Source organism: Micromonospora sp. NPDC047756 (assembly GCF_055587245.1).
The window spans coordinates 154,875-211,293 of sequence record NZ_JBVJGQ010000008.1; the positions used below are offsets into that span (position 1 = coordinate 154,875).

At 71.1% G+C, this 56,419-nt stretch carries 51 protein-coding genes and 1 tRNA gene (1 of these 52 running past the window's edge); 20 read left to right on the forward strand and 32 right to left on the reverse strand.

Annotated elements, in window-relative coordinates; translation table 11 throughout:
• The 3 genes from typA to ACZ6NZ_RS26370 all read left to right on the forward strand — a co-directional run.
• Positions 1–935 carry the 3' portion of a translational GTPase TypA gene (gene typA, locus ACZ6NZ_RS26360; RefSeq protein WP_366609392.1) on the forward strand. It extends 934 nt beyond the left edge of the window, so 935 of the gene's 1,869 nt are visible here — the last part of the coding sequence; its start codon lies off the left edge, out of view; its stop codon occupies positions 933–935.
• 115 nt (positions 936–1,050) lie between these two features.
• Positions 1,051–1,902, forward strand: coding sequence for a serine hydrolase (locus ACZ6NZ_RS26365; protein WP_465860754.1), 852 nt, complete (start codon positions 1,051–1,053; stop codon positions 1,900–1,902).
• A 75-nt stretch (positions 1,903–1,977) separates the two neighbouring features.
• The gene (locus tag ACZ6NZ_RS26370) at positions 1,978–2,679 is read left to right on the forward strand and encodes a lysoplasmalogenase (RefSeq protein WP_465860755.1); all 702 of its coding nucleotides are present in this window, start codon (positions 1,978–1,980) and stop codon (positions 2,677–2,679) included.
• Here ACZ6NZ_RS26370 and ACZ6NZ_RS26375 read toward each other — a convergent pair.
• Positions 2,648–3,445, reverse strand: coding sequence for a tyrosine-protein phosphatase (locus ACZ6NZ_RS26375; RefSeq protein WP_465860756.1), 798 nt, complete (start codon positions 3,443–3,445; stop codon positions 2,648–2,650). The two genes, ACZ6NZ_RS26370 and ACZ6NZ_RS26375, sit on opposite strands and share 32 nt — an antisense overlap.
• A 44-nt stretch (positions 3,446–3,489) precedes the next feature.
• On the opposite strand from ACZ6NZ_RS26375, the gene ACZ6NZ_RS26380 reads away from it, so the two are divergent.
• Together ACZ6NZ_RS26380 and ACZ6NZ_RS26385 are read left to right on the forward strand one after the other, a co-directional pair.
• On the forward strand, positions 3,490–4,587 hold the full coding sequence (locus tag ACZ6NZ_RS26380) for a mandelate racemase/muconate lactonizing enzyme family protein (RefSeq protein WP_465860757.1): 1,098 nt from the start codon (positions 3,490–3,492) through the stop codon (positions 4,585–4,587).
• Positions 4,588–4,647: 60 nt separating this feature from the next.
• Complete coding sequence (locus ACZ6NZ_RS26385; RefSeq protein WP_465860758.1) at positions 4,648–5,571, forward strand: C40 family peptidase; 924 nt, start codon at positions 4,648–4,650, stop codon at positions 5,569–5,571.
• A gap of 115 nt (positions 5,572–5,686) precedes the next feature.
• Here ACZ6NZ_RS26385 and ACZ6NZ_RS26390 read toward each other — a convergent pair whose 3' ends face one another.
• From ACZ6NZ_RS26390 to pnuC, 3 genes are all read right to left on the reverse strand, one after another.
• Complete coding sequence (locus ACZ6NZ_RS26390; RefSeq protein WP_465860759.1) at positions 5,687–6,685, reverse strand: TerC family protein; 999 nt, start codon at positions 6,683–6,685, stop codon at positions 5,687–5,689.
• A 316-nt stretch (positions 6,686–7,001) separates the two neighbouring features.
• Positions 7,002–8,126 (reverse strand): AAA family ATPase, encoded by a 1,125-nt coding sequence (locus ACZ6NZ_RS26395; protein WP_465860760.1) that lies wholly within the window; start codon positions 8,124–8,126, stop codon positions 7,002–7,004.
• Complete coding sequence (pnuC, locus tag ACZ6NZ_RS26400; protein ID WP_465860761.1) at positions 8,123–8,779, reverse strand: nicotinamide riboside transporter PnuC; 657 nt, start codon at positions 8,777–8,779, stop codon at positions 8,123–8,125. The genes ACZ6NZ_RS26395 and pnuC overlap by 4 nt, the downstream gene beginning before the upstream one ends.
• 117 nt (positions 8,780–8,896) lie before the next feature.
• Between pnuC and ACZ6NZ_RS26405 the strand changes: the two genes are divergently transcribed.
• Positions 8,897–9,190 carry an antibiotic biosynthesis monooxygenase family protein gene (locus ACZ6NZ_RS26405; RefSeq protein WP_366609404.1) on the forward strand — a complete coding sequence of 98 codons (294 nt, stop codon included), beginning with the start codon at positions 8,897–8,899 and terminating at the stop codon, positions 9,188–9,190.
• A gap of 122 nt (positions 9,191–9,312) precedes the next feature.
• Here the strand turns inward: ACZ6NZ_RS26405 and ACZ6NZ_RS26410 are convergent, their stop codons facing one another.
• The 4 genes from ACZ6NZ_RS26410 to uvrB form a co-directional block, all read right to left on the reverse strand.
• The gene (locus ACZ6NZ_RS26410) at positions 9,313–10,170 is read right to left on the reverse strand and encodes a helix-turn-helix domain-containing protein (protein WP_465860762.1); all 858 of its coding nucleotides are present in this window, start codon (positions 10,168–10,170) and stop codon (positions 9,313–9,315) included.
• A 187-nt stretch (positions 10,171–10,357) separates the two neighbouring features.
• Positions 10,358–10,726 carry a VOC family protein gene (locus ACZ6NZ_RS26415; RefSeq protein WP_366609407.1) on the reverse strand — a complete coding sequence of 123 codons (369 nt, stop codon included), beginning with the start codon at positions 10,724–10,726 and terminating at the stop codon, positions 10,358–10,360.
• Between the two features lie 152 nt (positions 10,727–10,878).
• Positions 10,879–11,697 carry a helix-turn-helix domain-containing protein gene (locus tag ACZ6NZ_RS26420; protein WP_465860763.1) on the reverse strand — a complete coding sequence of 273 codons (819 nt, stop codon included), beginning with the start codon at positions 11,695–11,697 and terminating at the stop codon, positions 10,879–10,881.
• Between the two features lie 73 nt (positions 11,698–11,770).
• Positions 11,771–13,879, reverse strand: coding sequence for an excinuclease ABC subunit UvrB (gene uvrB, locus ACZ6NZ_RS26425; protein WP_366609409.1), 2,109 nt, complete (start codon positions 13,877–13,879; stop codon positions 11,771–11,773).
• A gap of 300 nt (positions 13,880–14,179) precedes the next feature.
• Between uvrB and ACZ6NZ_RS26430 the strand changes: the two genes are divergently transcribed.
• On the forward strand, positions 14,180–15,940 hold the full coding sequence (locus ACZ6NZ_RS26430; protein WP_465860764.1) for a hypothetical protein: 1,761 nt from the start codon (positions 14,180–14,182) through the stop codon (positions 15,938–15,940).
• An 8-nt stretch (positions 15,941–15,948) separates the two neighbouring features.
• On the opposite strand, the gene coaE is transcribed toward ACZ6NZ_RS26430, so the two are convergent.
• A complete protein-coding gene (gene coaE / locus ACZ6NZ_RS26435) occupies positions 15,949–17,130 on the reverse strand; it encodes a dephospho-CoA kinase (RefSeq protein ID WP_465860765.1) in 1,182 nt (393 codons plus the stop codon).
• A gap of 548 nt (positions 17,131–17,678) precedes the next feature.
• Positions 17,679–19,190, reverse strand: a complete 1,512-nt coding sequence (gene rpsA / locus ACZ6NZ_RS26440) for a 30S ribosomal protein S1 (RefSeq protein WP_091407939.1) — start codon at positions 19,188–19,190, stop codon at positions 17,679–17,681.
• A 497-nt stretch (positions 19,191–19,687) separates the two neighbouring features.
• Here rpsA and ACZ6NZ_RS26445 point away from each other — a divergent pair, with 497 nt between their 5' ends.
• From ACZ6NZ_RS26445 to ACZ6NZ_RS26460, 4 genes are all read left to right on the forward strand, one after another.
• Positions 19,688–20,494 carry a class I SAM-dependent methyltransferase gene (locus ACZ6NZ_RS26445; RefSeq protein WP_465860766.1) on the forward strand — a complete coding sequence of 269 codons (807 nt, stop codon included), beginning with the start codon at positions 19,688–19,690 and terminating at the stop codon, positions 20,492–20,494.
• A 106-nt stretch (positions 20,495–20,600) separates the two neighbouring features.
• Positions 20,601–21,152, forward strand: coding sequence for a Uma2 family endonuclease (locus ACZ6NZ_RS26450; RefSeq protein ID WP_465860767.1), 552 nt, complete (start codon positions 20,601–20,603; stop codon positions 21,150–21,152).
• Between the two features lie 36 nt (positions 21,153–21,188).
• Positions 21,189–21,401 carry a hypervirulence associated TUDOR domain-containing protein gene (locus ACZ6NZ_RS26455; protein WP_465860768.1) on the forward strand — a complete coding sequence of 71 codons (213 nt, stop codon included), beginning with the start codon at positions 21,189–21,191 and terminating at the stop codon, positions 21,399–21,401.
• Entirely contained in the window at positions 21,394–21,741 is a 348-nt protein-coding gene (locus ACZ6NZ_RS26460) for a DUF3140 domain-containing protein (RefSeq protein ID WP_465860769.1), read from the forward strand. The genes ACZ6NZ_RS26455 and ACZ6NZ_RS26460 overlap by 8 nt, the downstream gene beginning before the upstream one ends.
• Positions 21,742–21,990: 249 nt before the next feature.
• Here the strand turns inward: ACZ6NZ_RS26460 and polA are convergent, their stop codons facing one another.
• Entirely contained in the window at positions 21,991–24,690 is a 2,700-nt protein-coding gene (gene polA, locus ACZ6NZ_RS26465) for a DNA polymerase I (protein WP_465860770.1), read from the reverse strand.
• Positions 24,691–25,014: 324 nt separating this feature from the next.
• Here polA and ACZ6NZ_RS26470 point away from each other — a divergent pair, with 324 nt between their 5' ends.
• Positions 25,015–25,326, forward strand: coding sequence for a hypothetical protein (locus ACZ6NZ_RS26470; protein WP_465860771.1), 312 nt, complete (start codon positions 25,015–25,017; stop codon positions 25,324–25,326).
• A gap of 220 nt (positions 25,327–25,546) precedes the next feature.
• Here the strand turns inward: ACZ6NZ_RS26470 and ACZ6NZ_RS26475 are convergent, their stop codons facing one another.
• From ACZ6NZ_RS26475 to ACZ6NZ_RS26520, 10 genes are all read right to left on the reverse strand, one after another.
• Positions 25,547–26,353, reverse strand: coding sequence for an amino acid ABC transporter ATP-binding protein (locus ACZ6NZ_RS26475; RefSeq protein ID WP_366613217.1), 807 nt, complete (start codon positions 26,351–26,353; stop codon positions 25,547–25,549).
• Positions 26,353–27,330, reverse strand: coding sequence for an amino acid ABC transporter permease (locus ACZ6NZ_RS26480; protein ID WP_355007595.1), 978 nt, complete (start codon positions 27,328–27,330; stop codon positions 26,353–26,355). Before ACZ6NZ_RS26480 ends, ACZ6NZ_RS26475 begins: the two co-directional genes overlap by 1 nt.
• Positions 27,331–27,333: 3 nt before the next feature.
• Positions 27,334–28,245: an ABC transporter substrate-binding protein gene (locus ACZ6NZ_RS26485; RefSeq protein ID WP_366613219.1), complete on the reverse strand. Its 912-nt coding sequence runs from the start codon at positions 28,243–28,245 to the stop codon at positions 27,334–27,336.
• A gap of 35 nt (positions 28,246–28,280) precedes the next feature.
• Positions 28,281–28,991: an ABC transporter ATP-binding protein gene (locus ACZ6NZ_RS26490; RefSeq protein ID WP_366613221.1), complete on the reverse strand. Its 711-nt coding sequence runs from the start codon at positions 28,989–28,991 to the stop codon at positions 28,281–28,283.
• A complete protein-coding gene (locus tag ACZ6NZ_RS26495) occupies positions 28,981–29,826 on the reverse strand; it encodes an ABC transporter ATP-binding protein (RefSeq protein WP_465860772.1) in 846 nt (281 codons plus the stop codon). Before ACZ6NZ_RS26495 ends, ACZ6NZ_RS26490 begins: the two co-directional genes overlap by 11 nt.
• Entirely contained in the window at positions 29,819–30,928 is a 1,110-nt protein-coding gene (locus ACZ6NZ_RS26500) for a branched-chain amino acid ABC transporter permease (protein ID WP_091407909.1), read from the reverse strand. The genes ACZ6NZ_RS26495 and ACZ6NZ_RS26500 overlap by 8 nt, the downstream gene beginning before the upstream one ends.
• Entirely contained in the window at positions 30,925–31,875 is a 951-nt protein-coding gene (locus ACZ6NZ_RS26505; protein ID WP_091407906.1) for a branched-chain amino acid ABC transporter permease, read from the reverse strand. The genes ACZ6NZ_RS26500 and ACZ6NZ_RS26505 overlap by 4 nt, the downstream gene beginning before the upstream one ends.
• Before the next feature lie 109 nt (positions 31,876–31,984).
• Positions 31,985–33,145 (reverse strand): branched-chain amino acid ABC transporter substrate-binding protein, encoded by a 1,161-nt coding sequence (locus tag ACZ6NZ_RS26510; protein WP_465860773.1) that lies wholly within the window; start codon positions 33,143–33,145, stop codon positions 31,985–31,987.
• A gap of 257 nt (positions 33,146–33,402) precedes the next feature.
• Positions 33,403–34,572 (reverse strand): Kelch repeat-containing protein, encoded by a 1,170-nt coding sequence (locus ACZ6NZ_RS26515; protein WP_465860774.1) that lies wholly within the window; start codon positions 34,570–34,572, stop codon positions 33,403–33,405.
• A gap of 13 nt (positions 34,573–34,585) precedes the next feature.
• Positions 34,586–35,206: an ANTAR domain-containing response regulator gene (locus tag ACZ6NZ_RS26520; RefSeq protein WP_091408093.1), complete on the reverse strand. Its 621-nt coding sequence runs from the start codon at positions 35,204–35,206 to the stop codon at positions 34,586–34,588.
• Between the two features lie 83 nt (positions 35,207–35,289).
• Between ACZ6NZ_RS26520 and ACZ6NZ_RS26525 the strand changes: the two genes are divergently transcribed.
• Both ACZ6NZ_RS26525 and ACZ6NZ_RS26530 read left to right on the forward strand, forming a co-directional pair.
• Positions 35,290–35,372: transfer RNA gene (locus ACZ6NZ_RS26525), tRNA-Leu, on the forward strand.
• A 31-nt stretch (positions 35,373–35,403) separates the two neighbouring features.
• Positions 35,404–36,153, forward strand: coding sequence for a transcriptional regulator (locus ACZ6NZ_RS26530; RefSeq protein ID WP_465860775.1), 750 nt, complete (start codon positions 35,404–35,406; stop codon positions 36,151–36,153).
• A 7-nt stretch (positions 36,154–36,160) separates the two neighbouring features.
• Here ACZ6NZ_RS26530 and ACZ6NZ_RS26535 read toward each other — a convergent pair whose 3' ends face one another.
• Complete coding sequence (locus tag ACZ6NZ_RS26535; RefSeq protein WP_465860776.1) at positions 36,161–37,012, reverse strand: alpha/beta fold hydrolase; 852 nt, start codon at positions 37,010–37,012, stop codon at positions 36,161–36,163.
• Positions 37,013–37,107: 95 nt separating this feature from the next.
• Between ACZ6NZ_RS26535 and ACZ6NZ_RS26540 the strand changes: the two genes are divergently transcribed.
• Positions 37,108–37,776 (forward strand): NAD-dependent epimerase/dehydratase family protein, encoded by a 669-nt coding sequence (locus tag ACZ6NZ_RS26540; RefSeq protein ID WP_465860777.1) that lies wholly within the window; start codon positions 37,108–37,110, stop codon positions 37,774–37,776.
• On the opposite strand, the gene ACZ6NZ_RS26545 is transcribed toward ACZ6NZ_RS26540, so the two are convergent.
• Positions 37,777–38,928 (reverse strand): trans-sulfuration enzyme family protein, encoded by a 1,152-nt coding sequence (locus ACZ6NZ_RS26545; protein ID WP_465860904.1) that lies wholly within the window; start codon positions 38,926–38,928, stop codon positions 37,777–37,779. It abuts the gene before it with no gap.
• Positions 38,929–39,039: 111 nt separating this feature from the next.
• On the opposite strand from ACZ6NZ_RS26545, the gene ACZ6NZ_RS26550 reads away from it, so the two are divergent.
• A complete protein-coding gene (locus tag ACZ6NZ_RS26550; RefSeq protein ID WP_465860778.1) occupies positions 39,040–39,519 on the forward strand; it encodes an Lrp/AsnC family transcriptional regulator in 480 nt (159 codons plus the stop codon).
• A 72-nt stretch (positions 39,520–39,591) separates the two neighbouring features.
• Positions 39,592–40,602 carry an LLM class flavin-dependent oxidoreductase gene (locus ACZ6NZ_RS26555; RefSeq protein ID WP_366613234.1) on the forward strand — a complete coding sequence of 337 codons (1,011 nt, stop codon included), beginning with the start codon at positions 39,592–39,594 and terminating at the stop codon, positions 40,600–40,602.
• Positions 40,603–40,802: 200 nt separating this feature from the next.
• Here ACZ6NZ_RS26555 and ACZ6NZ_RS26560 read toward each other — a convergent pair whose 3' ends face one another.
• Positions 40,803–43,064 carry a rhamnogalacturonan lyase family protein gene (locus ACZ6NZ_RS26560; protein ID WP_465860779.1) on the reverse strand — a complete coding sequence of 754 codons (2,262 nt, stop codon included), beginning with the start codon at positions 43,062–43,064 and terminating at the stop codon, positions 40,803–40,805.
• Positions 43,065–43,371: 307 nt separating this feature from the next.
• On the opposite strand from ACZ6NZ_RS26560, the gene ACZ6NZ_RS26565 reads away from it, so the two are divergent.
• Entirely contained in the window at positions 43,372–44,796 is a 1,425-nt protein-coding gene (locus ACZ6NZ_RS26565) for a pyridoxal-dependent decarboxylase (protein ID WP_465860780.1), read from the forward strand.
• Positions 44,797–45,239: 443 nt separating this feature from the next.
• On the opposite strand, the gene ACZ6NZ_RS26570 is transcribed toward ACZ6NZ_RS26565, so the two are convergent.
• A complete protein-coding gene (locus ACZ6NZ_RS26570; protein ID WP_465860905.1) occupies positions 45,240–46,244 on the reverse strand; it encodes a sulfite exporter TauE/SafE family protein in 1,005 nt (334 codons plus the stop codon).
• 209 nt (positions 46,245–46,453) lie between these two features.
• Positions 46,454–46,918 (reverse strand): RrF2 family transcriptional regulator, encoded by a 465-nt coding sequence (locus ACZ6NZ_RS26575; RefSeq protein WP_366613240.1) that lies wholly within the window; start codon positions 46,916–46,918, stop codon positions 46,454–46,456.
• Positions 46,919–47,197: 279 nt separating this feature from the next.
• Between ACZ6NZ_RS26575 and ACZ6NZ_RS26580 the strand changes: the two genes are divergently transcribed.
• Complete coding sequence (locus ACZ6NZ_RS26580; protein WP_465860781.1) at positions 47,198–47,866, forward strand: YceI family protein; 669 nt, start codon at positions 47,198–47,200, stop codon at positions 47,864–47,866.
• A gap of 184 nt (positions 47,867–48,050) precedes the next feature.
• Here the strand turns inward: ACZ6NZ_RS26580 and ACZ6NZ_RS26585 are convergent, their stop codons facing one another.
• The 4 genes from ACZ6NZ_RS26585 to ACZ6NZ_RS26600 all read right to left on the reverse strand — a co-directional run bounded on the left by ACZ6NZ_RS26585 (position 48,051) and on the right by ACZ6NZ_RS26600 (position 52,528).
• Complete coding sequence (locus ACZ6NZ_RS26585; RefSeq protein WP_366613244.1) at positions 48,051–48,935, reverse strand: acyl-CoA thioesterase; 885 nt, start codon at positions 48,933–48,935, stop codon at positions 48,051–48,053.
• Positions 48,932–50,380: a pyruvate kinase gene (pyk, locus tag ACZ6NZ_RS26590; RefSeq protein WP_366613246.1), complete on the reverse strand. Its 1,449-nt coding sequence runs from the start codon at positions 50,378–50,380 to the stop codon at positions 48,932–48,934. Before pyk ends, ACZ6NZ_RS26585 begins: the two co-directional genes overlap by 4 nt.
• 270 nt (positions 50,381–50,650) lie before the next feature.
• Positions 50,651–52,033 carry an FAD-binding oxidoreductase gene (locus tag ACZ6NZ_RS26595; protein WP_465860782.1) on the reverse strand — a complete coding sequence of 461 codons (1,383 nt, stop codon included), beginning with the start codon at positions 52,031–52,033 and terminating at the stop codon, positions 50,651–50,653.
• A 132-nt stretch (positions 52,034–52,165) separates the two neighbouring features.
• A complete protein-coding gene (locus ACZ6NZ_RS26600; protein WP_357235410.1) occupies positions 52,166–52,528 on the reverse strand; it encodes a YciI family protein in 363 nt (120 codons plus the stop codon).
• A 242-nt stretch (positions 52,529–52,770) separates the two neighbouring features.
• Here ACZ6NZ_RS26600 and ACZ6NZ_RS26605 point away from each other — a divergent pair, with 242 nt between their 5' ends.
• On the forward strand, positions 52,771–53,643 hold the full coding sequence (locus ACZ6NZ_RS26605) for an aldo/keto reductase (RefSeq protein WP_465860783.1): 873 nt from the start codon (positions 52,771–52,773) through the stop codon (positions 53,641–53,643).
• Positions 53,644–53,734: 91 nt separating this feature from the next.
• On the opposite strand, the gene ACZ6NZ_RS26610 is transcribed toward ACZ6NZ_RS26605, so the two are convergent.
• Positions 53,735–54,151: an effector-associated constant component EACC1 gene (locus tag ACZ6NZ_RS26610; RefSeq protein ID WP_465860784.1), complete on the reverse strand. Its 417-nt coding sequence runs from the start codon at positions 54,149–54,151 to the stop codon at positions 53,735–53,737.
• A gap of 14 nt (positions 54,152–54,165) precedes the next feature.
• Positions 54,166–56,370 (reverse strand): M48 family metalloprotease, encoded by a 2,205-nt coding sequence (locus ACZ6NZ_RS26615; RefSeq protein WP_465860785.1) that lies wholly within the window; start codon positions 56,368–56,370, stop codon positions 54,166–54,168.
• Positions 56,371–56,419 lie beyond the last annotated feature (49 nt).

Sequence of the window (56,419 nt, forward strand, 5' to 3'; positions counted from 1 at the left end):
CGCTGATCACCGTCGACGAGCCGGCCATCTCGATGACCATCGGCACCAACACCTCGCCGCTGGTCGGCCGGGTCAAGGGCTCCAAGGTCACCGCCCGGATGGTCAAGGACCGGCTCGACAAGGAGCTGATCGGCAACGTGTCCCTGCGGGTCCTGCCGACCGAGCGGCCGGACGCCTGGGAGGTGCAGGGCCGCGGCGAGCTGGCGCTGGCCATCCTGGTCGAGCAGATGCGCCGGGAGAGCTACGAGCTGACCGTCGGCAAGCCGCAGGTGGTCACCCGGGAGATCGACGGCAAGACCTGCGAGCCGGTCGAGCGGTTGACCATCGACGCCCCGGAGGAATACCTGGGCGCGATCACCCAGCTCCTCGCCACCCGCAAGGGCCGGATGGAGCAGCTGGTCAACCACGGCACCGGCTGGATCCGGATGGAGTGGCTGGTGCCGGCGCGCGGCCTGATCGGCTTCCGCACCGAGTTCCTCACCGACACCCGGGGCACCGGCATCCTGCACCACGTCTTCGAGTCCTACGAGCCGTGGTTCGGTGAGCTGCGGACCCGCAACAACGGTTCGCTCGTCGCCGACCGGTCCGGCGCGGTCACCGCCTTCGCGATGATCAACCTTCAGGAGCGCGGCCAGCTCTTCGTCGAGCCGACCACCGAGGTGTACGAGGGCATGATCGTCGGGGAGAACTCCCGCTCCGACGACATGGACGTCAACATCACCAAGGAGAAGAAGCTCACCAACATGCGGGCGTCGACCTCCGACGAGACGGAGAAGCTGATCCCGCCGCGCAAGCTCTCCCTGGAGCAGGCCCTGGAGTTCTGCCGCGAGGACGAGTGCGTCGAGGTCACCCCGACCGCCGTCCGCATCCGCAAGGTGGTGCTCGACCAGCAGCAGCGGGGCCGCGCCGCCGCCCGCCGCAAGCACGCCGGCTGACCCACCCCGCACCCGGCACCGGGCGCGTCGACCGCTTGCGGTCGGCGCGCCCGGTTGTTTTCCACCCCGCCGGGTACGCGAGCCCGGCCACCCCTGATCCGCTACGGTCACCGGCATGACCTGGGATGATCTCGACGCCCACCTGGACCGGGTGCCCGGCACCGTCTCCGCGTACGTGGGGCGCCTCGACGCGCCGCCGACCTGGACCCGCCACGCCGACGCCGGCCACTACGCCGCGAGCACCATGAAGGTGGCGGTGCTCGCCGCGCTGCACCGCGCCGCCGAGGCCGGCACCCTGGACCTGGACGCCCCGGTCCCGGTCGTCAACGACTTCGCCTCCGCGCAGCCCGGCGCACCCCGCTTCGCCAACGCGCAGCCCTACGACAACGACGACGCGGTCTGGGACCGCGTCGGCGGCACCGCGACGCTGCGGTGGCTGGCCGACCGCATGATCGTGCGCTCCAGCAACCTCGCCACCAACCTCGTCCTCGGCCACGTCGGGCTGCCCGCGGTCGCCGAGGTCTGGGCGCTCGCCGGTGCCCGCAACAGCGTCACCGGCCGCGGCATCGAGGACTTCGCCGCCCGCGAGGCCGGCATCACCAACACGGTCACCGCCGCCGACCTGGCCGCCCTGCTCGGCGCACTGGCCACCGGGGCCGACACCCCCGGCCCACTCGCCTCACCGGCGGCCTGCACCACCATGCTGGACGTCCTGCTCGCCCAGGAACACCGCGAGGACCTCGCCGCCGGCCTGCCCACGGGCACCCGCATCGCCCACAAGAACGGTTGGGTACGCGGCGTCCGCCACGGCGTCGGCGTCGTGCTGCCCGACGACGCCCCGCCGTACCTGATCGCCGTCTGCACCACCACCGACCTGGCCGACGCCGACGACCAGGTGGAGGACGACGCCTGCCTGCTGCTCGCGCACATCTCGGCGCAGGTCTGGGCCGCCCGCCACCACCTCTGACCCGAGCGCCTCGGCGGCGAGGCCAACGCCGCCGACTGCGGCTACGCTGCTCGCACCCCCACCCCGGAGCCGCCGATGCCCCGCAGTCGCACCCTGCTGATCGCCTTCCTCGTCGTGACGGCCGCGAACCTGCTGGCCAACGCCACCGGCGGCGGCCTGGCCTTCCTGCTCACCAAGCCGCTGCTGATGCCGTTGCTGGCCGCGTACCTCTGGCGGGCCAGCGCCGAACGCGCGGCCCGACCGGACCGGCTGCTGCTCGCCGCGCTGGCCTTCGCCACCGGCGGCGACATCGCCCTCATGATCGACGGCACCGGCTGGTTCCTCGCCGGGATGGCCTGCTTCCTCGGCACCCACCTCTGCTACCTCGCGGCCTTCACCCGACGCGGCGCCGCGACCGCGCTGCGCCGCACGCCGCTGGCCGCCGTCCCCCTGGGGTACGCGGCGCTGACCGTCATCGCGCTGACCTGGATGTGGGCGGGGCTCTCCGATGCCGGGCTGGCCGTACCGGTGGCCGGCTACGCGATCGCGCTGGCCGCCATGGCCAGCACCGCCGCCACCCAGGGCTGGCGGGTCGGTGTCGGCGCCGCGCTCTTCCTCGGCTCCGACCTGCTGATCGCCGCCGGGGTGGCCGAGGTGGCCCAACCACCCGGCGCGCCGGTGCTGGTCATGGCGACCTACGCCGCCGGCCAGGCACTGATCGTCACCGGCTGCGCCGCCCGCGCCGGCACACCCACCGACGCGCCGGTCACTCCAGCAACTGCGCCCGCAACGCGGTGAGGTCGGCGTCGGTGAGCCCCAGCCCGTCGCGCAGGTACGCGTCGAACGATCCGTGCACCCGACGCACCTCGGCGTAACCGGCGTCGAGATACTCGGCGCGGACCTCCAGCACCGGCACCACCGCGTCGACGTCCAACTCGGGATTCCGCCGACGCATCGCCTCGACGATCACCGCCCGCAGGCTGTCGGTCAGCTCGTTGTTGCGCAGGTAGTCGGCGCGGACGGCCGCCTCGTCCACCCCGAGCGCCGTCAACAGGATGACGGTCAGCCAACCGGTGCGGTCCTTGCCGGCGGAGCAGTGGTAGAGCAGCGGCAGATTCTCCGGGCGGGACGCCAGCCGCACCGCCTCGGCGAAACCGACCCGCGCCGACTCACCGGTGACGAACCAGCGGTAGATCGCCTCCATCGCCCCCGCCGTGCCCTGCCGGGCCAGCTCGGCGTACGCGTTCAGGTCGTGTCCGAGCAGTACCGCCGAGACGTACGTGAAGACCGGGTGCTCCGCGTCGTGCACCGGCAGGCGCACCACCCGTGGCTCACCGGCGAACCGGTCCTCCGGAGCGACCGCGATCTCCGAGGCGTCGCGCAGATCCACCACGCACGCCGGCCCCAACTTCGCCAGCACCGGTAGGTCCTCGTCGGTCAGCCGACCCAGCGCCGGCGTGCGGATCAACTGGCCGACCCGGACCCGCCGCCCGTCCGCGCCGACGAGCCCGCCCAGGTCACGCGCGTTCGGCGCACCCACCAGCTCCCAGCCCTGCCCGGTCATCCGGTCTCCCCTCCGAAGGTGAACCTCCGTATAGGGTGCCTGACATGACGATCTCGGCGGTACGCACCCACCGGGTTTCCGCCCCCTTACACACCCCGTTCGTCACCGCGCTACGCCGCACCACCACAGTGGACACCCTGGTCGTCGAACTCGTCGACAGCGACGGCCGGTCCGGCTTCGGTGAGGCGCCACAGGTCTGGCAGGTCACCGGCGCGTCGGTCGCCGGCGCGCAGGCGTGCGTCCGCGAGCTGCTCGGCCCACAGCTGATCGGCCGTGACCCGGACGACCTGGTGACCCGGTGCGCCGAGGTGCAGCGCGCCGTGGTCGGCAACGAGGCCGCGAAGGCGGCGGTGGACGTCGCCCTGCACGACCTCGCCGCGCGGCGACTGGGCGTACCCCTGGTGCGGTTGCTCGGGGGCACCACGCTGCGGGTCCCGACGGACGTCACGCTGGCGGCGGGCGACGCGGTGGACCTGGCGACCGCGGCACGGCAGCGGCAGGCCGACGGCTTCGGCGTGCTCAAGTTGAAGGTCGGCACCGACGCGGCCAGTGACCTGGACCGGGTGCGCGCGGTACGGGCGGCCGTCGGCCCCGGCACCCGGATCCGGCTGGACGCCAACCAAGGCTGGAACCCCCGGGAGGCGGTCCGGGTGATCCGCGGCATCGAGGACGCCGGGCTCGACGTGGAACTGGTCGAGCAGCCGGTGGCCCGCTGGGACCTGGACGGGCTGGCCTGGGTCAGCGACCGGGTGTCCGTGCCGATCCTGGCCGACGAGGCGGTCTTCGGGGTGCGTGACCTGGTGGAGGTGATCCGCCGCCGGGCCGCCGACCTGGTCAACGTCAAACTGGCCAAGTGCGGTGGACTGCACCCGGCCCGCACCCTCCTCGACCTGGCCCGCGCGCACGGGCTCGGCACCGTGGTCGGCTCGATGATGGAGAGCCAGGTCGGCATCGGGGCGGCCGCGAGCCTGGTCGCCGCGTACGGCACCACAGCGGTGGCCGACCTGGACGCCGCCTGGTGGCTGGCCTGGTCACCGGTGCAGGGCGGCATTCGCTACGACGGGGCGACGGTGGTGCTGCCGGACGCCCCTGGCCTGGGCATCTCCGGCCTCACTGAAGCAAAAGTGCAGTCCCGTGGTTGATGCCTGTCGGTTTCTTTCATAGGGTTCCCCTGGACAGCCGCACACGATCTGGGGGTTGACGTGGAGCTGCAACCGGGCCGCGAGGCCGTCGTCCGGGTCGCGGTGGCGACGCTGTGGAGCTCCCCCGAGGCCGTCCGCCCGGTCGACCGTCCGGCGCTGACCGCCGGCGCCGACATCCCGACCTGGGTCTCCGGGATGGACACCGACCAGCAGGTCGGCGACTGCGTGCTGAGTCAACTCCTGCTCGGCGAACGGGTCCTCGTCAGCGAGCTACGCCCCGACGGCTGGGCCCGGGTCGTCGCCGTCGAACAACCAGCCGCCAAGCTGGATCCGCGCGGCTACCCGGGCTGGCTACCCGCCGAGCAGTTGGCCGTTCTCGCCCCGACCCGCACCGGCACCGACCAACCGCTGGTGGTCGACGCCACGGTCACCGGGCTGCACGCCGCCCCGAACGGACCGGTGGTGCTGCCCGGCGTCGTCGTCGGCACCCGGCTCCTCCCGGCCGGCCCCGCGCTCGACGACTGGCGGCCGGTGCACGTTCCCGGTCGGGCCACCCCGCTCTGGCTGCCCGAGGGCCACCTGGTGTCGCCGGCGGACGCGTCGCCGACCGCCGCGCACGCGCTCGCTGTGGCACAGCGCCTGCTGGACGTGGTCTACATCTGGGGTGGTCTCTCCGCGCACGGCATCGACTGCTCGGGGCTGGTGCATCTGGCCTGGCGGCGGTTCGGGGTGCTGCTGCCCCGCGACGCCGACGATCAGGCCGTGGCCACCACCCCACTGTCGTTGGGCGCGGAACGCCCCGGCGATCTCTACTTCTTCGCCCGACCGGGCCGCAAGATCCACCACATCGGCATCGTCACCGCCGCCCCGGGCGACGGCGGCCAGCGCCGGATGCTGCACGCCTGCTACCGGCGGCGGCGGGTCATCGAAGAGGCACTGCCGGCGGACCGGACCGCCACACTGGTGGGCGCACACCGGGTCTGAGGCCAGTCTCGGTCGACCCTCAGCCGGAGTCCAGGCAGCGGGGGGCGGCACGGGCCGGGCAGCACGTCCGTCACCGGCCGGGCGCCTGTTCGCACCCGGCCGGTGACCGGTCAGGTCAGCGTCGGGCGTCGGCCAACTCGCGACGCCGGTCCCGGGAGGACTTCACCAGGCTGGCGACGGTGGCGACACCCAGGGTGCCGATGATGACCAGCAGCGACAACCAGATCGGGATGTGCGGCGCCCAGCCGACGTGCTCGCCGCCGTTGATGAACGGCAGGTTGTTGTCGGCCAGCGCCTCCAGCACCAGCTTGACCCCGATGAACCCGAGCACGACGGCCAGGCCGTAGCTCAGGTAGATCAGCCGGTCCAGCAGGCCACCGAGCAGGAAGTAGAGCTGCCGAAGGCCCATCAGCGCGAAGACGTTCGCGGTGAAGACCAGGTACGGCTCCTGGGTGATGCCGAAGATCGCTGGGATCGAGTCCAACGCGAAGATCAGATCGGTGGTGCCGATCGCGATCATCACGATCAGCATCGGGGTGAACAGCCGCTTGCCGGCCACGTGGGTGGTCAGCTTCGCGCCGTCGTACTCCTTCGAGATCGGCAGGGCCTTGCGGCTCCACCGGATCAGCACGTTCTCGGAGAACTCGTCCTCGTCCGGCTCACCCTGCCGGGCCAGGTTCACCGCGGTGTAGATCAGGAACGCGCCGAAGATGTAGAAGACCCAGGAGAACTGCGTGATCAGCGCGGCACCCGCGGCGATGAATCCGCCGCGCATCACCAGCGCCAGCACGATGCCGACGAGCAGCACCTTCTGCTGGTACTGCCGGGGCACCCCGAAGCGCGCCATGATGATCACGAAGACGAAGAGGTTGTCCACCGAGAGGCTGTACTCGGTGAGCCAGCCGGTGTAGAACTGGCCGGCCGCGCTGGCCCCGGAGGTCAGCCAGACACCCGCACCGAAGAGCAGGGCGAGACCGACGTAGAAACCGACCCAGAGGCTCGACTCCCGCACACTCGGCTCGTGCGGGCGCCGACCGATGATCAACAGGTCGACGAGCAGGACCGCAGTCAGTGCGACAAGCGTCCCCGCCCACACCAATCCGGACACGTCCAACGTTCATTCCTCCGGCAGACACGCGGCGTCGGGCACACCGTACGCCCCTGCGGGAGCCGGCGTGCCGCTGTCGCTCACTCTGGTGACTGTCGGAGGTCTCTTCCGCCGCCGCCCCTGGGGGCGACGACCTACGGGGCCGGGTCGGGCGCCGTGGTTCCGGCGATCGACCGTGCTGACGACTCCGTCGCGGGGGAATACTCCCCTCCTTGATGACCATTGTTGCCCACCACGCGGCGTGATCACACCCCGGGCACCCGGTGGCGCCGGACACGGCTCGACGCGTCCGGCCGCACACCCGCTACGGCTTCCTAGGAGGCTAGTGCACACCGGGTGCGGCGATCGGGTCGGCGAGCGACCAGCCGGCGGCCAGCAGGTCGTCGCAGGCTCGCACCGCCACCGCCAACCGATCGGCGTGCGACCCGGTCAGCTCCACGACCGGCACCCCGCACCCGGCCAACTCGGCCCGGAAACGCTCGGTCATCCAGGCCCGGAGGTGCTCACCGTCGCGCAGCCCGTCGTCGGTGAACGGCACCCCCCGGTGATCCGTCAGCAGATACAGCGCCGGCCGACGGGCCGCCGCCCGTACCTCCTCGGACGCGCTGCCCAGGTAGCGCTCCTCCCACACCGCCGTCGCCCGCGCGTCGGTGTCGCAGACCAGCAACGGCCCGCTCGTCCGGGCCGCCGCGTCCTCGGCCGCCTGCTGCTCGCGCACCACCGCGCGGAAGTCGTCGGAGTCCCAGGCGACGTCGAAGACGGTCGCCTCCGGCGCTCGTTCCCGCAATCGGGCCAGCTTGTGAGCGGTCAACTCCCGGCCGTACTCCGGCACCCAGGACGTGCCGTAATGCCCGGCCAGCGCCGCCGCCATCGTCGTGGTCCCGGTCGACTCGGCCCCGACCACCACCACCCGCCGGACGAACCACGCCCGCACCGGCGGGCTCAGCCACCGCCAGTGACCCGCCGGGTCCGCGCGCACGGCCGTCCCGGAAACCGGCACGGTCCGCCGGTCCGGATCCACCGACACGGGTACGGCGTGGAAGCGGCGCGCCAACTCGACGCCGTACGCCTCGGAGGAGAAGACCGCGTCCACCGACCCCGGTCCCACCGCCTCGCGGAACACCGCGCAGTGCGCGTCCCAGACCGCCGGATCGGCGTAGTCCACCGGGTGGTCGTCGTACCGGCCGACGACACGGACCCACGGCGTGTCCGCGTGCACCTCCCGCAGCCAGTCGAGGCGCAGCGGAAGCGGAATGGACTCCCGACGCGAGGGCGCCACGACGACGGTCACCTCGGCGCACCGGGCGGCGGCGGCCCGGATCACCGCGTGGTGCCCGGCGTGCGGCGGATAGAACTTGCCCACCACCATCCCGTGCCCGAACTCGGCGGCGGAGCGACGTGCCGGCCCGCGCGGCACCGGCGGCCCGCCAGATGTCGCGGGGTTCACGCGGTGACCGGGGCCGGGCCGGGCGGGACCGTGCTCGGCCGGTCGGCCCGACGCAGATCGGCGCGCCAGGCCCGCAACCCGAGCACGCACAGGACGAGGAAGACCAGGTAGAGCACGGCCGTCAGGTGCAGTCCCTTGTACGCGTACAGCGGGATGTAGATCAGGTCGGCGGCGATCCAGAGCCACCAGCTCTCCACCCGCTTGCGGGTCTGCCCGTACGTGGCCAGCAGGGACAGCGCCGTGGTCAACGCGTCCGGCAGCGGCACCGTCGAGTCGGTGGCCCGGTCCAGCAGGGCCCAGAGCGCTCCCGTGAGCAGGAGCCCGGCGGCGGCCAGCCCCAGCCACTCCCGCCGCCCCGTCCGGCTGACCGTGAGTCGGGTACGCCGCTCGCCCCCGAACAACCAGTGCCACCAGCCGTAGCAGCCGAGCGCCACGTAGACGACCTGGAGCCCCGCGTCGGCGTACAGCCCGGCGGTCCAGAACAGCACCATGAGCAGCAGCACGTTGGCGATGCCGATCGGCCAGTTGGCAATCTTCTGCCGGGCCACCAGCCACACGTTGAGCACACCGGTCGCGAACCCCAGCAGCTCCGCCCAGGTGGTGCCCGTGCCGGCCACCCGAAACGCGGTGCCGGTGAGCCAGTCGATGATCACGAGGCCACCCTAGGGTCCGTGTCAACGCCCTCGGTCGAGCCGAGGCGGAGTCCAGGCAGTGGTCCGGCACGGACCCGCGACACCGACCGCCCCGATCGCCGTGGGAGGCTGTCCGACATGGTGCTTGAGGTCGCGTTGATCGACGTACTACCCGGACACGAGGACGCGTTCGCCGCCGCGTACGCCGAAGGTCACCCGGTACTCGCCGGAGCGACCGGCTGCCGGTCCGTGCGGATGACCCGAGGAATCGAGTCACCGACCCGCTTCGTGCTGCTCGTCGAATGGGACTCGGTGGAGGCGCACGAGAACAACTTCCGGGCCACCGAACGGTTCGACACGTGGCGGGCGTTGATCGGGCCGCACTTCGCGGGACCGCCCATTGTCGAACACTTCCTCGACGTGCCGGCCTGAGCCGAGCTGTCGTACCCCGCGGTTATCCTGCCGGGCGCACGCGCCGGCCGCCGGTCCCGACGGGCTCGGGGGCGCCGGGCCCGGTGGCCGCGCGGCGCGTCACCGTCGGCACCGGTCAACACTCACTCGCCGACGCGGCGGGCCAGCACGGTGACCGTCTCCTCCGGTGACAGCGCCGCGGCCAGCAGCGCCGCGGTCATCCGCTCGTAGCGGTCGACGTCGAGCACGGTGGCCAACCGGACGTCGGTGGTCAACGCCTCGATCATGACCGTGCGCGGGTCGGCCGGGTCGGGAAAGGCGTAGCAGGAATACGGTGTGAGCGGGTGCAGCCCGCCACCGGCCGCTCCGCGGGGCAACAGCCGCACCGTCACGTGGGACAGGCCGGTCACGGCGACCAGGTGACGCAGCTGTTCGCGCCAGACCGCCACCGGCAGGTCACCCGGGTCGCAGACGGCCTCGGCGAGCACCGCCGTGTAGCGCGGCGGGTAGGCCCGCCGGAGCACCTCCTGCCGCAGTGCCCGTGCGCGCACCTCGGCCTCCACATCGACGTCCGGCGAGAGCTGGGCGCCGGCGCTGACCAACACCCGGGCGTACGCGGGCGTCTGGAGCAGCCCCGGCACCACCGACGGCTGGTACTCGACGATGTCGGCGGCACCCGCCTCCAACTCGGCGTAGGTGCGTTGCCGTTCGCTCATCTCGCCGAGCGTCTTCCACCAGCCTCGACTGGTCGCCGCGTCCCGGGCGATGACGATCAGCGCCTCCCGGGCGGGCGTGGGCACCTTGTAGACGTCCAGCAGGTCGAGCACGTCGGCAAGGTCGGGGCGACTTTGACCCAGCTCGATGCGGGACAGCTTCGACGTCGAGGCCCAGCCCAGCCGGTCGCAGACCTGCTCCAGGGTCAGCGACTCGCGCCGACGGAGTTGGCGCAGCTCTGCGCCGAGACGTGCACGTCGAATGACTGGACTTGTTGGCAGCGGCATCCCGGCCTCCCCACCGAGGGAGACTACGCAGGACGATCACCCAGTGCAATAGCGTGCTCGCGCACCGCAATCAGGGCATTCGACGCCGCTGGCCGGACCGGCCCGCCGGAACACATCGTTTCCGCAGGTCAGTGCGTTTTCGGATCGCGAAGGCGGGCCGTCCAACCCCGATCGGCGGTAGCTGGACTCAGGGCCGGTAGGTGCCGAAGGACCAGACGTTGCCGGCCAGATCGCGGGCCGCGTAGTCACGGGAGCCGTAGTCGGTGTCGAACGGCTCGCGAATGATCTCGGCGCCGGCCGCGCGGGCCTGGGCGCAGTGGGCGTCGACGTCCGGCACGGCCACGTAGACCGACCAGTCGTCGTCGGCCGGTCGCGGCGGGGCGTCGGCCCGACCACCCAGCATGATCATGCCGGTGTCGAGGACCAGTTCGGCGTGCGCGACCGCACCGTCCGGGGCCTCGTGCACGGTGTGCACCCGGAAACCGAAGGCGGCACCGAGCCAGTCGATCGCGGTGCGGGGATCGGGATAACGGAAGATCGGATAGATGGTTCGCATGACCCGATTCTGTGGCCGGTGACGGGGCTCCGGATTGGACGAATGTGACCTCGGCGGGTCGCCGAACCGGCTCCGGTCGCCCGGCGACCGTCAGCGGCCGGGAAGCAGCGCGGCCGTCAGCGGCCGGGCGGCTGTCAGCGGCCCGGCGGCTGTCAGCGGCCGGAGAGCAGCGCGGCCGGCGTGGCCCCCGCGAACTCGTGGAAGTCGCGAATCAGGTGGGACTGGTCGTAGTAGCCGCAACCCGCCGCCACGGCGGCCCAGTCGACGCCCCGCCCGGCCCCGCCGGCCTGGGTCGACGCGGCCTGAGCCCGCTGGAAACGCAGCAGCCGGGCGGCCATCTTGGGCGGTAGCCCGACCTCCTGCCGGAACCGGGACGCGAGGTGCCGGCGGCTCCAGCCCAACTCGTCGGCGAGCGCACCGACGCTCCCCCGCCCACCGCTGGCGGCCAGCCACCGCCACGCCCGGTCGAGCCGCGGGTCCACCGGCGGGGACGCCGCCAGCCGGGCGGCGAGCACCGCGTCGAGGAGGTCGAACCGCTCCGACCAGCCGGTGGCCTCGGCGAGCCGGCCGCGCAGCCGATCCAGCCAGCCGCCCGGGAGCTGCCCGACGCCGACGGCCCGATTGGTCAGCTCACCCAGGGGCAACCCGAGAAGCCGGCGGGCGGCCAGGGGAGCGAGCAGCAGCTCGACGCCCTCCCCCACGCCCACCGTGCGCGTGGTGCACCAACTGTCGAAGGTGCCGGCCACGAACGAGTCGACAGCGGTGACGCCACGCTGCGCGCAACGCGGGTCGGTCACGTCCAGCGGCGCACCCCAACCCAGTATCAGCACCACGAAGACGCCCGCCGACTCCCGACGGACCAGTGGCACGTCCGCCCGTTCCCGGTAGCCGACGTACCTGTCGACGAACGGACGCAGGCTGGCCTCGGGCAGCCCGAAGACCATCTCGCCGATCGGCGCCGCCGCCGTCACCAGTGCCCGCCCTTCGCGTGCCCCGCTCGGCCCGGCCCGAGCGGGGCGCTGGGCGGGGCCGACCGGCTGGCCGTCACTTCACGCCGGCGGCGTCCATGCCGCGCAGCTCCTTCTTCAGGTCGGAGACCTCGTCGCGGATCCGGGCCGCCAACTCGAACTGGAGCTCGCGGGCGGCGGCCAGCATCTGGTCGTTGAGCTCCTGGATGAGCTGGGCGAGGTCGGCGCGGGCCATTCCCTCCCGGGAGGTGGCGCCCGCGGCGGACCGGCTCCGACTGCGGGTCTCCTTGACCGGTGCCTTGCCTCGGGAAAGCTGACGCACCGCGCCGCCGACCCGGGAGTTTTCGGTGTCCTCCGCCTCGCGGTAGATGTCGTCCAGGATGTCGTGGATCTTCTTACGCAGTGGCTCCGGGCTGATGCCGTGCGCCTCGTTGTGCGCGATCTGCTTGGCCCGACGCCGATCGGTCTCGTCGATCGCCGCCGCCATCGAGGGGGTGATCTTGTCGGCGTACATGTGCACCTGGCCGGAGACGTTACGGGCGGCCCGACCGATGGTCTGGATCAGCGACCGGCCGCTGCGCAGGAAGCCTTCCTTGTCGGCGTCGAGGATCGCCACCAGCGACACCTCGGGCAGGTCCAGACCTTCGCGGAGCAGGTTGATGCCGACGAGCACGTCGTAGTCGCCCTTGCGCAGCTCGCGCAGCAGCTCCACCCGGCGCAACGTGTCGACCTCCGAGTGCAGGTAGCGCACCCGGATGCCGTTCTCCAGGAGGTAGTCGGACAGGTCCTCGGCCATCTTTTTGGTCAGCGTGGTGACCAGCACCCGCTCGTCCCGGTCGGTCCGCAGCTTGATCTCGTGCATCAGGTCGTCGATCTGGCCCTTGGTCGGCTTGATCACGACCTCCGGGTCGATCAGACCGGTGGGTCGGATCACCTGCTCGACGAACTCGCCCTGAGCCTGCTCCATCTCCCAGGTGCCGGGGGTCGCGGAGAGGTAGACCATCTGGCCGACCCGCTCCAGGAACTCGTCGAAGCGCAGCGGCCGGTTGTCGGCCGCGCTGGGCAGCCGGAAGCCGTGGTCGATGAGCATCCGCTTGCGGGACGCGTCGCCCTCGTACATGCCGCCGATCTGCGGGATGGTCACGTGCGACTCGTCGACCACCGTGAGGAAGTCGTCGGGGAAGTAGTCGAGCAGGGCGTGCGGCGGGCTGCCGGGCAGCCGCCCGTCCATGTGCATCGAGTAGTTCTCGATGCCGGAGCAGAAGCCCACCTGCCGCATCATCTCGATGTCGTAGGTGGTGCGCATCCGCAGCCGCTGCGCCTCCAGCAGCTTGCCCTGCCGCTCCAGCTCGGCGAGGCGCTCGGCCAGCTCGACCTCGATGTCACGGATCGCCCGTTCCATCCGCTCCGGGCCGGCCGCGTAGTGGGTGGCCGGGAAGATCACCAGCTGGTCGACCTCGCGGACCACGTCACCGGTCAACGGGTTGAGGTAGTAGAGCTTCTCCACCTCGTCGCCGAACAACTCGATCCGGATCGCCAGCTCCTCGTACGCCGGGATGATTTCCAGCGTGTCGCCGCGAACCCGGAAGGTGCCCCGCTGGAAGGCCATGTCGTTGCGGGTGTACTGGATGTCGACCAGCCGGCGCAGCAACTGGTCGCGGTCGAGCTCCTGCCCGACCTGCGCCTTCACCGCCCGGTTGAGGTATTCCTCCGGGGTGCCCAGGCCGTAGATCGCCGAGACGGTCGCCACCACGACAACGTCGCGGCGGGTGAGCAACGACATCGTCGCCGAGTGCCGCAGCCGCTCCACCTCCTCGTTGATCGAGGAGTCCTTCTCGATGTAGGTGTCGGTCTGCGGGATGTACGCCTCGGGCTGGTAGTAGTCGTAGTACGAGACGAAGTATTCGACCGCGTTGTGCGGCAGCAGCTCGCTGAACTCCTTGGCCAGCTGCGCGCAGAGCGTCTTGTTCGGGGCGAGCACCAGGGTGGGGCGTTGCAGCCGCTCGATCAGCCACGCCGTGGTGGCACTCTTGCCGGTGCCGGTCGCGCCGAGCAGCACCGTGCTGCGGTCGCCGCGCCGAACTCGACGCTCAAGCTCATCGATGGCTGCCGGTTGGTCGCCGGCCGGCTGGAAGTCACTGACGACCTGGAAGCGGCTGTCCAGCCGGGGAATGTCGAGCGCCATGCCATCAACGGTACGCCGGAGGTCCGACAGGAACGGCCGTCACGCCAGGTACGTGATCAGCTTCAATATTCCCATTGTGTGGCCCATGTCACCGGGACTACCCTCTTCATGTAGGCCGCTCGCGGCGGCCGACCGGGCCGGTGGCCCAGGCCAACATCACGGCCGGTCACCCCCGGCACTGCGGTCGCAGCACCCGGCTCGTCCGGCGTGCGCACCCGTGTGGTCGCGCTCGAGGCGCAGACCGGCCGCCGCGAGCGCCCCTGCTCGTCACCCCGGTGCCTCCCCGCCCGTTTCATCTCCGTGGACACCTCTGCGACCCCGGCGCCCGACACCGCCCGCACCGCCACGCCCTCCCCGGCAGCACCAGGCACCGGCAAGGGCACGGCCAGCGGCAAGAGCACGACCGGCGGCAAGAGCCCGACCGGCGGCAGAGGCCCCGGCACCGGGAGCGGGCCCACAGCCGGCCGGTCCGCCGGCGGCGCGCGCCGAGCCACCGCCGGCCGCAGGGCCAAGGACCCGCGGCGGACCGCCGCCGAGCGAAACCTCGCGGAGAACCGCGAGATCACCCGCCGTGGCGACACGCCAGACACCACTGACACCACCGGGGCCGACACCGCCGGGCCGCCCCCGACCGGCCGTCGTCGGCGTACGGTGCTGCTGTTGCTCGGTCTGACGGCGGTGACGTCCGCGACCGCGCTGGTGCTCGGGCTGTTGAGCTGGGCACCCGACCCGCCCGAGCCGGCCCGGCCGCTGACCCTGGCGGAGCGTGAACGGCTGGCCGCCGTGCGGGTCACCAACCTGCGGGACCTGCGCGCCGGCGTACGGGTCACGGCTGGTACCGGTGCCGCCCGCACCGAACTGGTGGGCTGGGTGGACTGGTCCCGGTCACTGCTCTACCTGGACGTGGGCGGGCCGGGAGCGGGTGCCGAACGGGGACTGTTGCAGAGGAGCGGTCCGGTGCTGGTGATCCGGCCCGACCCGGCGGCGGTGCCCACTCCCGCCGCCCCACCACTGATGCCCCCGGTGGACCGGTGGCGGTTGCACCGACCGGCACCGGGGTCACACCTGGCACCGGTGCTCGACCTGCTCCTCGATCTCGCCGCCGACCGCCCCGACACCACGACCCGGACGGCACCGTCCGACGAGGCGCGCTGGCTCGCCCGCGAGGCCGTTCCGGCCGGCCCGCTGGACGTCATACAGGCACCCCTGCCCACCGGTGCGTCAGCCGCCAGCACCGGCACCCCCAGCGCCGCGACGCCCGCCCCGGACGGAGAGACCCGCTACTGGCTCGATCAGGACGCCCGACTGCACAAGCTGGTGACCGTGCTGCCCGGCACCGGTCCGGTCACGATGATCTTCAACCGTGTGGATCGGCCGACACTCCGACCGGTGGACGCACTCGGCGGTCGCCCCGGTCTGCCCCGCGCGCTGACCGACTCCGAGCAACGTCGGCTCGACCGACTGCCGGCCCGGCTCCGCGCTCACGGCGGTGCCACCGTGACGCTGACCGCGGCCATGGGCACCGACACGAACCTGCGGGGCGCAGGCTGGTTGAGCTGGACCGCGCGCAGCGCCTACCTCGCGGTCGCCGACCTGGGCGTACCCGATCGCCGGACCCTGCTGCGCCGCGACGCCGGCGGCCTGGCCCGGGCGGACCTGCCGGCGGCCGATGGTGGGGGCGGCACCGCGGAGGCGCCGGCCCGGCCGCCGCTACCGCCCCCGGCCGGTGGATGGCGGGCCTCCCGACCCGCCCGAGACGACCTGAGTGCGCTGGTCGACGCCGCGATAGCCGCCGGGTCGGTCGGGCAGCGCGGCGCGGCCGTGCGGGTACGCGAGGACGTCATCGCCGGACGGACAGTGGACGTCATCGAGTCGGGCCCGGCCGACGCGCGGCTGCGTTACTGGCTCGACCGGGACGGGTCGCTCCGCCGCCTCGAGTTGCGGACCGACGCCGGCGCGTGGGCACACCTGGACCTCCAGCCCGCCGTCGTGCCCCGACAGGCTGCCAACCCTCGACCCCCGGCCCCTCGCTCTCCGACCCCACGGCCCGGTGCCCGCTGACCGACGCCTCAGGGACGCCAGCCGGTCTGCGCGGCCCACTGCTCGGCCCGCAGATACTCCTCGTCGAACCACGGGTTGCGGCCCGTACCGGAATCGCCCGCTACCGGCGCCGCGTCGATGAGGTCCCGCTTGAGCAGCAGATACGTGGCTCGCTGATCCGGGTCGGCACGCAGGTGGTCGCGCATCAACAGCGCGTACCGCCAACCCGGCGAATCCGCCACCCGCACATGCAGACGAACGGGGCGGGCCGGGTCCGCGCTACCGTGCAACCGCTTCTCCCAGCGGCCCCGGCCGGCCGGGCGCGGATCGTCCCACCACTGCCCCGGCACCCGCGGGAACCCCGCGCCCGCGAGCCGATCGACCAACGACCCGTCGGCCTCGGCGAGGCTGGCGACCGCCACCTGCACGTCGATGACGTTCTGCGTGGCCAGACCGGGCACCGCCGTCGAACCGATGTGATCGATCCGGAGGGCACTCGCACCGAGCGCGTGCTGGATCCGGGCGGCCAGCCGCTCGTACTGCTCCGGCCAACTCGCGTCGGCCCAGGCCAACTCGGCCTCGTCGGGCGGGACCACCCGCCGCTGGCGCAGATTGTCCTCGTACGGCACCAACCGCCGCTTCCAGAGCAGGTCGACGGCGTCGTGCAGCGCCGTCAGGCTCCCGTCGTTGGTCAGCACCACGTCCGCCGCCGCCCGGCGGCGGGCGTCGTCGGCCTGGGCGGCGATCCTCCGCTCGGCCTCCGCGCGACCCATCCCCCGGTCGCGTTCCAACCGCCGCAGTCGGGTCGCCACGGCCGTCTGCACCACGACCACCAGGTGGTACGTCGGCGCGAGACCCACCTCGACCAGCAGCGGTACGTCGTTGACGACGATCGCGTCCGGTGCCGCCGCGGCGGCCAGTTCCGCCGTGCGGGCCCGGACCCGGGGGTGAGTGATCGCCTCCAGCCGACGACGGGCGGTCTCGTCGGCGAACACCACCGCTCCCAGCGCGGCACGATCCAGTGCGCCGTCGGCGTCCACCACCGCGTCGGAGAAGGTGGCGACGATCTCGGCCAGCCCGTCCGTACCCGGTGCCACCACCTCCCGGGCCACCCGGTCCGCGTCAATCAGCACCGCGCCCCGCTGGACGAGCCGCGCGGCCACCGCACTCTTTCCTGACCCGATCCCGCCGGTCAACCCCACCCTCAGCACCCGAACAGTCAACCGGATCGTCAAACCCGCCGCCAACCCACCGCCCCGGCGACCTCGCCACCACCCCACCCCGGGCCCGATGACCCCCGCCCGCGCGCCGCCGGCCGACCGCCCCGCCGCCCTGCCGCGCCCCGCGCCCCGCGCCCCGCGCCCCGCGCCCAAGATCCGAACACCTTCCCGGAAGTTGCTGCCTCCGACACGCGCGGAGACACCAACATCCCTGATGTTGCGCGGATCATGACGACGAACCCCGCCCCGGAGACACCGGAAGCGGGGTTCGAGCCCGCCCATGACCGCCAAGGTCGTGCTCCAACCAGGATGTAGTGGTGTGCAGCCGCGGGGGAGGCCACTACATCATGGATTGAGCACGATCTTGGCGGGACGGTCGGCCGGCGGGCCGGTCAGCGGGGCAGCGGGGCGGCGGGACGGCCAGTGGGGCGGCGGGGCGGTCAGCGGGACGGCGGGCCGGACAGGCGGCGGATACGGCGAGGGCCCCGCCCCCAACGATCCGGAGATCGCGGGGACGGGGCCCGTCGTCGTTCAGCGGGTCACTTACCGCCGGCGAGCTTCTCCCGCAGTGCGGCGAGCGCCTCGTCGGTGGCCAGCGTGCCGGCCGGCTCCTCGGCCTGCCGGCTCGGGGCCGGGCTGGACGAGGAGGTGGTGCCACCGCCACCGCCGCCGGCAGCGGCCGGAACGGCCGGAGTCGGGTTGGCGGCAGCCTCGGCGTCGGCGGCCCGAGAGGTCTGCACCTGCTTGGTGTGGGCCTCCCAGCGCAGACGAGCCTCGGCGTACTGGTTCTCCCAGGTCTCGCGCTGCTTGTCGTACCCCTCGAGCCACTCGCCCGTCTCCGGGTCGAAGCCCTCGGGGTAGATGTAGTTGCCCTCGGTGTCGTACGTCGCGGCCATGCCGTAGAGCGTCGGGTCGAAGTGCTCCTCGCCCTCGACGAAGCCCTCGTTGGCCTGCTTGAGCGACAGCGAGATCCGGCGACGCTCCAGGTCGATGTCGATGACCTTGACCATGACCTCGGAGCCAACCTGGACGACCTGCTCCGGGATCTCCACGTGGCGCTCGGCCAGCTCGGAGATGTGGACCAGACCCTCGATGCCGTCGTCCACGCGGACGAACGCACCGAACGGAACCAGCTTGGTGACCTTACCCGGCACGATCTGCTGGATCGCGTGGGTGCGGGCGAACTGCCGCCACGGGTCTTCCTGGGTCGCCTTCAGCGACAGCGAGACCCGCTCGCGGTCCAGGTCGACGTCCAGGACCTCGACCTCGACCTCCTGGCCGACCTCGACGACCTCGGACGGGTGGTCGATGTGCTTCCAGGACAGCTCGGAGACGTGCACCAGACCGTCGACGCCGCCGAGGTCCACGAACGCGCCGAAGTTGACGATCGAGGACACGACGCCCTTGCGGACCTGGCCCTTCTGCAGCTTGTTGAGGAACTCGGTGCGCACCTCGGACTGCGTCTGCTCCAGCCAGGCCCGGCGGGACAGGACCACGTTGTTGCGGTTCTTGTCCAGCTCGATGATCTTGGCCTCGAGCTCCCGCCCGACGTACGGCTGCAGGTCGCGCACACGACGCATCTCGACCAGGGACGCGGGCAGGAAGCCGCGCAGCCCGATGTCGAGGATGAGGCCGCCCTTGACCACCTCGATGACCGAACCGCGGACGACGCCGTCCTCGTCCTTGATCTTCTCGATCGTGCCCCAGGCCCGCTCGTACTGCGCCCGCTTCTTGGAGAGGATCAGACGACCCTCCTTGTCCTCCTTCTGGAGGACCAGGGCCTCGATGTGGTCACCAACCGTCACAACCTCGGCGGGGTCCACGTCGTGCTTGATCGACAACTCCCGAGAGGGGATGACACCCTCGGTCTTGTAGCCGATGTCGAGCAGGACCTCGTCCCGATCGACCTTGACGACGGTGCCTTCGACAATGTCGCCGTCGTTGAAGTACTTGATGGTCTCGTCGATCGCGGCGAGGAATGCTTCCTCGGAACCAAGATCGTCGTGGGTGACCCGGGTGGCGCTCGAGGGGGCCTCGATGCTGCTCGTCATGTGGGCGGTTGCTCCGGTCGGTGGGTTGTCACAGCAGGCTGGTGTGTCGCAGTGACCTGTTCGCGCCAGCGGATCCGTCGCCGGGCACACCGAACGATCGCCTAGTGAGATCATGATGTGGCTCCGTCGACCGCGCACCTGCTCCCTGCCGAGGCAACGCGATCCGCGAGCGCATCGTCTAGCCTACCGTGCGCATTACCACAGCGTGCAAGCCCTCCCGGCTTCTCTTCGTGCGATGACCTGCGAAAGCCGAACAATCGCCCGGAAAAGACCACCGCTGTCTCCTGCGTCACAGCAGCCCCTCCCGCCCCTGTCGGCGCGCACCACGAGCCGCCGTGGTCGCTCCGGCTTCCAGGGTGTCGCCGCGGCCCGCCGCGGGCCAGTTTCCCGCGGATCGAACACCGCGACGTCACCGACACCGGGTCGATCAAGCCCGCCGCGCGGATCGTGGACGCGCCGCCGTGCCCAATGGGGTGGGTGGGGCCTAGCGTGAGCGCGTGGATGACGACAGCCGGGTTACCCGGCGCCGGGTGGGTGACGCCGAGGCCCGGCGGGCCAACCGCGGCTGGTGGGACACCGACGCCGACGACTACCAGGCCGAACACGGCGCGTTCCTCGGCGACGTCGACTTCGTGTGGTGCCCCGAGGGCCTGCGCGAGGCCGACGTCCGGCTGCTCGGCGACGTGTCGGGGCGGCGGGTGCTGGAGGTGGGCGCCGGCGCCGCGGCGGCCGCCCGCTGGCTCGCCACCCAGGGTGCCCGGCCGGTCGCCTTCGACCTGTCCGCCGGCATGTTGCGGCACGCCGCCGAGGCCGCCGACCGCACCGGGGTACGCGTACCGCTGGTGCAGGCCGACGCGCTCGCCCTGCCGTTCGTCGACCGGTCGTTCGACGTCGCCTGTACCGCGTTCGGCGCGATCCCGTTCGTGGACGACTCGGCGGCGCTGCTCGCCGAGGTGCACCGGGTGCTGCGCCCGGGTGGCCGGTGGGTGTTCTCGGTGACCCACCCGATGCGGTGGATCTTCCTCGACGACCCCGGCGAGGGCGGCTTGACCGCCGTGCACTCGTACTTCGACCGTTCCCCGTACGTCGAGCAGGACGAGACCGGCGTGGCCACCTACGTCGAACAGCACCGCACCCTCGGCGACCGGATCCGCGAGCTGGTCGGTGCCGGGTTCCGGCTGTTGGACCTGGTGGAGCCGGAGTGGCCGGAGGGACACGAGGGGATCTGGGGGCAGTGGAGCCCGCTGCGCGGACGACTCTTCCCCGGCACCGCCATCTTCGTCACCGAGAAGCCCGCCGAGTGAGCGCCGCACCCGTTGTCCGACGTGCGAGCCATCGACCGCCGGTAGGCTCGTGCCCATGAGCGCCGAGCCCGTTCCGACATCACCTGGCCCCTGGTGTCCGGATCCGATGCGGCAGCAGCGTGCCGACTACACGCTGGAGGACCTGCTCACCCTGCCGGACGACGCCCCCCGCGTCGAACTCGTCGACGGAGTTATCCAGGTGACACCCTCCCCCACCCTGGGCCATCAAGACATCTCGTTTCTGCTGCGGATGTGGCTCCACACGCACGCGCCGGCCCACCTGCGGGTCTCGCAGGCCGTCGGAGTCGGGCTCAGCCCCAACACCAGCCGTCAGCCGGACGTTCTGGTCTGCCGCGCTGAGGTGCCGTCCAACCGGTCTACTCTTCGGCCGTCGGACGTCCTGCTCGCCGTGGAGATCGTCTCGCCGGGAACGCGTCGAATCGACCGGTTCGCGAAACCGGGTGAGTACGCCGCGGCGGGTATCCCGTTCTACTGGCGGATCGAGCAGGACCCGGTGCACGTGTACGCGTACCGGATCGGTGATCGGGTGGGGCCGGGCGGTGAGCGGCAGTACGAGCTGGTCGCCGGCGGCGCCGACGTGATCGAGTTGGCTGACCCGTTCGACATCAAGCTGCCGGTCGCCGAGATCACGCCGTAGTCGTTTCGCCCCAGCCGGGTCGGGTAGCCGAGGACCATGGCCGAACCGAGATTTCACAAGGGCGACCATGTCTCCTGGTCGGCCCACGGCAGCCGCGCGTACGGCGTGGTGCAGGAGACGATCACCGAGCGGACCAGGGTCAGCGGGCGGGCGGTGAACGCGGCCCCCGACGACCCGCAGTACCGGGTCCGCAGTGACGGCACGGGCCGCGACGTGGCCCACCGACCCGAGGCGTTGCGCCATGAGTAAGAGCGACGAGGGCCGGGACACCTACCGGGAGTTCACCGAGGCGGTGAACATGAAGCCCGGCGAGCTGTCCACGTGGCTGGAGACCGACGAGTCGAAACAGGTCGGCTGGCACAGGGGCGGTCGCGCGGGTGGTGGTGAGTCCGTCGGGCACGAGTCCGGCCGGAAGATCATCAACCTGCTCCGTCGCAAACGCGGCGATCTGTCCGAGGGCGACTACAAGCACATGCGCAAGGTCGTCGGCTACGTACGCCGGCACATGGCGCAGCGCCCCTCCGGCAACGTCCGCGACACCAAGTGGCGCTGGTCGCTCATGAACTGGGGCCACGACCCCATGAAGTAGCCGGCCAGCGCCGCACGGGGCACCACTCCGGGCGGATGGCCGCCTGGCTGGCCGAACGCCCGCTCGATCTGCTCAACGTCGGCGACTCGTGGCTCAGAACGCCACGATCCGCGCCCGTCGGCGAGTGCCCAACCACGCCAGCGGCCGCGACCTGGTCAGGGGTCCCGGGCCAGCCCGACCCGCGCAGGGATCAAGCCTGACCGCCCGGAGTGGGTCGGGCTGCCCCGGAACCCCCACACCGCAACCACATCAGTGATCGGCGCTGTTCCAGTCCCGGCCCAGACCGACCGACACCTCCAGCGGCACCGACAACGGGTGAGCCTCGCCCATCTCCCGCCGGACCAGGGCCTCCAACGCCTCCCGTTCGCCCGGCGCGACCTCGAAGACCAACTCGTCGTGCACCTGCAGCAGCATCCGTGAGCCCAGCCCAGCCTCGCGGAGCGCGGTGTCGACGTGCAGCATCGCCACCTTGATGATGTCGGCGGCGGAGCCCTGGATGGGGGCGTTGAGCGCCATCCGCTCCGCGATGTCACGGCGCTGCCGGTTGTCGCTGACCAGGTCGGGCAGGTAGCGGCGTCGGCCGAGGATGGTGGACGTGTAGCCGTCCTGGCGGGCGCGGGCCACCACCTGCTGAAGGTAGTCACGCACCCCACCGAAGCCGGCGAAGTAGTTCTCCATCAGCCCGCGCGCCTCTTCGGTGCTGATGCTGAGCTGTTGGGACAGGCCGAAGGCGCTCAGGCCGTACGCCAGGCCGTAGTTCATGGCCTTGATCTTGCGGCGCTGGTCCGGGGTGACCTCGTCGAGCGGCACCCCGAAGACCGACGAGGCGGTGGCGGCGTGGAAGTCGGCGCCGGAGTTGAACGCGTCGATCAGCGCGTCGTCCGAGCTGAGGTGCGCCATGATGCGCATCTCGATCTGGCTGTAGTCAGCGGTGAGCAGAGACTCGTAGCCGCCTCCCACCACGAAGGCCCGACGGATCCGACGGCCCTCCTCGGTGCGGATCGGGATGTTCTGCAGGTTGGGCTCGGTGGAGGAGAGCCGACCGGTGGCCGCCACGGTCTGGTTGAAGGTGGTGTGGATCCGGCCGTCGTCGGAGACCGACTTCAGCAGCCCGTCGACTGTCGACTTGAGCTTGGCCACGTCCCGGTGACGCAGCAGGTGGGCCAGCACCGGGTGCGGCTGCTGCGCGTAGAGCCACTGCAGGGCGTCGGCGTCGGTGGTGTAGCCCGTCTTGATCTTCTTGGTCTTCGGCAGACCCAGTTCGGTGAAGAGGATCTCCTGCAACTGCTTGGGCGAGCCGAGGTTGAACTCCCGACCCACCGCCTCGTACGCGCCCTGCGCGGCGGCCTTCACCTCGGCGGCGAAGTGGGCCTCCAGCTCGGAGAGATAGTCGGTGTCGGCGGCGATGCCGGTGCTCTCCATGGTGGCCAGCACCCGCATCAGCGGCAGCTCCACGCCGGCCATCAGCCGGGCGGACTGCTCGCCGTCGCGGGACAGCTCGGCGTCGATCGCGTCGGCCAGGTCGAGGGTGGCGCGGGCCTGGAGCATCAGGTTCTGCTCGACCACCCCTTCGTCCCCGAGGCCGTCGAGGGTGAGCTGGCCGGACTCGGGGACGTCCACCCGCAGCTCCCGGTGCAGGTAGCGCAGCGCCAGATCGGTCAGGTCGTAGGACCGCTGATCGGGGCGGGCCAGGTACGCGGCGATCTGGGTGTCCCGGACGATGCCGGCGAGCTGCCAGCCGTGCGCGGCGCAGGCCAGCACGGCCGGCTTGCTGTCGTGCAGCACCTTGGGGCGCTGCTCGTCGGCCAACCAGCCGGCCAGGGCGCCCTCGTCGGTCGGGTCGAGCCGTGCCGGGTCGACCCAGGCCGCCGCGCCGCCGGCGGTGGCCAGCGCGAGACCGGTGATCGAGGCGGTGTGCCGGCGGTTGGGGCCGGTGTCGAGTTTGACCGCCAACCCGACCGGGGTGCCGGTCGACACGTGCGTGCTCAGCCACCCGGCCAGCGCGCCGGGCTCGGTGAGCACCTCGCCGGTGAGGTCGAAGCCGGACTCGGCCTCCGGCTCGACCGCCTCCAGGTACTGGTAGAGGCGGTCGCGCAGGATGCGGAACTCCAGGGTGTCGAAGACCTGGTGCACCGCCTCCCGGTCCCACCCCGTCCAGCGGGTGTCCTCCGGGCGCAGCGGCAGCTCCAGGTCGGAGACGAGGCGGTTGATCTCGTAGTTGCGGATCACGTCGGCGAGCCGCTCGCGCAGGCTGTCGCCGGCCTTGCCCTTGATCTCGTCGGCGCGGGCGATCACGCCCTCCACCCCGCCGTACGTGGTGATCCACTTGGCGGCGGTCTTCGGGCCGACGCCCGGGATGCCGGGCAGGTTGTCACTGGTCTCGCCGACCAGCGCGGCGAGGTCCCGGTACTGCTGTGGTGGCACGCCGTACTTCGCCTCGATCGCCGCCGGGTCCATCCGGGCCAGGTCGGAGACGCCCTTGCGCGGGTAGAGGACGGTGATCTGATCGTCGACCAACTGGAACGCGTCGCGGTCACCGCTGCTGATCAGCACCGACATGCCCTGGTCGCGGGCCTGGCAGGCGAGCGTGGCGATGACGTCGTCGGCCTCGAAGCCCTCTTTCTCCACCACCGGGATCTGCAGCGCGGCCAGGACCTCCTTGACCAGGCTGACCTGGCCCTTGAAGTCGGTCGGGGTCTCGCTGCGGCCGGCCTTGTACTCCGCGTACCTGTCGGTGCGGAAGGAGCGGCGGGAGACGTCGAAGGCCACCACGATGTGGGTGGGTTGCTCGTCGCGCAGCACGTTGATCAGCATCGAGGTGAAGCCGTACACCGCGTTGGTCGGCTGCCCCGTCGTGGTGGAGAAGTTTTCCACGGGAAGGGCAAAGAACGCCCGGTATGCCATGGAATGTCCGTCGACGAGAAGCAGGCGCGGTGTCGTAGCTGTCACGGCAGCGACTCTAGTCCGTAGCACCGACAACCTTGCGCCTAACCTCGCGCCCGCGAAGGGTGTCGGGGAACGCCCCGCATCTCACCGGCAGCCAACCCGTCACAGACCTCGACGCTTGGCCGTCACGGCATCGTTGGCGCTGCTGGAGGCACGTTGACGATCTGCCTCGACCATGCGGTTGAGCCGATCACCGATGCCCACGAGCGGCCGGTAGCCCAAGAGGGGGGCCGGCCGGACGGGCAGACACCGGTGGCAAACGGGTGAGCGCGGACGTGATCGATCGACTACGGTACGGAGACACATCTCGATCAACGGGGGTTGCGAATGCGTAAGACGATCATGCAAGTCGTCGTGGCGATGCTTGTCGCGGTGGGTGGGCTCACGGCCACGGCCGCCCCGGCTCAGGCGGGCGGCTGGATCACCATGTCCTTCTACTACCCCTCGGAGGAGAAGCAATGCGAGGCCGACGGCAAAGCGAAGGTCGCCGCCGGTTACACCACCTACTGGTGCATGCCGGGGTTTAGCGGCAGCCGTCCAGTCGCGGCTGAGCGCATCGCCGGTTCGGCAACCACCCAGGCTGTGGCCTGCGATCGGTGCGGTACGCGCGGCTTCTGGCTCCGGCTCTACATTTCCTAGCCCGATTCGGCAGGATGGCGAAACGCCTGGCGGTTCCTCCGCCGGAGCGCGTGTACGCGCTCCGGATCCAACTGACCGACAGGGCGCAGATCCCGGTCTGATGGACTGCGCGCCGGCCGGTGAGGGGTACCCCTCACCGGCCAACTCGCTCGTGCGGCAGTGGCTGACAGGCCACAGCCTCCTTGGCCGCCGGGTCACGCAGGAGTTCCTGACCCCCGGCTCAGAGCACCTTGGCCAGGAACGCCTTCGTCCGGTCGTGCTGGGGGTTGGCGATCACCTCGCGCGGCGCGCCGGACTCCACCACCACACCGTCGTCCATGAAGACCAGCGAGTCGCCGACCTCCCGGGCGAACCCGATCTCATGGGTCACCACGATCATCGTCATGCCGTCGCGGGCCAGATCCTTCATCACGTCGAGCACCTCGCCGACCAGCTCCGGGTCCAGCGCGCTGGTGGGCTCGTCGAAGAGCATCAGCTTCGGCTGCATCGCCAACGCCCGAGCGATGGCCACACGCTGCTGCTGCCCGCCGGAGAGCTGCCCCGGGTAGTTGCCCAGCTTGTCGCCGAGCCCGACCCGGTCGAGCAGCGCGGCGGCCCGGTCCCGGGCGGCGGCCTTGCGCTCCCGGCCCAACAGCACCGGCGCCTCGGCGACGTTCTGCAGGGCGGTCATGTGCGGAAAGAGGTTGAACCGCTGGAACACCATGCCGATGGCGCGGCGCTGGGCGGCGATCTCCTTCTCCCGCATCTCGTGCAGCTTGCCGCCGCGCTCCCGGTAGCCGATCAGGTCGCCGTCCACCCGGATCCGGCCGGCGTTGATCTTCTCCAGATGGTTGATGCAGCGCAGGAACGTCGACTTGCCCGAGCCGGAGGGTCCGAGCAGACAACAGACCTCGCCGCTGCGGACCTCCAGGTCGATGCCCTTGAGCACCTCCACCGACCCGAACGACTTGTGCACCTGCTCGGCGCGGACCATCACGCCGTCGCCGGCCGTTTCCGCGGCCTCCGCCGGTGTCGTCACCTGCGTCATCACCGACCCGCCTCGCTCGCGCTACCGCCGGCCTCAGCGGTGATCCCACGCAGTCTGATCTTCGCTTGGGCGCTCCTGCCGAACCCCCGGGAGAAGTGTCGCTCCAGGTAGTACTGCCCGACGAGCAGCACGCTGGTCAGCAGCAGGTACCACAGGCAGGCGGCCACGTACATCGGGAAGACCTGGAATGTCCGGTTACCCACGGCCTTGAGCTGGAAGAACAGCTCGGTGGAGACCGGCACGAAGGCCACCAGCGAGGTGTCCTTGAGCATCGCGATGGTCTCGTTGCCGGTCGGCGGGATGATGACCCGCATCGCCTGCGGCAGCACGATGCGGCGCAGGATCTGGGTACGGCTCAGGCCCAGCGCCTGCGCCGCCTCGGTCTGCCCCTCGTCCACCGACTGGATCCCGGCCCGGACGATCTCGGCCATGTACGCCGCCTCGGAGAGCCCGAGCGCCAGCATGCCGGCGACGAATCCCGTGAGGATCTCCAGCGCGGAGAAGCCGAACAACCGTGCCTCGAAGTCGTCGACGCCGAAGAGCGCGCCGATCTGCCGATCGAACGGGAGACCGAACTCGATCCGGGCCCAGAGGATGCCGAGGTTGCCGAAGAGGATCGCCAGCACCAGCCGGGGCACGGCCCGGAAGAACCAGGTGTACGCCCAGGAGACGCCCCGCAGGATCGGGTTCTCCGACAACCGCATGATGGCGACGACAACGCCGAGACTGACGCCGATCAGCATCGCCAGCACGGTCAGCGCGAGCGTGCCGCGCAGACCCTCCATGATCGGCGGTCGGAACATCTCGTCGACCATGAAAGCCCAGTTGAACGCCTTGTTCGTCACCAGAAGGTGGACGAACATGGCCACCAGCACCCCGATCACGGCGACCGCGACCCAACGCCCGGGATGCCGGACGGGCACGGCCTGGATGGGTTCCGGCCGTGCCCGTTCGGTTGTGTCCGTTTCCGATGACATGCGTCAGTTGGCGGGGTTCAACGCCGAGGAGGTGATGGCGCCGCCCTCGACGCCCCACTTCTTCAACGCGGTCTGGTACGAGCCGTCAGCGATGACCGCTTGGACGGCCTCCTTGAGCGCCTCGGCGAAGGCGGTCTGGTCCTTCTTGACCGCGTAGCCGTACGGGGCGGACTCGTAGATGTCGCCGAGCAGCTCCAGCGAGCCGTTGCTCTGCTTCACCGCGTACGCCCCGACCGGCGAGTCGGCCAGCATGGCGTCGTTCTTGCCGCTGAACACGGCGGCCGTGGCGTCGCTCTGCGCCTGGTACTGGTCGATGGTGATCGCCGGCTTGCCGCCGGTGGTGCACTTCTTCGACCGGGCGGTGATGTCGTCGACCTGCACGGTGCCGGTCTGCACGGCGATCTTCTTGCCGCAGGCGTTGTCAATGTCGACCTTGGCCGCGTTGCCGGCCTTGGTCACCCACTGGGTGCCGGCGGCGAAGTAGCTCACCATGTTGACGCTCGCGAGGCGCTCGGCGTTGATCGTGAACGACGACACACCGATCTCGTACTTGCCGGAGTCGACACCGGGCAGGATCGCGTCGAACGGCGCCGACTCGTACTCGGCCTTGAGGCCGAGCTTCTGCGCCACCGCGTTGAACAGCTCCACGTCGAAGCCGACCACCGTCTTGCCGTCCTGGTCCAGGAACTCCGCCGGAGCGTACGTCGAGTCGGTGCCGACCTTGATCACACCGTCGCTCTTGATGGCGTCGGGCACCTTCCCGGCCAGCGCCGAGTCGGCCGCCGCCGTGACGGTCGGGCCGGCACCGGACGAGCCGCTGTTCTCCTTCTCCCCGCACGCCGTCAGCGAGAGGGCGACCAGCGCCGCGCTGGCGGCACCGAGCGCCGCCCGCCGGGCACCGTTGGTAATGAACATTTCTGCACTCCTTGCGTGAGGGGTGTGACGGCCGCTCAGGCCACGCCGAGGTATGCCTCTTTGACCGCCGGGTCGTGCAGCAGCTCGGCACCGGTTCCGGACTTGACGATCCGGCCGGTCTCGAGCACGTACGCCCGGTGCGCTCGGGCCAGCGCCTGCTGCGCGTTCTGCTCCACCAGCAGGACGGTGGTGCCCTGCTCGTTGATCTCCTTGATGATGTCGAAGATCTGCTGGATCAGCATCGGCGCCAACCCCATCGAGGGCTCGTCGAGCAACAGCAGCTTGGGCCGGCTCATCAACGCCCTGCCGACGGCCAGCATCTGCTGCTCGCCGCCGGACAGGGTGCCGCCGGCCTGCTTACGCCGCTCCGCCAGCCGGGGGAAGAGGTCGAGCACCCGGGCCAGGTCCTCGGCGATCCCGGCGCGGTCACGCCGGGTGTACGCCCCCATGTCCAGGTTCTCGAGCACCGACATGCCGGGGAAGATCCCCCGGCCCTCCGGCGCCTGGCAGAGCCCCCGCCGGACCCGCAGATCCGCTCGGAGCTTGGAGATGTCCTCACCCTCGAAGCGGATGCTGCCGGTGGCGATCGGCCGAATCCCGGAGATCGCCCGCATGGTGGTCGACTTCCCGGCGCCGTTGGCACCGATCAGCGCGACGATCTCACCCTCGGCCACGGTCAGGCTGATGCCGTGCAACGCCTGGATCCGCCCGTAGAGCAGGCTCACATCGTCGATCTCAAGCAACATCGTCCGGCACCCCCAGGTACGCCGCGACCACCTTCGGGTTGTCCCGCACCTCGGCGGGCAGCCCTTCGGCGATCTTCTTTCCGAACTCCAGCACGACGATCCGGTCAGTGACGCCCATGACCAGGCGCATGTCGTGCTCGATCAGCAGCACGGTCACGCCGGTGTCCCGGACCTGCCGGATGAGCTGGAGCAGCTCCTCCTTCTCCGCCGGGTTGAAGCCGGCCGCCGGCTCGTCCAGGCAGAGCAGCACCGGATCGGTGGCCAGCGCCCGGGCGATCTCCAGCCGCCGCTGCTCCCCGTAGGAGAGGTTGCGGGCGAACTCGTGCAGCCGGTGCCGGATGCCGACGAACTCCAGCAGCCGCTCGGCCTTCTCCCGTCCCTCACGCTCCTCGCGCCGGTGCCGAGGCAACCGGAACAGAGCGGAGAGCACGCTGGTCTTGTGGTGCGCGTCCGCGCCGACCTGGACGTTCTCCAGGGCCGTCATCTCCGGGAACAGGCGGATGTTCTGGAACGTCCGGGCCATACCCATCTGGGTGATCTGGTGGCGCTTCTTCCCGCTGATCTTGCCGCCACGGAACCGGATCTCACCCGTGGTGGGCTGGTAGATACCGGTCATCGCGTTGAAGCAGGTGGTCTTGCCAGCGCCGTTCGGGCCGATCAGCCCGAGGATCTCCCCCTTGTAGAGGGTGAAGTTGACGTTGTCGAGCGCGACCACGCCGCCGAAGCGCAGCGTGACGTCGTCGACCTCCAGCAGCGGCTCCCGGCTGGGGACCGCCTCCACCGCCGGCGCGCCGGCCTGCGCCGGAACAGCCGGCGTCTGATCGGTGTCACTCACCGACGATCACCTCCTTGCGACGGTCTTTGAACTCCGCCGCCCGTCGTCGGTTCGGAATCAGGCCTTCCGGCCGGAAGATCATCATCACCACGAGGACCAGACCGAAGATCAGGAACCGGTACTCGTACAGCTCCACGCCGAACAGCTCGATGCCGCGGAACCGCTCGATCATGTACGCCACCAGGCCACCACCGACGATCGCGCCGACGATGTTGCCCGAACCACCGAAGATCACCGCCGCCAGGATGATGATCGAGTTGAGCAGCTCGAAGTTCTGCGAGTTGACGAAGTTCTGCTTACCCGCGAAGAGCGCGCCGGCCAGGCCGGCGATCGCGGCACCCGAGGCGAACGCCCAGAGCTTGAACTTGAACGTCGGCACACCCATCAGCTGCGCGGCGTCCTCGTCCTCCCGGATCGAGATCCAGGCCCGACCGACCCGACTGTGCGTCAGGTTCCGCACACCGATCACCACCAGGATGATCAGCGTGAGCACCAGCCAGTAGTACGGACGGGCGTCCAGCACGCCGAAGAACGGCTTGCCGTCGGCGTACTTGCCGGGCGGGTGCGGGATCTGGTTGAAGCCCCGCTGGCCCTTGAGGAACTCAGAGCTCACCGCGGCGATCCGGATCATCTCGGCGAAGCCGAGCGTCACGATCGCCAGGTAGTCACCGCGCAGACGCAGCGTCGGCGTACCGAGCATCACACCCGAGAGCATGGTCAGCCCGATCGCCAGCGGCACCACGAGCAGCCACGGCCAGAGCGTCTTGAGGTTGCTGCTCGGCGACGTCAGCACCGCGACGGTGTACGCGCCGACGGCGAAGAAGCCGAAGTAACCCAGGTCGAGCAGGCCGGCGAAACCGACCACGATGTTCAACCCGACGGCCAGCAGCACGTAGATCGAGACGGTGAACAGCACCTGCGTGAAGTTCGCACCAGGGGTCGGGATCGGCCCGAGATACTGGTAGAACTCCCTGTTCGGCAGCGCGTAGAAGAACGCGATCACCGCGACCAGCAACGCCCAACGCACCCAGCGCGGCGCGCCGCGCCACCGTTCTCCGGCCGCCTCGCGGCCAGAGCGCACCCTCTCCAGGACGGTCGTCATGCCCGTGCCCTCCCCAGCGATTCGCCCAGCAGTCCGGTCGGCCGGAACATCAGCAGCACCACCAACACCGCGAAGGCAGCGAAGTCCTTCCACTGACTGCCGAACAGACCGGCGGCGTAGTTCTCCACCACGCCCAGCAGCAGGCCACCGATCAGCGCGCCGCGCAGGTTGCCGATACCACCCAGCACCGCGGCGGTGAAGGCCTTGAGGCCCAGCAGGAAGCCGACGCTGTAGGTCAGGGTCTGGATCCGCACGTCGTACAGCAGACCGGCCACGCCGGCCATGGCACCACCGGTGATGAAGACCATCAGGATGATCCGGTCCTTGTTCACACCCATCAGCGCGGCGGTGTTGGCGTCCTGGGCCACGGCCCGGATGCCCCGACCGGTACGGCTGCGGTTGATGAAGAGGTCCAGCAGGACCATCATCAGCAGCGCCGCGCCGATCGTCAGCAGTTGCACCGAGTCGATCGGCACGCCGAAGAGGTGGAACAGCGGCTTGCTGCTCACCAGACTGGGCGCGCCCTCCGGCAGTCGGCGGGTCCAGATGCCGAAGGCCTCGGAGATCGCGATCGAGGCGCCGATCGCGGTGATCAGGAAGGCCAGCGGCGGGGCGTTGCGCTTACGCAACGGCCGGTACGCCACCCGCTCGATCACCGTCGCCGTGCCCGCCGAGGCGATGGCCGCGACGATCATCGCCACCAGCAGGTAGAACAGGATCGATCCAATCCCACTGACCTGTGAGTTCTGGTCGAGTCCAAAGCCGTTCCAGGTCCAGATCGCCGCGAACGCGCCGGCGATGAAAACCTCGGAGTGAGCGAAGTTGATGAGTCTCAGCACGCCGTAGACCAGCGTGTATCCGAGCGCGACCAGGGCGTAGATCGCGCCCTGGGTCAGGCCGGTCGTGGTGAGTTCCCCGAAGTTGGAGAACAGTCCATTGAAGTCCAAGGGAGGGACGCTCCATCACGTCTGGAGAGAAAATTGGGGTGCGGCCGGGAGCGAGCAGCTCCCGGCCGCACCCGCGATCACAACTCAATCGCCGAAGCAGCGACCAACATCAGGACTTCGGGATCTCCTGGTCCGGGACAACCTTGCCGCCGGTGACCTTGAAGGCCCAGACCTTGACCTGAGCCGGGTCCAGCTCGCCGGTCTCGGTGAACTTGTAGCTCGCCGCGACACCCTCGCCGCTGTAGCCCTTCACGAACTCCAGCAGGCCCTCACGGGTGGTCTTGCCAGCCTTGATACCGGCCAGCAGGATGTTCGCCGCGTCGTAGGCGGTGTCGCTGTAGGTGCCCGGCTCGGTGCCGGTGAGCGCCTTGAACTCCTCAACGAAGGTGCCCCGGGCCTCAGCGGCCGGCTGGCACGGGCAGGTGAGGATGGTGCCCTCGGCCGCCGCCTGACCGGCGGAGGTGATGTACGCACCGTCGTTGACGCCGTCGCCGGCGACCAGCGGCGCGGTGACCCCGGCAGCGGTGAGCTGCTTACGGATCAGGCCGGCCTCCTGGTAGTAACCACCGTAGAAGATCGCCTTCACGTTGGCGGCCTTGACCTTGGTGACCACACCGGAGAACTCGGTCTGCTTGCCCTCGCCCTGGACCTTGTCCGAGCCGACAACCGCCGAGCCGAGCACCTTCTTGACCTCGTCGGCCAGGCCGGCACCGTACGCGGACTGGTCGTCGATGACGTAGACCTTGTCGGCCTTCATCACGTTCTTCATGTAGTTGCCGGCCGCCGGGCCCTGGCTGAAGTCGTTGCCGACCGCGCGGAAGAAGGTCTTCCACTTCTGGTCGGCCAGGCTCGGCCGGGTCGCGGACGGGGTGATGGTCACCAGGCCGGCCTCGTTGAACAGCGGGCCAGCGGCCTCGGACTCACCCGAGTAGGCCGGGCCGACGATGCCAAGGATCTTGGTGTCGTCGATCGCCTTCTGCGCCAGACCAGGTGCCTGGTCGGGGCTGCCCTGCGAGTCCAGGGCGGCCAGCTCGACCTTGCAGTCGGCGTTTTCCTTGTTGTACTTGTCGACGGCGAGCTTGACACCGTTGTTCTCGTTGATGCCGAGCGCGGCCGAGCTGCCGGTCAGCGCGCCGAAGAACGCGATCTTGCTGCCGCAGGCGTCACCGCCGCCGCCTGCCGAATCGTCGCCACTGGAGCATGCGGTTCCGCCGGCGACGAGCGCCACCATGGCGACCCCACCGATAACGCGCGCGAGCTTTTGCCTCAAGGCCCGAACCCTCCTCGTCCCATGGTCCGAACCACCCGCTGGCTATTGGCCCTTGCGGGGGCGGACGAACCAGACCGTCGTCGCCGGTCTGGGGCCGGACGTTATCCCACCGTGGAGCTGTGACGTAAGCCCCAAGCGAGCGGGTTGACCGAACCGTTACACGCCGTGGCGGATTGGAAACGATCCCTGTAAGAACCTTCGGTTGCGAAGCTTTTTCACCTTCGTTTCGTCGGCACTGGCCAGCGGACTTCCGGCGGCTACCGGTCGAGCTCCGAAACCCCCGCCCACCAGGCACGCGATGCCTTTCCATCGTCAGCCACCAGCAGCAGTCGATCTCCAGTCGAGGTCACCGAGACCGCCGTGTCTCCGCTGTCCGGCACGGGCGACGGCACGCTCACCGGCCGCCACGACTCACCCACATCGACCGAGAGCCACAGTGCGTGACGGTCCCCATCCCTCGTCACCGCCACCAACCTCCGCCCGACGGCCACCAGCCCAGCCGCCGACGCCACACCCGGTCCGACCGCACCGAACCCGGCCGCCGGCCGCCAGCCCTCCGTCGTCAGCCGCCAACTGCCGAACCCAGCCCGGACCGGCCCGACCGCCACCGGCACGCCATCCGGCACCGCCACCCGCTGCGCCTGCCCCCGCCCGTCCACCACCGGCAGGGCGGCCCGCCGCCAACTCCGGCCGTCCGCCGAGGACCAGGCCAGCGGCGTCAGCGCCGTACCCCCGGGCGGCAGCACCGCACCCACCACCAGCCAGCCCGACGGCACCGCCACCGCGTCGTACGCCGCCGTCCTCCCCCGCTCGTCACCGGCCAGCTCCGGCGCCCCCTCCACCAGCGCGAACCCGGCCGCGTCCGAGGAGACCCAGACCGCCGCACCGTCGATCCGACTACCGGCGATCAACCAGCCCCGCGGCCCCGCCGCCAGCCGCGCCACGGTGACCGCTCGCGGCCCGGCGTACCGCTCGAAGGGCGCATCCACCTCGTGCAGCGTGCCGTCCGACGCCTGCCTCCAGGTGCCGGTGCGGGGATTGCCGTGCGCGCCCCCGTTCTTCGCCCCGACCGCCGCCAACCGTCCGTCTCGGCAGGCCGCCGCGGAAAGCACGTGCCCTCGGCCGTAGAACGTCACCGGCGCCGTCGGCAGCGGCACCCAGGAACTGGCGTCCGGGCTGGTCCAGGCCGCCGGGTGGGTGTCCCCGGCCGAATCGACCACACCGCCGACCACGTACCACCGGCCGGCACAGGCCGTGGCGTCGCGCACCACCGGTCGACCCGGCACACCCGGCGGGTCCGGCAGAACCACCGACTGCCAGGCCGGCCGGACCGGTGGCGGCTCCGGACAGTCGGGACAGGCCGCGGACTCACAGGACGCCACCAGCACGGCGAGAACGCCGAGCACCGCCCCCATCCGCCTCGACACGGGTCGATGCCGGTCAGGGTGCCGGCAGGGTCACCTCGCCGCCGGCGGTCTCCGCGAGGATCCGCTCGGCAACCTCTTTCATGGTCATCCGGTGGTCCATCGCGGTGCGCTGAATCCACTTGAACGCCTGCGGCTCGGTCATGCCGTACGTGGTCATCAGCGCGCCCTTCGCGCGCTCCACCGACTTACGGATCTCCAGGCGGTCGGTCAGGCTCGCGACCTCCGCCTCCAAGGCCGCAACCTCTGAGTACCGCGACAGCGCGATCTCCACCGCCGGGACCAGGTCGCTCTTCTGGAAGGGCTTCACCAGGTACGCCATCGCGCCCGCCGCCCGCGCCCGCTCCACCAGATCGCGCTGGCTGAACGCGGTCAGGATGATCACCGGGGCGATCCGGGCACCGGCGATACGCTCGGCGGCGGCCAGCCCATCCATGATCGGCATCTTGATGTCGAGAATGACGAGGTCGGGCTTCAGCTCCTCGGCGAGGCGTACGGCTGTCTCGCCGTCACCGGCCTCCCCCACCACCTCGTAACCCTCTTCGACGAGCATCTCGGCGAGGTCCAGCCGGATCAGCGCCTCGTCCTCGGCGATCAGTACGCGCCTACGCTCGGCATCCGTCGGCGTCTCAGCCACCAGCCCTACCCCCACCATCGATCACTGCACGGCTACCACCCATGCTCCCGCATGAGAGTAGTCGGGTACAGTAGGCGCCACCCGCCGGGATGGTGGAACGGCATACACGGAAGTCTCAAACACTTCTGCCCGAAAGGGCTTGCGGGTTCGAATCCCGCTCCCGGCACTTCGTCATACACGTGTTCGACGATGTGGGCGTGCATCCACCGCAGATGCGGGCACAGGCCCGCGCCCTCCGCGCTCGCGGACACAACATCCACGCAGTAGCTCGCACGCTCTCCCTGCCGTACGCGACGGTCTGGCACTGGTGCGTCGATCGACCCGAACCGGTGAAGCGCGGCACGGAGCTACGGTGCTTCCGGTGCCGGTCGGATGTCGAGAATCCGACCGACCCCGCCGCCTACGCCTACCTGCTCGGTCTCTACCTGGGCGACGGTCATCTGGCCGTGTCACCAAAGGTCCCAGTGCTCCGAATCGCTTGCACGGCCACCTATCCGGATCTCACCGACGCGTGCGAGGCCGCCATGCTCGCGGTGCTCGCCGCGCGCGTGCAAAGGATCACCAAGCAGGGCTGCGTCTCGGTCGAGAGCAGCGGTGCGCACTGGCCCTGCCTGCTCCCGCAGCACGGTCCCGGCAAGAAGCACAATCGACCGATCGTCCTCGCCGACTGGCAACGACCGATCATCGAACAGCACCCCGGCGACTTCCTGCGCGGGCTGTTCCACTCCGACGGCTGCCGCGTCGCCAACCGGGTCACGACGAGAGGCCGGCACTACGTCTACCCGCGGTACATGTTCGTCAACGAGTCGGCCGACATCATGCGGCTCTGCCAGTGGGGCCTCGACCTGCTCGGCATCGCCTGGCGGATGAACCGGCGCAACTGCCTCTCGGTGGCGCGGCGCGGCGCTGTCGTCGCGCTCGACCGGCACGTCGGCCCGAAGTCGTGACCGTCGGTCAGGCGCGGGCCATGGCCGGGGTGCCGATGAAGTCCCTGATCGCCTTGGTGACCTCGTCGGCGTGGGTCCACGGGATGCCGTGCGGGGCGCCCTCGAGGGTGACGAGGGTGCCGTCGGGCAGCATCGGGGCGAGCCGTTGGCCGGTCAGCGGGTAGGGCAGCACGGCGTCCTGGTCGCCCTGAACGATGAGGATCGGGAGATCGAGCCGGGGCACGTCGGCGCGGAAGTCGGTGGTGATGGCGTCGATGCACTGGTACATGGCGCGGGCGGAGGCCTGCGCGCCGATGGCCTGGTGCGCCCTGAACGCTTCCTCGCTGACCTGCTGGCCCTTGGTCTGGTCGTAGTTGAAGAAGCTGGTGCAGAAGGCGGTGAGGTAGGCGAACCGGTCGGCAGCGATGGCCTGCCTGAAGCCGTCGAAGACGCTGCCGTCGACGCCGTCGGGGTTGTCCGCGGTCTTGCGCAGGAACGGCGCGAGGGGGGCCAGCAGGATTCCCCGGCTGACCCGGTCGGCGCCGTACCTGCTGAGGTAGCGGGTCACCTCGCCGGTGCCCATGGAGTGGCCGGCGAGGATGGTGTCGCGTAGGTCCAGCTCCGTCATGAGGGTGTCGAGGTCGGCCGCCAGGGTGTCGTAGTCGTATCCGGTGTCGGGCTGGCTGGAGGCCCCGAATCCGCGACGGTCGTAGGTGATGACCCGGTAACCGGCGTTCAGCAGGGGGTTGGCGAGCTTCTCCATGGTGGCGCCGTTGAAGGGGAAGCCGTGGATGAGCACGATGGGTTGGCCGGAGCCGTGGTCCTCGTAGTAGATGTCGATGGCGGTGTTGTTTTCGGTGCCCACGGTGATGAACGGCATGTTCGTCCCTGTCTGTCGGTTCGGCGTTGTCGGCCGGAGCGGCTTTCCCCGGGCGTCAGCGGTCATGCCGATCGTGGGAGCCTGTGGTGCGACCGATGACAGGGGTGGATCTGATGCGGGTGGTCATCTTCGGTGCGACCGGCATGGTCGGTCAGGGTGTGTTGCGGGAGTGCCTGCTCGCCGACGACGTTCGGGAGGTCGTGACGGTCGGCCGGCGGCCGACGGGCCGACCGGATCCGAAGCTGCGCGAGCTGACTGTCGCGGACGTGGGCGAGTTGGCGGGCGTGCGCGCCGAGTTGTCCGGTGTGGACGCGTGTTTCTACTGCCTGGGTGTGTCGTCGTTGGGCCTGGATGAGGCCGCGTACACCCGGATCAGTTTCGACTACCCGGTCGCCGCCGCCCGGTTGCTGGCCGAGGTGAGCCCGCGGGTCACGTTTGTCTACGTCTCGGGGGTCGGGACCGATTCGTCGGGTCGGGGTCGGGTGATGTGGGCGCGGGTCAAGGGCCGCACCGAGAACGCGATCATGGAGTTGCTGCCGAACGGGTACGCGGCGCGGCCGGGGTTCATCCAGCCGACCCACGGGGCGGTGTCGAAGACGCGGTGGTACCGGTTGGGGTACGCGGTGACCCGTCCGCTGTTTCCGGTGCTGCGTCGGTTGCTGCCGAATCAGGTCACCACGACCGACGGGATCGGTCGGGCGATGCTGCGGGTGGCTCGGCAGGGGTCGCCGGTTCGGGTGTTGGGCAACCGCGAGCTGCGCTGATCAGGCGATCGTGTCGAGGGCCTGGGCGAGGTCGGCGCGCAGGTCTTCGGGGTCTTCGAGGCCGACCGAGAGCCGCAGCAGACCGGCTGCGGGTTTGGCGTCGCCGTCGACGGGCCGGTGGGTGAGCGAGGCGGGGTGCTGGATGAGGGTGTCGACGCCGCCGAGGGACACCGCGTGGGTGATGAGCCGGCAGGCGCCGGCGGCGGCGGCGGCGGTGGGCGCGCCGCCGCGTACCTCGAAGGCGAGCAGGCTGCCGGGTCCGGACATCTGTCGCCCGACCAGCGCCGCCGGGTCGTGCACCGAGGGGTGGTGCACCCGGTGTACGGCGGGGTGGTTGCCGAGCCAGCCGGCGAGTTTCTCGGCGGTTGCCTGTTGGGCGCGGACCCGCAGCGGCAGGGTTTGCAGGCCGCGGTGCAGCAGGTAGCCGCCGAGGGGGTGCAGGATCGCGCCGGTGACCGCGCGGACCTGGCGTAGGCGCATGGCCCAGGTGTCGTCGCAGGCGACGACGCCGGCGAGGACGTCGCCGTGTCCGCCGATGCTCTTGGTGGCGCTGTGCAGGACGAGGGTGGCGCCGTGTCGGGCGGGTTGTTGCAGTACGGGGGTGGCGACGGTGTTGTCGACCAGCAGGGGGGTGTCGCCGGCCGCGGCGGCGAGGGCGGCGATGTCGACCAGGTCGAGGGTGGGGTTGGCGGGTGTCTCGACGATGACCAGTGCGGTGTCGGGGCGGATGGCGGTGGCGACCTCGTCGGGGCGCGTCCAGGTGACGGTGGTGCCGAGCAGGCCGGTGGCGAGGACGTGGTCGGTGCCGCCGTAGAGGGGTCGGACGGCGACGACGTGGCGGCGGTCGTCGCGGGTGGCGGCGAGCAGGGTGGCGGTGAGGGCGGCCATTCCGCTGGCGAAGGCGACGGCCTGGGTGGTGCCTTCCAGCTCGGCGAGGGCGCCCTCGAAGCGGGCGACGGTGGGGTTCCAGAGCCGTTGGTAGACGGCGCCGCCGTCGGCGGGGAGGGTGCCGCCGGTGGCGAGTTGCTCGTAGGCGGCGCCGCCGTCGTCGACGGAGGGCAGTGGGTTGGTGGTCGACAGGTCGATGGGTGGTACGTGCACGCCGAGGGTGCGCAGGTCGTCGCGGCCGGCGTGTACGGCCCGGGTGTCCATCGCTGTCATGCTCGGTAGCGTCGAATATCTGCCGTCTGACAATCAATAGTTCGGCATATGATTCTGCTGAACGGCTTGGTTTCCGCTTTGGGTTCGGGCGAGGATGGCACCATGCCCCCTGAGCCGAATGATCTGCGGCCGTATCCGGCCCTGGACGAGGTGGACCGCGCGATCCTGACCGAGCTGGCGGTGGACGGCCGACTGCCGAACAACGCCCTCGCTGAGCGGGTGGGTGTGGCGCCGTCGACGTGTCTGACGCGTACCCGGGCGCTGCGCGAGCGCGGCGCGATCCGTGGTTTCCACGCCGAGGTGGATCCGGCGGCGCTCGGTCTGCCGTTGCAGGCGTTGGTGTCGGTGCGGTTGACCGCGCACGAGCGGGCGGCGGTGGACGGGTTTCGGGCCCGGTCGGTGCGGCTGCCGGGGGTGGTGTCGGTGTTCCACGTGGCCGGCGCGGAGGACTACGTGCTGCATGTGCGGGCGGCGTCCGGTGACGCGTTGCGGGACTTCGTGCTGGACCACCTGGCGGTGGACCCGGTGGTGCAGCACACGCAGACCAGTCTGATCTTCGAGCAGGCGCGCGGGATGGGCTGAGCGGCGGGTGAGGTGGCCGACGAAAACCCGCATGGTGGAACAAAGCCGGCCGCTGGCGGGTTGGCTGACCGTGTGATCACCGTACCGTTGTCTGTTCTTGATCTTGCCCCGGTCGCCAAGGGCACCACCGCCGGCGCGGCGCTGCAGGCCACCACCGAGTTGGCCCGCCGCACCGAGGAGTTGGGCTACCACCGGTTCTGGGTGGCCGAGCACCACAACATGCCGGCGATCGCCAGCTCCGCCCCCGCGGTGCTGCTGGCGCACCTGGCGGCCAACACCTCGACGATCCGGCTGGGCTCGGGTGGGGTGATGCTGCCCAACCACGCGCCGTTGGTGGTGGCCGAGCAGTTCGGCACCCTGGAGGCGCTGCACCCGGGTCGGATCGACCTGGGCATCGGGCGGGCGCCGGGCACCGACCAGGTGACCGCGCTGGCGTTGCGGCGCACCATGGAGGGCCTGTCGGCGGAGGGTTTCCCGCGCGAGCTGACGGACCTGATGAACTACTTCAGCGGGGAGAAGCCGGGGCAGATCATCGCCACGCCGGGCCACGGTGAGCAGCCGGCCGTGTGGCTGTTGGGCTCGAGCGGTTTCAGCGCCCAGCTCGCCGGTCTGCTCGGTCTGCCGTTCTCCTTCGCGCACCACTTCAGCTCGCAGAACACCCTGCCGGCGTTGGCCCTGTACCGGCAGAACTTCCGGCCGTCGCAGTGGCTGGACAAGCCGTACGCGATGGTGGCCGTCAACGCGGTGTGCGCGGAGACCGACGAGCGGGCCGAGTGGTTGGCCGGGCCGAGTGCCCTGTCGTTCCTGAAGCTGCGCTCCGGGCGGCCGGAGCCGCTGTCCACGCCCGACGAGGCGGCGGCCTACCCGTACTCGGAGATCGAGCGGGAGTTCGTGCTGGCGCGCCGTGACGGCCAGGCGATGGGATCGCCGGAGACGGTGCGTCGGCAGCTGACCGAGCTGGTGGAGCGCACCGGCGCGGACGAGCTGATGCTGACCACGCTGGTGTACGACGTGAAGGACCGGGTGCGGTCGTACGAGTTGATCGCCGAGCAGGTGGCGGGCGGTCTACGCCGGGACGCGTGAAACACGATCTTCACGTCAGCGTCACCCCGCCGACCCGGACGGTGCCTAATGTTGGTTCCGGTGGTGGTACGGCATTCCCGGTCGGGACGGGTTGGGAGTGCCGCGGTGTGGAGCACCGGGCCGGAGCTGAGCGGATTCCGCGGCTGCGGCCCGGTGCCTGCCACCCTAGGCGACCCCGCTCGGGACCGCCAGGGTTTTCATCAACGTAGGTGAATGTCTGGCGTCGGTGGCGTGCTCATTCCGTTGCCGACGAAGAACCCCGGGTGCGGCGGTTGGTTGTAGGCGGTGTTCTGCCACGCGATCGCCACCCGATACTGCGGGTCGTGCATCAGGGTGTAGATCCGGGTGCTGGTCAGGGTGGGTGTGCTGTAGATGCGCAGCGCCCGGCTGTCGGTGGTCCGCCAGATCACCTCCTCGCGCCAGTCGCCCAGGATGTCGCCGGAGAGCGCCGGCGTGGACTTGGTGCCGTTGTTGGACGCCACCCCACTGCCGTCGAGCAGCCGGGTCTCGCCGCCGGTGCCGTACTTGTCGATCTTCGTGCCGTCGAGTAGTTCCCGCACCGGGTCGCCGTCCCACCAGGCGAGGAAGTTGGCCGAGGACGGCTTGCGTCCCACGTTCTGCCCCCTGGTGTTGGCCAGCCCGGCGACCGCTGACGACCACGACTCCGCGCCGGGGCTGCCCGCCCAGATGTCCGCGGAGACACCCCGGCCGTTGTCGCCGGACGCGGGTGTGGACCAGAGGACCTGACCGGTGCGAGCGTCGGCGAAGTACGAGCTGGGCTTGCTGCCGTCCTCGTCGACCTTGAACACCTCCAGGCCGGCGCGGCCCGGGTCCAGATCCCCCACGTGCATGGCGTCACCGTGGCCGTTGCCGGTCGAGTGCAGCAGCCGGCCGTTGTCGTCGATGGTGGCGGCCCCGTACACGATCTCCTGGCGACCGTCGGCGTCAACGTCGGCCACGGAGAGCTGGTGGTTGCCCTGACCCGCGGCCGCGCCATTGCCGGAGGAGTTCGAGTCGAACGTCCAGCGCTTGGTCAGGCTGCCGTTACGGAAGTCCCAGGCGGCGATCACCGCGCGCGTGTAGTAGCCCCGAGCCATGATCAGCGAGGGCCGCTGCCCGTCCAGGTACGCGGTGCCGGCGAGGAACCGGTCCACCCGGTTGCCGTACGAGTCGCCCCAGGACGACACGGTGCCGCGCGGCGGGTCGTAGCTGACGGTGGAGGCGATCGCGCCGGTCTGCCCGTTGAACATGGTCAGGTACTCCGGGCCGGACAACACGTAGCCGCTGGAGTTGCGGTAATCCGCCGACGACGAACCGATGAGCTGACCGGTGCCGGAGCGGGTGCCGTCGGCGGTCTTCATGGCCACCTCGGCGCGGCCGTCGCCGTCGTAGTCGTACACCTGGAACTGGGTGTAATGGGCGCCGGCCCGGATGTTGCGGCCCAGGTCGATGCGCCACAGCCGGGTGCCGGTGAGGGTGTAGGCGTCGACGTAGACGTTGCCGGTGTAGCCGGACTGGGAGTTGTCCTTGGCGTTCGACGGGTCCCACTTGAGCACGATCTCGTAGCTGCCGTCGCCGTTGAGGTCACCCACCGAGGCGTCGTTGGCGCTGTACGAGTAGCTCTCCCCGCTCGGGGTGGTGCCCCCGGTCGGGACCTGCAACGGCACGTCCAGGTAGCCCGCGCCGAACTGCAACGCCGGTGCCGACGCCCCCTGCTCGACGCCGTCCAGCACGGCCCGAACCGTGTACGCCGAGCCGGCCGCCGCGCCGCTGTCGAGGTAGTTGGTGGCACCGGTGATCGGGGTGGCGTTGACCTTCGTGGCTCCTCGGTAGAGGTTGAACGCCACCCCGGTGGTCTCGGTGCCGAGCAGCCGCCAGGAGACCAGGTTGCCGCTGCCGGAGCGGACGCTGACCAGCCCCCGGTCCAGCTTCTCCATCTGGACCCGCCCGGCGCTCGGAGGCGGCGTGGTGGGTGGCGGGGTGGTCGGCGGCGGGTCCGTCGGTGGCGGCGTGGTCGGTGGCGGCGTGGTCGGCTCGTCGGTGGGTGGGGCGCCGGTGCAGGTGGTGCCGTTGAGCGCGAAGCTGCCCGGCACCGGGTTGCTGCCCGTCCACGAACCGTTGAAGCCGAACGAGGCGCTGCCGTTCGTGGCGATGGCGGCGTTGTGGTCGACGTTGCGCGCGCTCACCTGGGCACCAGACTGGGTGACGGCGGTGTTCCACGCCTGGGTGACCTGCTGGCCCGCGGCGTACGACCAGGTGACGGCCCACCCGTTGACCGGGTCGCCGAGGTTGGTGACGGTGACGTTGGCGCCGAAGCCGCCCTGCCACTGATTGGTGATCTGGTAGTCGACCCGGCAACCGACGGCGGCGGCCGAGGCGACCACCGTACCGAGGGTGCCGGCCACGACGGTGGCCGCCGTGGTGGCCGCGAGCAGGATCAGCCGATGTCTGGACGGGTGCATGCGCTGCCTCCGGGGATCCGGTGGTGATCGCCACGACCCACCGGCTCTGCCCGGGAAGCACTGTGGACCAACTCACCGCGACGGCGGCGGACGGCGATCTGATCGGGGTGGAACGCCCTGGAACTCACGGATCCGACTCACCGCGCATCGTATGGCAAGCGCTTTCCGACATGCAACATCGACCAACATCGCTTGGTTGCGAGTTCCGCTCCTGCCTCGGGTGGCGTCGCGCTCCTGCCTCCGTGGTGTCTCGCTCTTGCCTCGGTGATGGATGCCTGATCAACTCGTCCGGGTGAGCGTTCACCACATGGACCCTGCTGAGTTCCGTCGCGCCGGCCACGCCGTCGTCGACTGGATCGCCGACTACTGGGCGACAGTCGAGCAACGACCGGTCGCCCCGGCCGACCCACCGGGCACAGTGGCCGCCGCCCTTCCCACCGAGCCGCCCACCAGCGGCGGCGAACCGGTCGAGGCGATCCTCGCCGACCTGGACTCGATCGTCGTACCGGGGCTGACCCACTGGCAGCACCCGGGCTTCTTCGGCTACTTCCCCGGCAACACCTCCGGCCCGAGCGTGCTCGGCGACCTGGTCAGCTCCGGCCTCGGCGTACAGGGAATGCTCTGGGCCTCCAGCCCGGCCTGCACCGAGCTGGAAACGGTGATGATGGACTGGCTGGCCCACCTGATGGACCTGCCACAGCGGTTCCGCTCCACCGGCGCCGGCGGTGGGGTCATCCAGGACTCAGCCTCCTCGGCGACCCTCGTGGCCACCCTGGCCGCACTGCACCGGGCCAGCGGCGGACGCTGGCGGCACACCGGGATCGACCGGCGCTACCGCGCCTACACCTCCATCCACGGGCACTCGTCCATCGAAAAGGCGGTACGGATCGCCGGGCTGGGCAGCGACGGAACCCGGTCGGTCGAGGTGGACCCGGACACCCAGGCGATGCTGCCAGGCGCGCTGCGAGCCGCCATCGAAGCCGACCTGGCCGCCGGTGACGTGCCCGCCATCGTGGTGGCGACCATCGGCACCACCTCCACCACCGCCGTCGACCCACTGCCGGAGATCGGTGCCATCTGCGGCGAGTACGGGATCTGGCTGCACGTGGACGCCGCGTACGCGGGCGCCGCCGCCGTCTGCCCCGAACTGCGATGGACCCACGCCGGCCTGGAGTACGCCGACTCCTACTGCTTCGACCCGCACAAGTGGCTGCTCACCGGCTTCGACTGCGACGCGTTCTGGGTGGCCGACCGCGCCGAACTGATCGAGGCGCTGACCGTACTGCCGGAGTTCCTGCGCAACGCGGCCTCCGACTCCGGCGCGGTGATCGACTATCGGGACTGGCAGGTGCCGCTGGGCCGGCGGTTCCGGTCCCTCAAGCTGTGGTTCGTGCTGCGCTGGTACGGCGTCGAAGGGCTGCGGGCGCACATCCGCTCCGGGGTGACGCTGGCCGAACGGTTCGCCGCGCGGGTCCGCGCCGACGACCGGTTCGAGGTGGCCGCGGCGCACCCGTTCTCACTGGTCTGCTTCCGACTGCGCGCCGACGACGACACCAACGCGGCGTTGCTGGCCTCGGTGAACGCCACCGGACGCGTGCACCTCACGCACACCCGGGTCGCCGGCCGCTACACGCTGCGACTGGCGGTCGGCTCACCCCAGACCACCGAGGCGCACACCGACGAAGCCTGGACCCTGCTCTCCGAGACGGCCACCACCCTGCTCACCCCCTGACCCGCCGTCACCCCAGCCCCTCCCCCGCACCTGCGCCGTGCACCCACCCCCGCACCGCGCACCAGCACCGCATTGCGCGCCAAGATCTCCGCAACATCACCGATGGTGCTGCCTCCGCCGCGCGGAAGGCAGCAACAACCCTGGTGTTGTGCGGATCTTGGCAACGCACACCGTGCCCGACCGACCCCGGCCAGGACCCAGGGCGCTCACCGCCGCCAAGGCCACTCCCGGTGCGGATCTTGGCAACGCACACCGTGCCGGACCGACCCCGGCCAGGACCCAGGGCGCCCATCGCCGCCAAGGTCACGCTCGATCCTGGATGTAGTGGCCACGGCGAGCCGGGATGCCACTACATCCAGGATGTTGCGTGACCTTGGGGACGCGGCCGCGCCGATGACGACGTGGTGAGCCGGCATCGGCGGGTGGGTGGGCGCAACGCGGGTTCAGCGTGGGGTGGGCGTACCCGTTGCGGCCAGATCAGCAGGGACCTCGCCGACGGACGCAGCGTCGGAGACCTCGGCGGGAGCGACGGCGGCGGGAACACCAGCGGCGGGAACGGCGGGAACACCGGCAGCGGCGGCGGCGCGGGCTCGGCGGGTACGGCGCAGGGCGCGCACGGCCAACACCAGGGCGGCCAGCCAGCCGGCGGCCAGCAGGGCGTACAGGGCGGGGCGGGCCGGACCGTCCAGTTCGGCGGAGCGGATCAGGGTGCGGGCGTTGGTCAGTACGATCACGCCGCCGACTGCCGCGCCGAGCAGTTGGGCGGGCACGATTCGCACCAGCCAGGCGGCCAGCGGGGCGGCGATGAGGCCACCGACGAGCAGTGCGGCGACGGTGGGGAGCAGGAAGCCCTCCGAGCCCAGCCCGATCAGGAAACCGATGCTGGCCGCGCCGGCCACGACGAACTCGGCGGTGTCCACGGAGCCGATCACCTTGCGGGGTTCCATGCGGCCGGAGACCAGCAGCGCGGGAGTGGCCACCGGGCCCCACCCGCCGCCGCCGGTCGCGTCGACGAAGCCGGCGACCAGGCCCAGGGGGCCGAGGAAGCGACCGCGGAGCCGTCCGCCGACCCGGTCGGTGCGCAGTGGCCGGGCGAAGCGGATCAGGAGGTACGCGCCGAGCGTGAAGAGGATGCCGGCCATCCACGGTGCCGCGGCCTCGGTGGAGATGGAGCTGAGCAGGGTGGCGCCGAAGAAGGCGCCGATGGCACCGGGTAGGGCGATGCGGGTCACCACCCGCCAGTCGACGTTGCCGAATCGCCAGTGCGCCACCCCGGCGGCGAGCGTGGTGCCGATCTCGGCCAGGTGTACAGAGGCTGAGGCGGCGGCCGGGGCGACCCCGGCGACCAGCAGCAGAGTGGACGAGGTCAAGCCGTATGCCATGCCGAGCGAACCATCGATCAGTTGCGCGACGAGCCCGACCAGAGCGAGGACCAACAGCTTGCGCACGAGCGCCCCCAGACTTTTCGGCATCTCCTATCGACTTGGTCGACAATGCGGGATGGAGCAGCCAGGGTCAAGCCCCCGATCGGTGGATGGGACACGACCGGACGGTGCGCAGGGTCAGCGGGCCGTGACGCAGGACCGGCAACCGAGCGGCGGCAACCCCGGCACACCGGGGCAGGGATCCGACGTGTGGCCGGGAGGCGAGCCGGCGCTCAGATCCAGGCGCGCGGGTCGGCGGCCAGCTCGGTGACCCGCGCGGGCAGGGTGCCGGCGGCGACGTCAGCGATGCTGACCAGCTCCAGGATCTCCCGCTCACTGGCCCGTAGCGCGATCCAGACTTCCTGGAGGGCCTGCGCCGGGCCGTGGTAGCCGAGCTGCTCGGGGCGTTGTCCGCGTACGTGGGCGAGGGGCCCGTCGATCACCCGGATGACCTCGGCGAGGGAGATCTCCTCGGCGGGACGGGCCAGCCAGTAGCCGCCCTCCGGGCCGCGCTGGGCGTGCACGATGCCGCCCCGGCGCAGTTGGAGAAGGATGCTCTCCAGGAACTTCGGCGGGATCTCCTGGGCGCGGGCGATCTGGTCGGCCGTCACCGGCCGGCCGCGCCCGGGGCCGCTGGCCGTCGCGGCGAGCTCGGCGGCCGCGCGGAGGGCATAGTCGACCCGAGCGGAGAGGCGCATGTCGGCAAGGTTAGTCGCTGGCTGACCGGGCGGGCGGGCGACCCTCGGCCGATCGGCCACGCATCGATCGGAAGTAGCGCCGCCGCAGCCCGTCCGGAACCGATGGACGGCCGCCGGTCGAGACCCGCGACCCGCGTCATGATCCACCGTGCGGTGGCGGCGGAAATGCCGGGCCGGAGCGTCCCTATGCTGGGCGTGAGTACGAATGTCTGGCCGTTAACCCGGCCGCCAGCACCATATTGATAAACACCCGGCTGCGCTCGGGGGGAAGGCAACACGATGACCGATATCGCCACCCGCACCTGGGACGGCATGACCATCCCGGTGGCCGGCACCTATCTTCTCGATCAGGCGCACAAGCGGATCGGTTTCCTGTCCCGGCACATGATGGTCAGCCCGGTGCGCGGCGAGTTCGCCGAGGCCACAGCGGAGATCTTCGTGGCGGAGGATCCGCTGCTCTCCTCGGTGACGGCAACCATCATGTCGGCCAGCATCACCACCGGAAGCCTCGACCGGGACACGCATCTGAAGAGTGCCGACTTCCTCGACGTGGAGCGATTTCCCACCCTCGAATATCGAAGCACGGGCATTAAGTGGCAGGGCAGCGAGGACCCCATATTCCAGTGGGCGCGTCTACGCAACCATCGGTTGGGCGGGCGAGGCCGAAGTCACATTGTTCCGCCGCAGTCCGACGCTATTCCCGGACGATTCGTCCTCACCGGTGAGTTGACAGTGAAGGGGATCACCCGACCCGTCGACCTGGCGGTGAATTTTGGTGGTGCCCGTCAGGATCCGTACGGGCAGAACATCTTCGGTTTCAGCGCCGCGGCCGAGATGAACCGTGAGGACTACGGTCTGCTCTGGAACGTCGCCCTGGAGAGCGGCGGGGTGCTGGTCGGCAAGACGGTGCAGATCGAGATCGCCGGCGAGGCCATCTACCAGGCCTGAACCACGTCATCCCCGCCAGTTGCCTGGCGGGGACGAGCGACAGGCCGCCGGGCAGGCCGAGGGACAGGCGACCGGGGCAGGCCGAACCACGGGCTGCCGGGTCACGCCGAGCGACAGGCCGCCCGGCCAGGGCGAGCGACAGGCCGCCGAACGACAGGCCGCCGGGCCAGGCCCAGCGACAGCCTCAGGCGCCGACGCGGCGCAGCAGACCCTCCTGGACGGCGCTGGCGATCTGCCGGCCGTCCGTGGTGAACATCCGGCCGGTGGCCAGCCCGCGCGCCCCGGACGCCGACGGGCTCAGGCAGTCGTAGAGGAACCACTCGTCGGCCCGGAACGGCCGGTGGAACCACAGCGCGTGGTCCAGGCTCGCGCCGACCAAACCGCCCGGCCCCCACACCTCGCCGTGGGCGGAGAGCACCGAGTCCAGCAGGGTGAGGTCCGAGGCGTAGGTGAGCGCGCAGGCGTGCAGCAGGGGGTCGTCGGGCAGTTTGCCGTCGATGCGCATCCAGACGCGCTGGTGCGGGTCGGCGGGCCGGTCGCCGGGGCGGACCCAGCCGGGCTCACCCACGTAGCGCACGTCGATCGGTCGTGGGATCTGGCCCCAGATGCCCAGCCGCTCCGGGTAGCGGGAGAGCCGGTCGGCCATCGTCGGCACGTCCTGCGGCGGGGGTACGTCCAGCGGGGCCGGGGCCTGGTGGTCCAAGCCCTCCTCGGCCCGCTGGAACGACGCCGACATGAAGAAGATCGGCTTGCCGTGCTGGAGGGCCACCGCGCGGCGGACCGAGAAGGACCGACCGTCGCGGATGTTCTCCACCTCGTACGCGATCGGTTCGACCGGGTCGCCGGGGCGGACGAAGTAGCCGTGCAGCGAGTGCACGAACCGTTCCGGGTCGACGGTGCGGCCGGCGGCGACCAGTGCCTGACCGGCGACCTGGCCGCCGTACACCCGTTGTGGGCCGACCTGGGGGCTCATCCCCCGGAAGGTCATCTCGCCGGTCGGGTCGAGATCGAGCACTTCCAGCAGCTGGTCAACCGCCGCCTGGCCGACCGCGACCCGACCGTCGCTCACTGCAGGGCCCGCGCCGACGCGGCGTCGACCAGCGAACCGAGCTGGTGTACGCGCAGCGTGTTGGTCGAACCGGGGGTGCCGGGCGGGCTACCCGCGACGATCACCACGTAGTCACCGGGGTTGGCCCGATCGAGGCCGAGCAGCGCCTGGTCGACCTGGCGGAACATGTCGTCGGTGTGCTGCACGAACGGCATCAGGAACGTCTCCACGCCCCAGGTGAGGGCGAGCTGGTCGCGCACCTCGGGGACCGGCGTGAAGGCCAGCAGCGGCAGGTCGCAGTGCAGGCGGGACAGCCGTCGCACGGTGTCGCCGGTCTGCGAGAACGCGACGAGCGCCTTGGCGTTGATGGCGCGGGCGATCGACGAGGCGGCCACCGTGAGGGCGCCACCGTGGGTACGCGGGTCGTGCTGCAGGCGCGGCACCCCGATGGAACCGGCTTCGGTGGTCGTCACGATCTTGGCCATGGTGCTGACGGTGAGCACCGGATACTTGCCGACGCTGGTCTCGCCGGAGAGCATGACCGCGTCCGCGCCGTCGAGCACCGCGTTGGCGACGTCGGAGGCCTCCGCGCGGGTGGGGCGGGAGTTCTCGATCATGGAGTCGAGCATCTGGGTGGCCACGATGACGGGCTTGGCGTTCTCCCGGCACAGCTGCACGGCGCGCTTCTGCACCAGCGGGACCTCGTCCAGCGGCATCTCGACACCGAGGTCACCACGGGCGACCATGACGCCGTCGAAGGCCAGCACGATGGCCTCCAGGTGCTCGACCGCCTCCGGCTTCTCGACCTTGGCGAGCACCGGCCGGAACACGCCCTCCTCGGCCATGATCCCGTGCACGAGCTTGATGTCCTCGGCCGAGCGGACGAAGGAGAGCGCCACCAGGTCGACGCCGAGACCCAGGGAGAAGCGCAGGTCCTCGGCGTCCTTGTCCGACATGGCGGGCACGCTGACCGCCACGTTGGGCAGCGACACGCCCTTGTTGTTGGAGACCGGGCCGCCCTCGGTGACGAGGCAGCGGATGTCGTTGCCGGTGACGTCGGTGACCTCGACGGCGACCCGACCGTCGTCGATCAGCAGCCGGTCACCGGGCTTCACCTCCTGCGGCAGCTTGGTGTAGGTGCAGGAGACCCGCTCCTTGGTGCCGAGGACGTCGTCGCCGGTGATGACGACGGTGTCACCGGTGCGCCACTCGTGGGGGCCGTCGGCGAACCGACCCAGCCGGATCTTGGGGCCCTGCAGGTCGGCGAGGACGGCGACCGGCTTGCCCGTTGCCTCCGAAGCCTCCCGAACCAGTCGGTATACCGCCTCGTGGTCGGCGTGGCTGCCGTGGCTGAAGTTGAGCCTCGCCACGTTCATGCCGGCCTCGACGAGACCCCGGATGCGCTCCGGGGACGAGGTGGCGGGGCCAAGAGTGCAGACGATCTTCGCGCGGCGTGTCACGCCCATCAGGCTAGTCTCTCCTTCAGGTCGGACTCGGGGCCGACCCCTTGCAGGCAGTGGGACAGGTGTCCAACGACGCGCGGTGCGCGTCGGGCCGGCGGGCAGAACCGCACCGGGAACGTTGTGGCGACGGGCATCAGCGACCGCGCGCCGGGAATCGTACGCCTGTGTCGGCGTGCGCTGTCGGGGTGCTCCCGGCGGCGGCTCATTCCGGGTGCCCCGGGGGCGGCGGGCGGCGGCTTCCTCCGGGCACACCGGGATACCCCGGGCGGCGGCTCATTCGGGGTGCTCCAGGGGTGGCAGGGTGGGCACCGCGTGCAGCAGGTGGCGGGGGTCGTAGCGGCGCTTGGCCCGGCGCAGCCGCGCCCAGTTTGCGCCGTAGGCGAGCCGGACCCGGTCGGTCTCCTCCGGGGCCAGCAGGTTGGGGTAACCGCCGGGCAGGGCGTGCGGGGCGAGCGCCGCGGAGGTCCGCTCGGCCCACTCGCGGTGCGGACCGGCGTCATCGCCGGGCGCCCACACCGCGATGATCTCGGCCATCAGGTGATCGGTGCGCAGCCCGAACGCCGTGTCAGCGGGTCGGACTCGGGTGGCCGCGCCGTGGAAGTGGTGCACGGCCAGCGCGGAGAACGGCGAGGAGACCTGCCGGGCCGCGTCGACGAGGGTGTCCACCGCGCCGTCGGTGAGCGCGGGCAACCACCGGGTCCGCAGCAGGTAGTGGTTGCCGTCGACCATCCCACCGTCGAACATCCGCAGCGCGTCGGCGTACGGCATGGGGTTGATCTGGTCGACCAGCGGGGTGCCCAGCGCGCGCAGCCGATCCATCCACGGCGCCGCGGCGTCCAGGTCGGGGCCGCTGTAGAACGGGCAGACGAAGATCACCGGCTCACCGGCCGGGCCGGGCAGGAAACCGGCCATCACGGTCAGCTCGTCCGGGGCCTCGGCGACGAGCGCGCCGTAGCCGCGCAGCACGGCCGGCGCCTCGGAGAGCGCGAACATGATCATGCCGGCCAGCACGGCGGGCAGCCGGTGCGCGCGGAAACGCAGCTCGGTGACGATGCCGAGGTTGCCACCGCCGCCGCGCAGCGCCCAGTACAGCTCGGCGTCGTGCCGGGCGTCGGCGGTGACCCGGCGGCCGTCGGCGAGAACCACCTCCGCGCCGAGCAGGCTGTCCAGGGCCAGACCGAACCGGCCGCAGAGTGGGCCGTACCCGCCGGCGAGGGTGAGCCCGGCCATCCCCACGGCGTCGACCACGCCGGTGGGGACCACCAGGTCGTACTCGCGGGTGGCGGCCAGCAGTTCGGCGGCCGTGACACCGCCGCCGACGGTCACCGTGGCCGCGGCCGGGTCGACCCGGACGGCGCGCAGGCCGGTCAGATCGAGCGCCAGAGCGCCGTCGCGCAACGCCCGGCCGGCCCAGTCGTGCCCGCCGGAGCGGACCGAGAGGGGCAGGTGGCACCGGGTGGCGACGCGGACCACCTCGGCCACCTCGTCGGCGTCCTGAACTGCGGCGGCGAGTGCGGGTGTCCGGGTCGCCGCGCCGTTCCAGAGCCGGGTGGCGGCGGCGTAACCGGGATCGCCCGGCTCGTGCAACCGGTCGCCGAGCAGGGCACGCAGCCGGGCGGTGGCGGACGCGACATCGGGGGTGGCGGCGGAGACCATGGCGACTCCTCGACCGGGGCCGACCCACGACACCGGGTACGCCCCGGCGGCGGCCCGCGCTGGGCGCGACGGTAACACCGGCAGGCGGTCGAGCGCCGTCGCCATCACGACAGCCACCGATGGACCGGCGGCTCAGCTGTCCGCCTTGACCAGCGGGAACTCCAGGGACCCGGCCGGGCAGAGGAAGGTCAGCACCTCCACCCGGTAGAGCCCGGCCTGCACCGCCGGGTCGGCCTCCAGCACGCTGCGGACGTCCTCGACGCTGCCGGTGCGGGCCAGCCCGAAGCCGATCGGCGGATCCGGCTCGCGCGCCGGCCCGTCCACCGAGCCGGCGACCAGGACGATGCCGCGTCGCTGCAACGCCTGCATGTGTTCGGCGTGCTCCGCCTGCAACCGCTGCACGGTCTCCGCGGGCAGGGCCCGCCCGGCCGCGCCGGGATAGATCACGATGCACTCGTACGTGTCGAGCGCGAAGTTGACCTGCGGCACTCCCATGGGTGCTCCCTCCGCCGTCGCGCCGGAACGCACCGGCTCCGGCCAGCGTCGCACGGACAACCCGGTCGTACCGGGCGCTTCGCGGCAACTCGCTTCGGCGCGCTGACGGCGTGTCAGCGCCCACACTCGGCCGACCGGCGGCATGGCGGCGGGGTTCCGGGGGATGATCCCTCGGTGGCGGGTGGGCCCTTCACGCCCGCGCTGTCCACGCCCGCCACGACGAGACGATTGGGGATCGGGCAATGGCGACAAACATCAGTGAGCAGCCCGCGAAGGCGTCCGGCACGTACCGGATCGGCGGCGAGGTCACAGTCAACCGGCTCGGCTACGGGGCCATGCAGATCACCGGCCCGGGTGTCTGGGGTGACCCGAAGGACCCGGCCGAGGCGGTACGCGTGCTGCGCCGTGCGGTCGAGCTGGGCGTGACGTTCATCGACACGGCCGACTCGTACGGACCGTTCGTGTCGGAGCTGCTGATCCGGGAGGCCCTGCACCCGTACGCCGATGACCTGGTCATCGCGACCAAGGCCGGGTTGAGCCGCTCCGGCCCCGGCGACTGGCGTGCGCTGGGCCGCCCGGAGTACCTGCGCCAGCAGTGCGAGCTGAGCCTGCGGCACCTGGGCCTGGACAGCATCCCGCTGTACCAGTTGCACCGGATCGACCCGTTGGTGCCGCTCGCCGATCAGCTCGGTGAGCTGGCGCTGCTGCGGGAGGAAGGCAAGATCCAGCACATCGGGCTGTCCGAGGTCAGCGTCGCGCAGATCGAGGAGTCCCGGGCGATCACCACGATCGCATCGGTGCAGAACCTGTACAACCTCGCCAACCGCAGCGCCGAGGACGTGCTGGAGTACTGCGAGCGCAACGACCTCGCGTTCATCCCGTGGTTCCCGATCGCGACCGGTGAGCTGGCCCGCCCGGGCGGCCCACTGGACGCCATCTCCAACGCGCACGGCGCGTCGCCCGCGCAGCTCGCGCTGGCCTGGCTGCTGCGCCGCTCCCCGGTGATGCTGCCGATCCCCGGCACGTCCTCGGTGGCGCACCTGGAGGAGAACGTGGCCGCGGCCGACGTGCGGCTCACCGACGACGAGTTCGAGGCGCTCGCCAAGGCGAGCTGACCAACCGGTACGGACGCCGCCGGGTCAGCCGGCGGCGTCCGGACCGTGCGACGGTGCCGCGGGCAGCCCGGGGCGTCCGGGCGGCGTCGGTTCAGCCGGTGGCGTCCGAGCCGGGCTCCGAGCCGGGCTCTGACCCGGGCTCCCGGGCGGCGCGGAGCGCCTCCGTCGCCTGGGCCAGCAGCCGCGCCGAGTCGGTGCGCCCGCTCACCTGCAACTCCACTTCGGTGTCCCCCGCCTGGATCCGGATGCTGGCCTCGGTGCGCTGCTGGTCGACCCAGGACTGCAACAGGTTGAACAGCCCCGGAAGCAGCCCCTGGGCCAGCACCGCGATGATCACCGCGTCGCTGAAGCCTGGCCGGCCCCCGCCGCCGCCGGCCGTGCGCACCACCGGTCGGTACTCGGGGCGGCGGTGGATCCAGGTCAGCAGATCGACCGAGGGAGACTGCCGCTGCCGGGGGTTGATGATCAGCCGGACGGGCAGCCGGGCTGCGGCGTCGCTGTCGGTCACGGTCTGGCTCCCGGTCAGTTGGTGGAGGGTCGGAAGGTGACGGCGTCCCCGTCGGCGGTCGCGACGCCCGTGACGGTCAGCGCGTTGTCGTCGGTGAACGGTGAGCTGCTGCCGAAGTACGTGGTGGTGCCACTGACCTGCACCCTGCCCTGGGTCTCCACCGGGGTGGACACCCGGGCCGTGCTCTGGCTGGTCAACTCGACGGCGATCTCCGGGTACTCCAGGATCTTCCAGGTGACCTTCTGCGCGGTGCCGCCGTAGTAGCGGAACGGGCAGCCGGGCGGGGCGGCGACGGTCTGCTTCGCGCACTCGTCCAACCAGGCGCGTACCCGGGCCTCGACCGCGTCGATCGCCGCCGGCTTGAGCACCGGCGTCAGTTGCAGGGTGGCGGCGCTCTGCCCCGCGCCCACCAGCACCATCGCGCCCGGCGTCTCGCTGAGCGCGCTGGACGGACCGGTCGCGGTGTAGCCGCCGGGCAGCAGCACCAGCGGAGCGCCCTCGGTGGCGACCGGCAACTCCACCCCGTTGAGCCGCACCCCGGGCTCGGCGATCGAGGCGTTGAGCGCGGTCGGCCCACCGCTCAACCGCCAGCCGTGGAAGAGGCCGGCGGTGGTCTCGTCCTCGCGGCGCAGGGTGAGGGTGCCGCTCTGGCGCGCGTCACCCACCCGGTACGCCACGGCGGCGGTGGCGGTGTCGCCGTCGCGCTCCAACGAGCTGATCTCGACGTCGGTCGGTGGTTGGTAGCCCTTGCCGCGCAGCAGTTTGGCGAGAAGGTCACGGTCGGTGCCGTCGCCCTGGTCGGTCAGGTGACCGAGGGCGGCCTCGCTGTCCCGGTCGGCGAGCGCGGAGAAGTAGCCGTCGATCGCCGCCTGGGGGCGGAAGAACGCCCACTGCACCACGCCGAGGCCGCTGGTGCCGAGGCAGGCGACCAGGGCGAGGGCGCCGACCAGCAGCCACGTGCGGCGGGTGCCGACCGGGCCGGAGTCGTTGAACAGCCGCTCGACGGTGACGGGCCCGGTCGCCCCGGCGGGCACACCGGACACCGAGGCCCGCTCCAACGCGTCGAGCCGCAGCTCGTGCGGCGGGTGGGTGGCGCAGACCGCCTCGTCCCAGCCGCTGCGGCCGGTCTCGAAGGACAGCCGCCGCTCCAGGATGCGCCGCAGCCCGTCGACGTGCCCGGTGAGCACGGCGCCGAGGTCGGCCCGGTACTCGGCCGCGCGCACGTCGCGGGCGTGCAGCGGCAGCACCACGTACCGCATGGTGAGCAGCACCGGCCAGAAGAACACGAAGACCACGAAGTTGGTGCCCGGATGGGGGAACGTCCGCATCAGCCAGGTCGGCAGGGCGTGCGCGAGGGTCAGAGGCAGGCCGACACCGCGGACGAAGGCGCTGGTGATCTCGTCCCCGGTGCGCCAGTGCACCAGCTCGTGGCTGAGCAGCGCGGCCACCTCGTCGTCCGGTTCGGCCAGCACAGCGGTGGTGACCACCACGTGCCGGGCGTACGTGCGGGCGTTGCTCAGGACCGGGTCGTCCTCCATGAGCAGCCGGGGCACGCTGGGCAGGCCGAGCCGTCGGGCGCAGTCGTCGAGCACCGGGCGCAGCCGCGCGTACTCGCGGCGGCTGGGCTGGCGCGCCCCCGAGACGACCAGCAGGCGAGGTTCGAGCAGCACCCGGTAGAGCGTGTAGAGGACTCCGATCAGCGCCGCTGCGACCACGGTGCCGATCAGGCCGGTGAGCAGCGCGAACGGCTCGTCGGCGACGCCCATCCAGGGCAAGGCCAGCACGGCGAGAAAGCCGACCAGGAAGCCGATGGCGAAGCCGGCGACGCCGCCGAGCAACCCGCCGGAGCGGGTCAGGAACGCCTCGACCAGGGGGCCGACGAGCGGGGCGTCGCGCAGCACCTGGGGCACCTGGTCGTCGGCGCCGGTCCCGACGGCGAAGAGCCCGACGACGCCGAACGTGAGACCACCCCAGACCGCCAGGAGCAGCGCGACCGGCAGGTAGAACCAGGTGGCGAGGAACGCGCCGAGCACGCCGCGCCAGTCCCGCAGGATCCCGGCGCGCAGCCAGACCAGCGCGCTCGGGTAGCCGGGTGGACGGTCGGCGAACCCGCCGGTGGGTGGTGGGGTGTCGGCCGACGGCGGTTGGGCGGCCCGGACGTCGAGCTGCGGCACGGTCGGCGGGGTGTTCTCCGGCGGCACTGTGGGCGGCTCGGTCATGAGCGCTGCTCCTTCTCGGCGGGCGTCGTCCACTGTCGGGAATGGACAG

Bases quoted from the DNA above. Each gene is read 5' to 3' on its own strand.
- ACZ6NZ_RS26490 (WP_366613221.1), bottom strand. From the start codon at position 28,991: ATGTTGCTTGAGATCGACGATGTGAGCCTGCTCTACGGGCGGATCCAG.
- ACZ6NZ_RS26575 (WP_366613240.1), bottom strand. From the start codon at position 46,918: ATGCGCCTCTCCGCTCGGGTCGACTATGCCCTCCGCGCGGCCGCCGAG.
- ACZ6NZ_RS26595 (WP_465860782.1), bottom strand. From the start codon at position 52,033: ATGGTCTCCGCCGCCACCCCCGATGTCGCGTCCGCCACCGCCCGGCTG.
- ACZ6NZ_RS26580 (WP_465860781.1), top strand. From the start codon at position 47,198: ATGACCGATATCGCCACCCGCACCTGGGACGGCATGACCATCCCGGTG.
- ACZ6NZ_RS26540 (WP_465860777.1), top strand. From the start codon at position 37,108: ATGACAGGGGTGGATCTGATGCGGGTGGTCATCTTCGGTGCGACCGGC.
- ACZ6NZ_RS26370 (WP_465860755.1), top strand. From the start codon at position 1,978: ATGCCCCGCAGTCGCACCCTGCTGATCGCCTTCCTCGTCGTGACGGCC.
- ACZ6NZ_RS26455 (WP_465860768.1), top strand. From the start codon at position 21,189: ATGGCCGAACCGAGATTTCACAAGGGCGACCATGTCTCCTGGTCGGCC.
- ACZ6NZ_RS26500 (WP_091407909.1), bottom strand. From the start codon at position 30,928: ATGACGACCGTCCTGGAGAGGGTGCGCTCTGGCCGCGAGGCGGCCGGA.
- ACZ6NZ_RS26365 (WP_465860754.1), top strand. From the start codon at position 1,051: ATGACCTGGGATGATCTCGACGCCCACCTGGACCGGGTGCCCGGCACC.
- ACZ6NZ_RS26615 (WP_465860785.1), bottom strand. From the start codon at position 56,370: ATGACCGAGCCGCCCACAGTGCCGCCGGAGAACACCCCGCCGACCGTG.
- uvrB (WP_366609409.1), bottom strand. From the start codon at position 13,879: ATGGCGCTCGACATTCCCCGGCTGGACAGCCGCTTCCAGGTCGTCAGT.
- ACZ6NZ_RS26485 (WP_366613219.1), bottom strand. From the start codon at position 28,245: ATGTTCATTACCAACGGTGCCCGGCGGGCGGCGCTCGGTGCCGCCAGC.
- ACZ6NZ_RS26380 (WP_465860757.1), top strand. From the start codon at position 3,490: ATGACGATCTCGGCGGTACGCACCCACCGGGTTTCCGCCCCCTTACAC.
- ACZ6NZ_RS26475 (WP_366613217.1), bottom strand. From the start codon at position 26,353: ATGACGCAGGTGACGACACCGGCGGAGGCCGCGGAAACGGCCGGCGAC.
- pyk (WP_366613246.1), bottom strand. From the start codon at position 50,380: ATGGGCGTGACACGCCGCGCGAAGATCGTCTGCACTCTTGGCCCCGCC.
- ACZ6NZ_RS26535 (WP_465860776.1), bottom strand. From the start codon at position 37,012: ATGCCGTTCATCACCGTGGGCACCGAAAACAACACCGCCATCGACATC.
- ACZ6NZ_RS26415 (WP_366609407.1), bottom strand. From the start codon at position 10,726: ATGCGAACCATCTATCCGATCTTCCGTTATCCCGATCCCCGCACCGCG.
- ACZ6NZ_RS26605 (WP_465860783.1), top strand. From the start codon at position 52,771: ATGGCGACAAACATCAGTGAGCAGCCCGCGAAGGCGTCCGGCACGTAC.
- ACZ6NZ_RS26545 (WP_465860904.1), bottom strand. From the start codon at position 38,928: ATGGACACCCGGGCCGTACACGCCGGCCGCGACGACCTGCGCACCCTC.
- ACZ6NZ_RS26450 (WP_465860767.1), top strand. From the start codon at position 20,601: ATGCGGCAGCAGCGTGCCGACTACACGCTGGAGGACCTGCTCACCCTG.
- ACZ6NZ_RS26565 (WP_465860780.1), top strand. From the start codon at position 43,372: ATGGACCCTGCTGAGTTCCGTCGCGCCGGCCACGCCGTCGTCGACTGG.
- ACZ6NZ_RS26460 (WP_465860769.1), top strand. From the start codon at position 21,394: ATGAGTAAGAGCGACGAGGGCCGGGACACCTACCGGGAGTTCACCGAG.
- ACZ6NZ_RS26410 (WP_465860762.1), bottom strand. From the start codon at position 10,170: ATGCCGCTGCCAACAAGTCCAGTCATTCGACGTGCACGTCTCGGCGCA.
- ACZ6NZ_RS26480 (WP_355007595.1), bottom strand. From the start codon at position 27,330: ATGTCATCGGAAACGGACACAACCGAACGGGCACGGCCGGAACCCATC.
- ACZ6NZ_RS26550 (WP_465860778.1), top strand. From the start codon at position 39,040: ATGCCCCCTGAGCCGAATGATCTGCGGCCGTATCCGGCCCTGGACGAG.
- rpsA (WP_091407939.1), bottom strand. From the start codon at position 19,190: ATGACGAGCAGCATCGAGGCCCCCTCGAGCGCCACCCGGGTCACCCAC.
- ACZ6NZ_RS26600 (WP_357235410.1), bottom strand. From the start codon at position 52,528: ATGGGAGTGCCGCAGGTCAACTTCGCGCTCGACACGTACGAGTGCATC.
- ACZ6NZ_RS26560 (WP_465860779.1), bottom strand. From the start codon at position 43,064: ATGCACCCGTCCAGACATCGGCTGATCCTGCTCGCGGCCACCACGGCG.
- ACZ6NZ_RS26375 (WP_465860756.1), bottom strand. From the start codon at position 3,445: ATGACCGGGCAGGGCTGGGAGCTGGTGGGTGCGCCGAACGCGCGTGAC.
- ACZ6NZ_RS26405 (WP_366609404.1), top strand. From the start codon at position 8,897: ATGGTGCTTGAGGTCGCGTTGATCGACGTACTACCCGGACACGAGGAC.
- ACZ6NZ_RS26470 (WP_465860771.1), top strand. From the start codon at position 25,015: ATGCGTAAGACGATCATGCAAGTCGTCGTGGCGATGCTTGTCGCGGTG.